Origin of the sequence: Micromonospora sp. NPDC001898, assembly GCF_042891255.1 — a bacterium.
Lineage (GTDB): Bacteria > Actinomycetota > Actinomycetes > Mycobacteriales > Micromonosporaceae > Micromonospora.
Map to the genome: position 1 here is coordinate 115,343 of NZ_JBIATC010000012.1, position 56,478 is coordinate 171,820.

Consider the following 56,478-nt stretch of genomic DNA (forward strand, 5'->3'; position numbering starts at 1 on the left):
GCCGTGGGGCGAGGCCGGCGCGGACGTGGTCATCGATTCCACCGGCTTCTTCACCGACGGCAACAAGGCCAAGGCGCACCTCGCCGGCGGGGCCAAGAAGGTCATCATCTCCGCCCCGGCGAAGAACGAGGACGTCACGGTCGTCATGGGCGTGAACCAGGACCAGTACGACCCGGCCAAGCACACGATCATCTCGAACGCCTCCTGCACCACCAACTGCCTCGCCCCGATGGCAAAGGTGCTGCACGACACGTTCGGCATCCAGCACGGCCTGATGACGACCATCCACGCGTACACCCAGGACCAGAACCTGCAGGACGCGGGGCACTCCGACCTGCGTCGCGCCCGGGCCGCCGCGCTGAACATCGTCCCGACCTCCACCGGCGCCGCGAAGGCCATCGGCCTGGTGCTGCCGGAGCTGAAGGGCAAGCTCGACGGGTACGCGCTGCGGGTGCCGATCCCGACCGGCTCGGCCACCGACCTCACGGTCAACGTCAACCGGGAGACCACGGTGGACGAGGTCAACGCCGCGCTGAAGGCCGCCGCCGAGGGCCCGCTCAAGGGCATCCTGGTCTACAACGAGGACCCGATCGTCTCCTCGGACATCGTCACCGACCCGGCGTCCTGCATCTTCGACGCGCCGCTGACCAAGGTCGTGGGCAACCAGGTCAAGGTCGTCGGCTGGTACGACAACGAGTGGGGCTACTCCAACCGCCTGGTCGACCTGGTCAAGCTGGTGGGTCAGTCGCTGTGAGTGCGAGGAGTGAGCTTGCGAGCCCCGCAGTCACGAACGGAGGGTTAGCTCGGTGACCATCCGCAACCTCGACGACCTGCTCGCCGAGGGGGTGGCAGGTCGGCGCGTGCTCGTGCGCGCCGACCTGAACGTCCCGCTCGACAAGCAGACCGGCGCGATCGCCGACGACGGGCGGATCCGCGCGGTGCTGCCGACGCTGACCGCCCTGACCGGGGCCGGCGCGAAGGTCGTGGTGTTCTCGCACCTGGGCCGCCCGAAGGGCTCGCCCGACCCGCAGTTCAGCCTCCGCCCGGTCGCGGCCCGCCTCGGCGAGCTGCTCGACGCGCAGGTGCGGTTCGCCGAGGACACCGTCGGCGACTCCGCCCGGGCCACGGTCGACGCGCTCGCCGACGGCGAGGTCGCCCTGCTGGAGAACCTCCGCTTCAACAAGGGGGAGACCAGCAAGGACGACGCCGAGCGGGGCGCGTTCGCCGACCAGCTCGCCGCGTTGGGCGAGGCGTACGTCGACGACGCGTTCGGCGCGGTGCACCGCAAGCACGCCAGCGTCTTCGACGTGCCGGCCCGGCTGCCGCACGTCGCCGGCCGGCTGGTGCTGCGCGAGGTGGAGGTGCTGGCGAAGCTCGCCGGGGAGCCGGCGCGGCCGTACGTGGTGGTGCTCGGTGGCTCCAAGGTGTCCGACAAGCTCGCGGTGATCGAGGCGCTGTTGCCGAAGGTCGACCGGCTGCTCATCGGCGGCGGGATGTGCTTCACCTTCCTCAAGGCCCAGGGCCACGAGGTGGGCACCTCGCTGCTGGAGAAGGAGATGGTGGAGACCTGCCGCAACCTCCTGGAGCGGTCCGAGGGCAAGATCATGCTCCCGGTCGACGTGGTGGTGGCGGACGCCTTCGCCCCCGACGCGGCGCACGACACGGTCCGCGCCGACGCCATCCCCAGCCACCGAGTGGGCCTGGACATCGGCCCGGAGACGGTGGCCGGCTTCGCGGCGGCCCTGGCCCCGGCGAAGACGATCTTCTGGAACGGGCCGATGGGCGTGTTCGAGATGCCGGCCTTCGCCAACGGCACCCGGGGCGTCGCCGAGGCGATCGCGAAGTCCGACGCGTTCAGCGTGGTCGGCGGCGGCGACTCCGCCGCGGCGGTCCGTGCGTTGGGGCTGGACGAGTCCGACTTCGACCACATCTCCACCGGCGGCGGCGCCTCCCTGGAATACCTGGAGGGCAAGACCCTCCCCGGCATCGCGGCGCTGGAGGACTGATGGCAGTGATCAACCGCCGGCCGCTGATGGCCGGCAACTGGAAGATGAACCTCAACCACTTCGAGGCCAACGCGCTGGTGCAGAAGCTGGCCGCGAGCCTGACCGAGAAGCAGCTCACCGACGTCGAGTGCGTCGTGCTGCCGCCCTTCACCGACCTGCGCAGCGTGCAGACCGCGGTGGACGGCGACAAGGTGCTGATCGGCTACGGCGGGCAGGACCTGTCGCCGTACCAGTCGGGGGCCTACACCGGGGACATCTCGGGGACGATGCTGGCGAAGCTCGGCTGCACGTACGTGCTGGTCGGCCACTCCGAGCGGCGGCAGTACCACCACGAGGACGACGCGCTGGTCAACGACAAGGTGTCCGCCGCGCTGGCCAGCGGGCTCACCCCGATCCTGTGCATCGGGGAGGGGCTGGAGGTCCGCGAGCAGCTCCGGCACGTGCCGCACTGCTGCGACCAGCTCGACGGCGCGCTGCGCGGGCTCAGCCGCGAGCAGGTCACCAAGGTCGTCGTGGCGTACGAGCCGGTCTGGGCGATCGGGACGGGCAAGACGGCCACCCCCGAGGACGCCCAGGAGGTGTGCGGGGAGGTCCGCAAGCGGTTGGTCGAGAGCTTCGACCAGACGACCGCGGACCAGGTCCGGATCCTCTACGGCGGGTCGGTGAAGTCCTCGAACATCGCCTCGATCATGGCCAAGCCGGACGTGGACGGGGCCCTGGTGGGCGGCGCGAGCCTGGACGGCGAGGAATTCGCCAAGATCTGCCGGTTCCCGGAGCACATCACCCGCTGACGGCTCGCTATCCTTGACTCCGCCCGTCCGTCGGCCGGTGCCGCAGTGCCCGACCTGTCCGGGCGAGGATCGCAACGAGAGGACTGACCCCAGCCATGCCGATCTGGTTCGCATACACGTTGATCGTGTTGCTGGTCATCACGAGCGTCATGCTCACCATGCTCATCCTGCTGCACCGCGGTAAGGGTGGTGGGATGTCGAGCATGTTCGGCGGTGGGGTCAGCTCCAGCCTCGCCGGCTCCTCGGTGGCCGAGAAGAACCTCGACCGCTACACGGTCCTGGTGGGCATCGTCTGGTTCGCCTGTATCGTCGGGCTGGGGCTTTGGCTGCGACTCCAGCTCAGCAGCGGGGCCTGAGAGCGAGCCCGCCGAGTCGTACAATCTGCGCGCGGTCCGTCACCGACGGGCCGCGCGCAGTTGTTTTTCCCGCTGCACCGCGTCGCCCGCCGCCCGCCCGAGCGGCGGTCCCCTCCGATGACAGGAGCGAGCAGCCGTGGCGAGTGGCAACCTGATCCGGGGTGCCCGGACCGGATCCGGCCCGGAACGCTTCAACGAGCGGCACGCGCCGGCCCCGCGCCGGTCGGTCACCTACTGGTGCCGCAACGACCACCGGATCGACGTCCCGATCGCGGCGGATGCCGATCCGCCGCCGCAGTGGGACTGCCCCCGTTGCGGGGTTCCGGCCGGCCAGGACCAGGGCAACCCGCCGGGCCGGGCGCGCCCGGAGCCCTACAAGACCCACCTGGCGTACGTGAAGGAGCGGCGCACACCGGAGGAGGGGGAGGCCCTGCTGGCCGAGGCCCTGGCCGCCCTGCGCCGTCGACGGGGCAGGGCCTGAGCGGCCGGGCCGGAGGCACCCGACGGACACCCGGAAGGGCCCCCGCAGGGGCCCTTCCGTAGGGCTCAGCGCAGGCTGCGCAGCCGGGGCGGGATGTCGGCCGCCGCCGCCCGGTCCAGCAGCCAGAGGGTGCGCCCGACGCCCCGCGCCCCGGCAGCCGGGAGCTGCACCGGGCCGGCCCCGGCCAGCGCCATGGCGACCGCACGGGCCTTGTCGGCGCCGCTGGCGACCAGCCAGACCTCCTCGGCGGTGTTGATCGCCGGGAGGGTGAGCGTGGTGCGCACCGGCGGCGGCTTGGGGCTGCCCCGCACGGCGCTGACCGGCCGGCTGTCGTGGTGCACGGGGTGCTCCGGGAAGACCGAGGCGACGTGTCCGTCCTCGCCCACCCCGAGCATCAGCACGTCGAAGTGGGGGAGCACGGCGTGCCCGGGGCGGGCCGCCCGGGCCAGCTCGGCAGCGTACCCGGCGGCGGCGGCCTCGGGGTCGGCCCCGGCCGGGCCGTCGGACGCCGGCATCGGGTGCACCCGGGTCGGGTCCAGCGGCACCGCGTCCAGCAGTGCCGCCCGGGCCTGCGTCTCGTTGCGCTCCGGGTCCCCGGCCGGCAGGAACCGCTCGTCGCCCCACCAGACGTCGACCCGGGACCAGTCGACCGCGTCCCGCGCCGGCAGCGCGTCCACCGCCCGGTACACGGCGGCGGCGATCCGGCCGCCGGTCAACACCACCGCCGCCTGGCCGCGGTCGGCCTGCGCGTCGAGCAGCTTCACCAGCAACCGGGCCGCCACCGCCTGCGCCAGCAGTTCGGCATCGGCGTGGACGGCGACACTCGTCTCACTCATGTGTTGTGCCCTCGTCTCCGGACCGCCCTCGCGGTCCCTGCTCGTCGTGCCCGGGGGCCGGCGGCCCTCCGTCGCGCGGGCCGGCGGGCCGGACCCGGCCCGCCGACGCCGTCGTCAGGGCCTCGCGCTGGTGCCGGTGTGGGCGGTGACCCCCGCCTCGGCCCGCTTCGCGGTCGCCGGGTCCTTCCAGACGTGCACCCGCTGGGCGGGCCGCTCGTCCAGCCCGGAGACACCGGCCATGGCGCCCAGCGCCTCGGCGTAGACCTGGTCGGCGTCCAGCCGACGCAGCTCCTCGGCCAGCTCGTCGCCGAGCGGCCGGCGCATCAGCGGCAACTGCCGGTCGTCCTGCCCGGTGCGCCGGAACGTGGCCAGGCTGTCCTCCCGGGTCAGGGTGAGCACTTCGCCGTTGGCGCAGCTCAGCTGCACCTCCCGCATCCGGGGGGACGCGTCGCTGGGCTCCCAGCGCGGGGTGATCCCGAGCCGGCTGCCCAGCCAGCCGCACATCAGCGCGGCCGTCGGGTCGGTCGGCGGGGCCACCACCCGGGCCTCGGTGACCCGCGCCTCCGTGGTGTCGAACGCGCCGGCCACCAGGGTGCGCCACGGGGTGATCCGGGTCCAGGCCAGGTCGGTGTCCCCCGGGGCGTAGTCCCGGGCCCGCTGGCGTAGCGCCTCGATCGGGTCGGCGGCCTGCGCCGTGTCGGTGATCCGCCGGTCGGCGACCACCCCGAGGAAGTCCGTCGCGATCTCCGCCGCCGGCTCGCCGTGCCACCACGTCACCACCGGAACGTCCGGCACCAGCAGCGGCATCACCACCGACTCGGCGTGCAGCGCCAGCCGGCCGTACATCCGGGTGACCACCGCCTCGCACGGGCCGAGCCGGCCGCCGACGACGATCTCCGCGTCCAGCCGGTTGCGCTCCCGCTCGACGTCGGTGCGGACCACCACGAGCAGCCGGCACGGGTGGGCGGCGGCGGCGATGGTCGCCGCCGCCTCCGCCTCGCGGACCCGCTTCTCGTCGACCACCACGATCAGGGTGAGCGCCATGCCGCTGGCCACCCCGCCCGCGCTGCGCCGCTCCGCGGCGAGCGCCTTGACCACCTCGTTGCCGGTGGTGTCCCAGAGCCCGATCAATGGAACCTCCTGGTTCGCTCGCTGTGCCCGCTCACGCTCTCCGCCACGCCCGGCCCTCGCGGGCCAGCATCTCGTCGGAGGCCCGGGGGCCCCACTCGCCGGCCCGGTAGGGCTCCGGCCTCGTGCCCTCCCAGGCGTGTTCCAGGGGGTCCACCACCGCCCAACTCTGCTCGACCTCGGCGGCGTCGGGGAAGAGGGTACGGTCGCCGATCAGCACGTCCAGCACCAGCCGCTCGTACGCCTCGGGACTGGACTCGGTGAACGCCTCGCCGTACTGGAAGTCCATCGCGATGTCGCGGACCTCCATCGTGGTGCCCGGCACCTTGGAGCCGAACTTCAGCACCACGCCCTCGTCCGGCTGCACCCGGATGACGAGTTGGTTGTTGCCGAGCATCTCCATGTCGGCCGCGTTGAACGGCAGGTGCGGGGCCTTCTTGAACATGATGGCGACCTCGGTCACCCGCCGGGGCAGCCGCTTGCCGGCCCGGATGTAGAACGGCACCCCCGCCCAGCGGCGATTCTGGATGCCCAGCTCCACGGCCACGTACGTCTCCGTGGTGGAGTCCGCCGGGACGCCCTCCTCGTCCAGGTAGCCGACCGCCCGCTGCCCGGCGACCCAGCCCGGCAGGTACTGCCCGCGTACGGTGCCCCGGGAGACGTCCTTCGGCAGGGTGATCGCCTTGAGCACCTTCAGCTTCTCGGCCCGGATCTCGTCGGCGTCGAAGCTGGTCGGCTCCTCCATCGCCACCAGCGCCAGGAGCTGGAGCAGGTGGTTCTGGAAGACGTCCCGGGCGGTGCCGACCGAGTCGTAGAAGCCGGCCCGGCTGCCGATGCCGACGTCCTCGGCCATCGTGATCTGTACCGAGTCGACGTACCTGGAGTTCCACAGCGGCTCGAACAGGCTGTTGGCGAACCGCAGGGCCAGGATGTTCTGGACGGTCTCCTTGCCCAGGTAGTGGTCGATCCGGAAGACGTCCTGCCGGGTGAACACGTCGTCGACGAGGTCGTTGAGCTCCTTCGCCGAGGGCAGGTCGTGCCCGAACGGCTTCTCCACCACCACCCGGCGCCAGCCGCCGCACTTGTCGTTGTCGGCCATTCCGGTGCGGGCGAGCTGCTTGAGCACCACGGGGAACGCCGCCGGGGGGATGGAGAAGTAGAAGGCCGCGTTGCCGTGGATGCCGTGAGTGCCGCGCAGCTCGTCCAGTGTCCGGTTGAGCTGGTCGAAGGCGTTGTCGTCGTCGAACGAGCCGCCGACGAACTTGATGTTGCCGGCGAGCCGTGCCCAGACCTCCTCCCGCCAGGGCGTCCGGGCGTGCTTCTTGGCCGCCTCGTGGGCCAGCGACTCGAAGTCGCCGTCGCCCCAGTCGCGCCGGGCGAAGCCCAGGACCACGAAACCGGGTGGCAGCAGCCCCCGGTTCGCCAGGTCGTAGACCGCCGGTAGCAGCTTCTTCCGCGCCAGGTCACCGGTCACCCCGAAGATCACCAGAGCGCAGGGCTCCGGGATCCGCGGCAGCCGCCGGTCCTGCGCGTCGCGCAGCGGGTTCACGCCGCCTCCTCGCTCCGCTGGTGTCACATCGTCCATCGTCAGGTTCGTAGTTGCCGGACCGCGTCGAGCAGCTGGGCCACTCCCGCCGACCGGTCGGTCAGGTGCAGCCGCAGCACCGGACGCCCCCGGCTGGCCAGGGCCTGCCGGTCGCCCGCAGCCTGGGCAGCCTGAAGTTCCCCGAAGGAATACGGCTTCCCGGCCACGTGCAGATCATTGTCGACGGTACCGGTCACCTGGAGGTAACGGCCCACCTGAGGACCGCCCCTGTGGTATTGGCCGGTGGAATGCAGGAAGCGCGGCCCCCAGCCGAAGGTGACCGGCCGGCCGGACGTCTCGGCGAGCAGCGGACGTAGCCGGGCCGCGTCGGCGTCGGCGAGCCGGTCCAGGTACGCCAGCACGGCGAGGTAGCCGTCGCCGACGCCGTCGAGCAGGTGACGCAGCGCGCCGGCCAGGTCGCCGGGGCTGCCCGCCGGGGCGTACACCTCGATCGCGCCCACGGTGGACGACGGCGGCTCCGCCGGCGCGGCCGAGGCCAGGATGCGTGCGGTGTTCTCCTTGCTCTCGGCGACGTTCGGCTGGTCGAACGGGTTCACCCCGAGCACCGCGCCGGCCACCGCCGTGGCGTACTCCCAGGCCAGGAACTGGGCGCCGAGCGGACCGTTGACCGCGACGTCCGGCGCGCACCCGCCGCCGGGGACGGCCCCGGGGGGCAGCGCCCCGCCGTAGCTGACGGTGAGCACGTCCGGGCCGGTGCCGCCGGGGGCGTCAGGGGACTCCAGCACGACCGGCAGGATGCCGAGGCCGGCCTTGCCGGTGGACTCGGCGAGCAACTGCTCGATCCAGTCGCCGAGCCCGTCGATCCCGGTGCCGTCGCCGATCAGGGCGATCTTGTCCCGGCCCCCGGTGGCCGCCGCGCCGAGCGCGGCGCCCAGCGCCAGGCCCGGGTTGTCGGTGTCCCGGGCCAGCGACTGCGACAGCGCCTCGGCCTGTTCGAGCAGCTCCGTCACCTCGACCCCGGCCAGCGCCGCCGGCACCAGCCCGAACGCGGTCAGCGCCGAGTACCGGCCGCCCACCTGCGGGTCGGCGAGCACGGTGACCGCGCCCAGCTCGGCGGCGACGGACTCCAGCGGGGAGCCCGGGTCGGTGACCACCACGAAGTGCCGGCCGGCCTCCGCCTCGGTCAGCCCGGCGTCGAGGAACGCCTGGAGGTAGGCCCGCCGGTGGCTGTCGGTCTCCACCGTGCTGCCGGACTTGCTGGCCAACACCACCACGGTGCGTTCCAGCCGGTCGGCCAGCGCCGCCCGGACCTGGCCCGGGTCGGTGGTGTCCAGCACGGTCAGCGGCCGGCCCAGGGTGCGGGTGATCACCTCGGGGGCCAGCGACGAGCCGCCCATCCCGGCGAGCACCACGTGGTCCAGGTCCGCCAGTTCGGCGGTCAGCTCGGCGAGCTGGGGGAGCAGCTCCCAGCTGCGCCGGTGGGTGTCCAGCCAGCCGAGCCGGGCCCTGGCCTCGGCCTCGACCTCCGGCCCCCACAGCGTGGGGTCCTTCGCGGCCAGCCTCGCCGGGACGCCCCGGGTCACCAGCGCGTCCCGGGTCGACGCGGGCGCGGACCGGTCGACCGCGTCCGCGCCGTGCACGACCAGCCCGGCGGACGCGTCCGCCGGGCCGGAGAGCAGGTCGCTCACGTGGCCGCCCCGGGGTGATGCCCCGGGACCGCCACGTGAGCGTCGGTCATGCGTTTCCCCCCGCCTGCTGGGCGGCCTGCGCGTTGCCCTGCGCGGCCTGGCCGGGCCGCCCGGTGCCCCGGCCCGCCGCGGCGAGCGACTTGCGCACCCCGTCGAGCAGTTCCAGCCAGCTCGCCTCGAACTTCTCCACGCCCTCCCGCTCCAGGACGGCGATCACGTCGGACATGTCGACGCCGACGGCCTCCAGGTCGGTGAAGACCTTGCGGGCCGCGTCGTACGCGCCGGTGACGGTGTCGCCGGGGGTCTCGCCGTGGTCGGCGTACGCGTGGATGACCGACTCCGGCATCGTGTTGACCGTGCCGGGGGCGATCAGCTCCTCGACGTAGATGACGTCCCGGTAGTCCGGGTTCTTCGTCGAGGTGGACGCCCACAGGGGGCGCTGCGGGTGGGCGCCCGCGTCGGCCAGGGACTGCCACCGGTCGGAGGAGAAGACCTCGCTGTAGCGCTCGTACGCGAGCTGGGCGTTGGCGACGGCGGCCTTGCCGCGCAGCGCCTTGGCCTCGTCGGAGCCGATCTTCTCCAGCCGCTTGTCGACCTCGGAGTCGACCCGGGAGACGAAGAACGACGCCACCGAGCCGATCTTGGACAGGTCATGGCCGTTGGCCCGTGCCTGCTCCAGGCCGGCGAGGAACGCCTCCATCACCTGCGAGTACCGGTCCAGGCCGAAGATCAGCGTGACGTTGACGCTGATCCCCTCGGCCAGGGTCGCGGTGATTGCCGGCAGGCCCGCCTCGGTGGCCGGGATCTTGATGAACAGGTTCGGCCGGTCGACCAGCCACCACAGCGCCTTGGCCTCGGCGACCGTCTTGTCGGTCTCGTGGGCCAGCCGCGGGTCCACCTCGATGGAGACCCGGCCGTCGACGCCGTGGCTGGCGTCGTACGACGGGCGCATCACGTCGCACGCCCACCGCACGTCGTACGTGGTGAGCATGCGCACCGACTCCTCCACCTCCACCCCACGGGTGGCGAGGTCGCGCAGCTGCCAGTCGTACTCGTCGGCGGCGGCGAGCGCCTTCGCGAAGATCGTCGGGTTGGTGGTCACCCCGACCACGTGCTTCTCCCGGCGGAGCTGGTCCAGCCCGCCTGAGCTGAGCCGCACGCGGGAGAGGTCGTCGAGCCAGACCGCCACCCCGGCGGCGGTGAGCTTGCTAATCCTGTCCGTCATGCCGTCCACGCTCCCCTCAGTTGCCGGTCGTGAAACCGGTGATGTCGCCCACCCGGGTCAGCGCCGCGTGCGCGGCGGCCACGATCCGGTCGGGGGTGAACCCGAACTGCTCGAAGAGCACGGAGTGCGGGGCGCTCGCGCCGTAGTGCTCGATGCTGACGCTCTCGCCGGAGTCGCCGACGACACCGCGCCAGGACATCGCGATGCCCGCCTCCACGCTCACCCGTGCCTTTACCCCGCGCGGCAGCACCGACTCCCGGTACGCCTCGTCCTGCGCGTAGAACCACTCCTGGCACGGCATCGACACCACCCGGGTGGGGGTGCCGTCGGCCTCCAGCCGCTCCCGGGCGGTGAGGCAGAGCTGCACCTCGGAGCCGGTCCCGACGATGATCACCTGCGGCTTGCCGTTGGACGCCTCGGCCAGCACGTAGCCGCCCTTGGTGACGCCCTCGGCGCCGCCCAGCGTCGAACGGTCCAGGGTCGGCAGGGCCTGCCGGCTCAGCGCCAGCGCGGTCGGCCGGTCGGTGTGCTCCAGCGCCTGCCGCCATGCCCACGCGGTCTCGTTGGCGTCGGCCGGCCGGACCACGTCCAGGCCGGGGATCGCCCGGAGCGCGGTCAGGTGCTCCACCGGCTGGTGGGTCGGACCGTCCTCGCCGAGGCCGATCGAGTCGTGCGTCCAGACGTAGACAACCGGCAGCTTCATCAGCGCGGCGAGCCGCACCGACGGGCGCATGTAGTCGCTGAACACCAGGAAGGTGCCGCCGTACGGGCGGGTGCCGCCGTGCAGGGAGATGCCGTTGAGGATGGCGCCCATGGCGTGCTCGCGGATGCCGAAGTGCAGCGTGCGGCCGTACTCGTGGCCCGGGAAGTCCTTGGTCGCGTGCGCCGCCGGGATGAACGACGGCTCGCCCTTCATCGTGGTGTTGTTGCTCTCCGCCAGGTCGGCCGAGCCACCCCACAGTTCGGGCAGCACCGGGGCGAGGGCCTCCAGCACCTTGCCGGACGCGGCCCGGGTGGCGACGCCCTTGGCGTCGGCCGGGAAGGTCGGCAGCGCCGCGGTCCAGCCCTCCGGCAGCACCCGCTGGGACATCCGGTCCCACAGCGCCTTGCGCTCCGGGTTGGCCTTCGCCCAGCCCTCGTACGCCTTCTCCCACTCCTGCTGGGCCTGCGCGCCGCGCTCCAGCACCCGACGGGCGTGGCCGAGGACCTGCTCGTCGACCTCGAAGCTCTGGGCCGGGTCGAAGCCGAGGAGCTGCTTGGTGGCGGCCACCTCGTCGGCGCCCAGCGCCGAACCGTGGATCTTGCCGGTGTTCTGCTTGTTCGGGGCGGGCCAGCCGATGATGGTGCGCAGCGCGACGAACGAGGGGCGGCCGGTCTCGGCCTTCGCCGCCAGCAGTGCCCGGTGCAGCGCCTCGACGTCCTCGTGGTAGTCGCCCTGGTCGGCGTCGCCGGTGCGCCAGTCGACGGTCTGCACGTGCCAGCCGTACGCCTCGTAGCGGGCCGCGACGTCCTCGCTCTTGGCGATGCGGGTGTCGTCCTCGATCGAGATCTCGTTGTCGTCGTAGATCACCGTGAGGTTGCCGAGCTGCTGGTGCCCGGCGAGCGCGCTGACCTCGTGGCTGATGCCCTCCTCGATGTCACCGTCGGAGACGATGCACCAGATGTCGTGGTCGAAGACCGACGCGCCCGCCTCGGACTCCGGGTCGAACAGGCCGCGCTCGCGGCGGGCCGCCATCGCCATGCCGACCGCGTTGCCCAGGCCCTGGCCGAGCGGGCCGGTGGTGGTCTCCACGCCCGGGGTGTGCCCGTGCTCCGGGTGGCCCGGGGTGAGCGAGCCCCACTGCCGCAGCGACTTGAGGTCGTCCAGAGCCAGCGGGTACCCGGAGAGGAAGAGCTGGATGTAGAGGGTCAGGCTGGAGTGGCCGGCGGAGAGCACGAACCGGTCCCGGCCCGCCCAGTTCGGGTCGGTCGGGTTGTGCCGGATCACCCGGTTGAACAGAAGGTACGCCGCGGGGGCGAGGCTCATCGCCGTACCGGGGTGGCCGTTGCCGGATTTCTCCACGGCGTCCATGGCCAGCACGCGGACGAGGTCGACGGCCCGGCGGTCGAGGTCGGACCAGTTGAGTGCGGGTTGCTCGGGTCGGTTGGCAGCCACGATGGTTGTGCTCCTCGGCAGTTGGGCGGAACCCTCACTGATGACCCTATCGAGCGGCCCTAAACCTGCGCCCAGGGATCTCTGCACGCCCGTCCGTGCGGGTCCGACTTCCACCAGGGTGTGACGGCCCGCACCGTTGTCGGGTCGCGCGGGCAGCCAAAACGACGACGCGTAGTGTGTGGATCGGTGCGTGGACCCGGACGGGTCCGACCGACCCAACCCCCCCCTGCCGACGCCGGAAGGTGGCTATCCGTGAGCATGATCACCGAGCGCCCCGTCAGCAACTCTGCCGGGCAGCCGCCGGTGCGCACGGTGACCGAGACGCCGGCGGCGTCCCGGCGGGACATCCGGGCGGTGGTCTCGGCGTACGTCTCGCTGACCAAGCCGCGCATCGTCGAGCTGCTGCTGGTCACGACCGTCCCGGCGATGATGCTGGCCCAGGGCGGCATGCCGTCGCTGTGGCTGATGGCGGTGGTGCTGGTGGGCGGCTCGCTCGCCGCCGGCGCGGCCAGCGTCCTCAACTGCTACATCGACCGGGACATCGACCAGCTCATGCGGCGCACCAAGCGCCGCCCGCTGCCGACGCACATCGTCTCGCCGCGCAGCGCGCTCACCTTCGGGCTGGTGCTGGCGGCGATCTCGGTGACCCTGATGGCCGCGTTCACCAACTGGCTGGCCGCCGGGCTGACGCTGGCCGCGATCGCCTACTACGACCTGGTCTACACGCTCTGGCTGAAGCGGACCACGCCGCAGAACACCTTCTGGGGCGGCGCGTGCGGTGCGGCCCCGGTGCTGATCGGCTGGGCCGCGGTGACCGGCTCGCTGGCCCCGGCGGCGTGGGCGTTGTTCGCGGTGGTCTTCTTCTGGCAGATGCCGCACTTCTACCCCCTCGCCATGAAGTACAAGGCGGACTACGCCCGCGCCGGCATCCCGATGCTGCCGGTCGTCGCCTCGACCCGCCGGGTCAACGCCGAGATCATCGGCTTCGCCTGGCTGACCCTGCTCTCCTCGCTGGTCGTCTGGCCGCTCGGGATGAGCGCCATCTACGGCGTCACCGCGCTGGTGTCCGGCGGGGTCTTCGTGTACGAGGCGCACAAGCTGTGTCGCCAGGTGGCCCGGGGCGGGGCGGTCAGGCCGATGCGACTGTTCCACTGGTCGTACGTCTACCTGACCATCCTGTTCGCCGCCGTCGCCGTGGACGCCCTGATCTAGACGCGGTCTCCGCGAGGGCGCGGGCCGGGGCCGTTCGGGCCCCGGCCCGCGCCGCATCACCGCCCGGCTCGGTCGGTCCGGGCTCAAGCGGTCCGGCTCGGTCGGTCCGGCTCCGGCGGTCCGGTGTGCGCCGGCCTCCCGTGTCGCTCCGACAAATCATCATCATTGATGAGTTGTCCACCTTTGGTGACCTATCGGAATGATTTTCACCCTGAGTCGGGTTCACTCAACTCAGGTAACAACGGGTGACTTTGTCGTTGAGTTATAGCCCCTTAAGTCGGATCAATCCGAGCAAACTACCTGTGGGCTTCCTTAAACGGTCGGGTAATGGGCATCACAAATAGTTCATGGTTCTCGCACCTGAGAAGGGAACTCTGCTTAGGCTTCGCGTCATGGCAGAAGGTTCCGATACGACGCTGGCGGCTCAGCAGACCGTCGCCGACCAGACCCCCAACGGTCTGGTCGCGGGCATCAAGTCGTTCGCCGCCGGGCACGGCGGGGCGAAGGCGGTCATCGAGTACGTCGGCAAGCGCGGCGCGCGCATCGTCCTCGTAGGCTCCGACGGGGCCTGGGGCGACCAGTTCGCGGAGGACACCGGCGTCGCCCGGGAGGCGTGCGCCAGGGCGGGAGTCACCGTCGAGAACGCCTGGGAGCGGGAGCTGATGGACCAGATGCGCCCGAGCAACGACCTGTGGCGGTCGATGGCCCGGCGCGCGATGGCCCGTTGACACCCGGATGACCGAACAACACCACCACCAGTCGACCCGGGGGGAACCCCGGGTCGCCCTCGTGACGTGCGCCGAGCTGTCCGACCTCGACCCGGACGAGCGGCTCCTGTTCGCCCCGCTGACCGGGCGCGGCGTCTCGGTCACCGTCGCCGTCTGGGACGACCCGACGGTCGACTGGGCCGCGTACGACCTGGTCGTGATCCGGTCGCCCTGGGACTACGCGCTGCGTCGCGACGAGTTCGTGGCCTGGGCCGACACCGTGCCCCGGCTGGTCAACCCGGCCGACGTGGTGCGCTGGAACACCGACAAGCGCTACCTCGGCGAACTGTCGGCCGCCGGCGTGCCCACCGTACCGACCGGCTGGGTCCTACCGGGGGAGAGCTGGGAACCGCCGGCCGCCCACGGCGAGTACGTGCTCAAGCCGGCGGTCAGCGCCGGCAGCCAGGACACCGGCCGGTACGACCTGGCCGACCCCGGGCACCGCGAGCTGGCCACGGCCCATGTGCGCCGGCTGTCCCGGGCCGGCCGGGTGACCATGGTCCAGCCGTACCTGACGGCGGTGGACACCGCCGGCGAGACCGCGCTGCTGTACCTGGCCGGGCCGGACGGGCTCCGGTTCAGTCACGCGATCCGCAAGGGCCCGATGCTGACCGGCCCCGACCTGGGCCCCGGCGGGCTGTACAAGGCCGAGAACATCAGCTCCCGGACGGCCACCTCCGACCAGCTCGCCGTCGCCGAGCGGACCCTGGCGGTGGTCCCCGGCGGGTCGGAGCGCCTGCTCTACGCCCGGGTCGACCTCATCCCGGGCCCCGACGGGTCACCCGTGCTGGTCGAGCTGGAACTGACCGAGCCGTCCCTGTTCCTCGGGTACGCCGACGGCGCCCCCGACCGCCTGGCCGAAGCGATCCTCACCCATCTGTCCCACCCCCACTGAACCCGCCCCGCGGACCCGCGGGGCGGGTTCAGTGGGGGTCAGATGGTTGCCGGGACGGTGCTGGTCCTGGTCGGCGCCGGGAGCGCCGGGGTCTCGGTCGGATGGCGTTCCCGGGTCGACCAGAGCACCGCCAGGGTGGCGAGCAGGACCAGGCAGGAGCCGAGCATGTGCGCTGCGACCAGCACGCCGGGCAGGTGGGTGAAGTACTGGACGAAGCCGATCAGGCCCTGACTCAGCTCCACCGCGACCAGCACGAGGGCAGCCCGCTCGGCCCGTCGGGCGCCGACCGCGCGGAACGCGAAGACCAGTGCCACCGAGAGCCCGATCAGCAGGAACACCCCGTCGGCGTGCACCTGCGAGATCGACTGCGGGTCGAGGCCGTTGCGGGCCGCGCCCTGGTCGCCGGCGTGCGGGCCGCTGCCGGTGACCCAGGTGCCGATCACCAGCACCGCGACGCTCACCACGGTGGTGACCAGCGCCAGCGTCCGCAGCGGCCCCGGCACCGTGGGCGTCGTCGGACCGTCCGGTTCGTCGATGCGCCGCCAGAGCGCGTACGTGACCGCGATCACCGCCATCGAGGCGAGGAAGTGCAGGCCGACCACCCACGGGTTCAGGTTGGTCAGCACGGTGATCCCGCCGAGGATCGCCTGCGAGGGGATGCCGAACAGCACCCCGATCGCCAGCGGCAGCAGGGCCCGCCGCCGCGCCCCGTGCAGCAGCACGGCCACCACCACCGCCAGCGCGATCGCGCCGACGGCGAAGGTGAGCAGCCGGTTGCCGAACTCGATGACGCCGTGCACGCCCATCTCCGATGTCGTCGTGTACGACGCGTCGGTGCACCTGGGCCAGGTGGGGCAGCCGAGGCCGGACGCGGTCAACCGGACCGCCCCGCCGGTGACCACGATGGCCACGTTCGCGATGATCGAGGCGAGCGCCAGGCGGCGCAGCAGGGTGGTGGAGGCCGGGAACCGGACGGATCGCTTCACGGGGCAAATCCTACGCAACGTAGTGGAGCCCGATCGGGTGACTCCGTCGCGCCGGTGGCTCGGATCACCGTCCCGGGTTTGCGGGCCTCCGGCGAATTACGTAACGTTGGCGTTGTGAAAAACGCGGCGGCGCTTTCCGGGCGACAGCCGGTGACCGGTCCGGTCGCCGGTGCGCCCGCGTCCGCCGTGTCCGACCTCTCCACCCGGGACCGGGTGACCCAGCTGCTGCTGGAGCGGGGGGCGACCACGGCCGCGCAGCTCGGCTCGGCGCTCGGGCTCAGCCCGGCGGCGATCCGCCGGCACCTCGACGCGATGCTCGTCGAGGGCGACGTGACCGCCCGCGAGCAGACCGTCCGGGGCAGCCGGGGGCGGGGCCGCCCGGCGAAGGTGTTCGTGCTGACGGACGCGGCCCGGGGTCGCTGCGGCACCCACCACTACGACAACATCGCCACCGCCGCGCTGCGCTGGATCGCCCGCAACAGCGGTTCCAAGGCGGTGGAGGCGTTCGCGGCCGACCAGGTCGCCGCCCTGGAGGACCGCTGCCGGGCCGCCATGGAGGACGCCGGCGACGATCCCCTTGCGCGGGCCGAGGCGCTCGCCGGAGCGCTGACCGCCGAGGGCTACGCCGCCAGCGCGTCCACGATCGCCTCCGGCGGCCAACTCTGTCAGCATCACTGCCCGGTGGCGCACGTGGCCGCCGAGTTCCCCCAGCTGTGCGAGGCCGAGACCACGGTGATCTCCCGCCTGGTCGGCACCCACGTGCAGCGTCTGGCCACCATCGCGCACGGCGACGGGGTGTGCACCACGCACATCCCCGCCCAGCCGGGGCGTGCCCAGTCCGGTAGAACCGTCACCACTGTGAGGACAGATAGATGACCGAGCAGATCGTCCAGCCCCTGACCCAGGAGGAGCAGCTCGCTGCCCTCGGTCGCTACGAGTATGGCTGGTCCGACTCCGACGTCGCCGGCGCCACCGCCCAGCGCGGCCTCAACGAGGCTGTGGTGCGGGACATCTCGGCGAAGAAGAGCGAGCCGGCCTGGATGCTCGACCTGCGCCTGAAGGGTCTGCGGCTGTTCGGCCGCAAGCCGATGCCGGCCTGGGGCGCCGATCTCACCGGGATCGACTTCGACAACATCAAGTACTTCGTCCGGTCCACGGAGAAGCAGGCCACCAGCTGGGAGGACCTGCCCGAGGACATCAAGAACACCTACGACCGGCTGGGCATCCCCGAGGCGGAGAAGCAGCGGCTGGTCGCCGGCGTCGCGGCGCAGTACGAGTCCGAGGTGGTCTACCACAAGATCCGCGAGGACCTTGAGGAGCAGGGCGTCCTGTTCCTGGACACCGACACCGCGCTCAAGGAGCACGAGGACGTCTTCAAGGAGTACTTCGGCACGGTGATCCCGGTCGGCGACAACAAGTTCGCCGCGCTGAACACCTCCGTGTGGTCCGGCGGCTCGTTCATCTACGTGCCGAAGGGCGTGCGCGTGGACATCCCGCTGCAGGCGTACTTCCGGATCAACACCGAGAACATGGGCCAGTTCGAGCGGACGCTGATCATCGTCGACGAGGGCGCGTACGTGCACTACGTCGAGGGCTGTACCGCGCCGCTGTACTCGTCCGACTCGCTGCACAGCGCGGTCGTGGAGATCATCGTCAAGAAGAACGCCCGGTGCCGCTACACGACCATCCAGAACTGGTCGAACAACGTCTACAACCTGGTCACCAAGCGGGCCGTGTGCCACGAGGGCGCGACCATGGAGTGGGTCGACGGCAACATCGGCTCCAAGGTCACCATGAAGTACCCGGCGGTCTACATGACCGGCGAGCACGCCAAGGGCGAGGTGCTCTCGGTGGCCATGGCCGGCGAGGGCCAGCACCAGGACGCCGGCGCCAAGATGGTGCACGCCGCGCCGCACACCTCCTCCACGATCATCTCCAAGTCGATCGCCCGGGGCGGCGGCCGTACCTCGTACCGGGGTCTGGTGCAGGTGCTGGAGGGCTCGCACCACAGCCGCAGCACGGTCAAGTGCGACGCGCTGCTGGTCGACACCATCTCCCGCTCGGACACCTACCCGTACGTCGACATCCGCGAGGACGACGTGTCGATGGGGCACGAGGCGACCGTCTCCAAGATCAGCGACGACCAGCTCTTCTACCTGATGAGCCGGGGCCTGAGCGAGGACGAGGCGATGGCGATGATCGTGCGCGGCTTCATCGAGCCGGTCGCCAAGGAGCTCCCGATGGAGTACGCCCTTGAGCTGAACCGCCTGATCGAGCTGCAGATGGAGGGCGCGGTCGGCTGACCCGGCGCGGCCCCGACCCGTTGCGTCGCGTCGCGTCCAGCCCAACCCGCCCTCCGGTTAATGACACCGTCGTCGAAGAACAGACCAAGGAAGAGATGACTATCCAGGCTTCCGCGCCGCCCAGCACCAAGTCGCAGGCGCTCCGCTCGTACGACGTCGCCGACTTCCCGGCCCTCACCGGCCTGGAGGAGGAGTGGCGTTTCACCCCGCTCAAGCGGCTGCGCGGGCTGGTCGGCGAGGCCCAGGCCTCGACCGGCGCGGTCCGGCACGAGTACGGCGACCTGCCCTCCGGCGTCGCCGTCTCCCGGATCGGCAAGGACGACCCACGGGTGGGCAGCGTGCTCACCCCGGTCGACCGGGTCAGCGCGCTGGCGTACGGCGGTGCCGGCGAGGCGCTGCTGGTGGAGGTCGCCCGCGACGCGGTGGTCGGCGAGCCGGTGGTGCTGCGGGTGGTCGGCGACGGCGCCGAGCACCTGGCGTTCGGGCACACCTTCGTCGACGTGGGCCGGTTCGCCGAGGTGACCCTGGTGCTGGAGCACGTCGGCTCGGCGACCCTCGCCGACAACGTCGAGGTGTCGGTGGCCGACGGGGCGAAGCTGACCCTGGTCACCGTGGCCGACTGGGCCGCCGACGCGGTGCAGGCCCAGCACCTGCGGGTGAAGCTCGGCCGGGACGCCAAGGTGGTGCACATCCAGGTCAGTCTCGGCGGCGACCTGGTCCGGCAGTACACCTCGGTGGAGTACACCGGGCGCGGCGGCGAGGCCGAGCTGTACGGCGTCTACTTCGCCGACGGCGGCCAGCACCTGGAACACCGCCAGCTCGTCGACCACAACGTGCCCGACTGCCGCAGCTACGTCGGCTACCGGGGCGCGTTGCAGGGCGCGGACGCGCACACGGTCTGGGTGGGCGACGTGCTGATCCGGGCCGAGGCGACCGGCACCGACACGTACGAGATCAACCGGAACCTGCTGCTCAGCGACGGTGCCCGAGCGGACTCCGTGCCGAACCTGGAGATCGAGACCGGCGAGATCGCCGGCGCCGGGCACGCCAGCGCGACCGGCCGCTTCGATGACGAGCAGCTGTTCTACCTGATGGCCCGGGGCATTCCGGAGGGCGAGGCCCGCCGCCTGGTGGTCCGCGGCTTCTTCGCCGAGATGATCAACAAGATCCCGGTCGAGGAGTTGCGCGAGCGGCTCGGTGACGCGATCGAGGCCCGGCTGGCCAGGACGGGCGCCTGATGATCCGGATCTGCGCCACCGAGGACGTGCCGAAGGGCACGGTGATCAGCGCCGACGTCGACGGCACGCAGGTCGCCCTCGTGCACGGCGAGGACGACCGGTTCTACGCCGTGCACGACGAGTGCTCGCACGCCGCGGTCGCCCTCTCCGAGGGCGAGGTCGAGGGCTGCACGCTGGAATGCTGGCTGCACGGCTCCCGTTTCGACCTGCGTACCGGTGAGCCGACCGGGCTGCCCGCCACCGAACCCATTCCCGTCTACGCCGTCGAGATCCGCGACGGTGACATCTACCTTCCCGTGGGCGCCGACGGCCGCCCGATGCCGAGTAATGGAGTGACCCGATAATGAGCACCCTGGAGATCCGCGACCTGAAGGTGTCGGTCAAGCTGCCCGAGGGTGAGCTCAAGCCGATCCTGGCCGGCGTCGACCTGACCGTGCGGTCGGGCGAGACCCACGCCATCATGGGCCCGAACGGCTCCGGCAAGTCCACCCTGGCGTACTCCATCGCCGGTCACCCGAAGTACGAGATCACCAGCGGCTCGGTGACCCTGGACGGCGAGGACGTGCTCGCCATGTCCGTCGACGAGCGGGCCCGCGCCGGGCTCTTCCTCGCCATGCAGTACCCGGTCGAGGTGCCCGGCGTCTCGGTGGCCAACTTCCTGCGTACCGCCAAGACCGCGATCGACGGCACGGCGCCGAAGCTGCGCACCTGGGGCGGCGAGCTGCGCGGGGCGATGGAACGCCTCCAGATGGACCCGGCGTTCGCCCAGCGCAACGTCAACGAGGGCTTCTCCGGTGGCGAGAAGAAGCGGCACGAGATCGTGCAGCTGGAGTTGCTCAAGCCGAAGATCGCGATCCTCGACGAGACCGACTCCGGCCTCGACGTGGACGCGCTGCGCGTGGTCAGCGAGGGCGTCAACCGGGTCCGCGACACCGGCGACACCGGCCTGCTGCTGATCACCCACTACACGCGCATCCTGCGCTACATCAAGCCGGACTTCGTGCACGTCTTCGTCGCCGGTCGGATCGTCGAGCAGGGCGGCCCGGAGCTGGCCGACAAGCTCGAGGCCGAGGGCTACGAGCGGTACGCCGCCGGGGCCGGCTCGGCGCGGGCCTGAGGAAAGGGCCGGTCACGCAGATGACCACCATCACGATCCCCGAGGGGATGCCGCAGTTTGACGACGTGCCGCGCTTCGACGTGGCGGCGGTGCGTGCGGACTTCCCGATTCTCGACCGGGAGGTCAACGGACACCCGCTGGTCTACCTCGACAGCGCGAACACCTCGCACAAGCCGCGCCAGGTGCTCGACGCGCTCGCCGAGCACTACGCACTGCACAACGCCAACGTGTCCCGCTCGGTGCACACGCTGGGCACCGAGGCGACCGAGGCGTACGACGGCGCGCGGGCGAAGATCGCCACGTTCGTCAACGCGCCGAGCGTGGACGAGGTGGTGTTCACCAAGAACTCCACCGAGGCGATCAACATCGTGGCGTACGCGTTCTCCAACGCCTCGCCGCGGCCCGACGCCGACCCACGCTTCCGGCTCGGCCCCGGCGACGAGATCGTGATCTCCGAGATGGAGCACCACTCGAACATCGTCCCGTGGCAGTTGCTGGCCGAGCGCACCGGCGCGACCCTGCGCTGGTTCCCGGTCACCGACCAGGGTCGACTGGACGAGTCGGGGCTGGACGACCTGGTCACCGAGCGGACGAAGATCGTCTCGCTGGTGCACATGTCGAACGTCCTCGGCACCGTCAACGCCACCGCCCGGATCACCGCGCGGGTGCGCGAGGTGGGGGCGCTGCTGCTGCTCGACTGCTCGCAGTCGGTGCCGCACCAGCCGATCGACGTGGTCGACCTCGACGCCGATTTCATCGTCTTCACCGGGCACAAGATGTGCGGGCCCACCGGCATCGGCGTGCTCTGGGGCCGGGGCGAGCTGCTCGCGGCGATGCCCCCGGTGTTCGGCGGCGGCTCGATGATCGAGACGGTCACCATGGCCCGGTCGACGTTCGCCGCCCCGCCGGCCCGGTTCGAGGCGGGCACCCCGCCGATCGCCGAGGCCGTGGCGCTCGGCGCGGCGGTGGACTACCTCACCGGGATCGGTATGCGGGCGATCCAGTGGCACGAGAAGGAGCTGACGGCGTACGCGTTGGACGCCTTCGCCACTGTGCCCGACCTGCGGATCTTTGGGCCGACCGTGCCGGTTGGCCGGGGTGGGACGATCTCGTTCGCCCTCGGCGACATCCACCCGCACGACGTGGGCCAGGTGCTCGACTCGCTCGGCGTGCAGGTGCGCGTCGGCCACCACTGCGCCAAGCCGCTGTGCACCCGGTTCGGCGTGCCGGCCATGACGCGGGCCTCGTTCTACCTGTACACCACCACCGAGGAGATCGACGCCCTGGTGGGCGGTCTGGAGCAGGTGCGGAAGGTGTTCGACTGATGCAGCTCGACCAGCTCTACCAGGAGATCATCCTGGACCACTACAAGCACCCGCACGGCCGTGGCCTGCGCGACGCCGAGGACCCGGCCGACCATGTCGCCGAGGCGCACCACGTCAACCCGACCTGCGGCGACGAGGTGACCGTCCGGGTCGCCACCGACGGCGACGTGCTGCACGACATCTCGTACGACGGCATGGGCTGCTCGATCAGCCAGGCGTCGGCGAGCGTGCTGCACGAACTGCTGCGCGGTCGGGGCGCGGGTGAGGCGTTCACGGTGCATGAGGCGTTCGTCGAGTTGATGTCCGGCCGTGGCCAGGTCACGCCGGACGAGGACGTGCTCGGTGACGGGGTGGCGTTCGCGGGTGTCGCGCGCTACCCCGCCCGGGTCAAGTGCGCGCTGCTGCCGTGGATGGCGTTCAAGGACGCCGCGGCACGCGCCGGGGTGGGCGCGAGCCCGGAGGTGAAGGCATGAGCGAGCGTCAGCGAGCGAATCATCGGCACAGTACCGGCACAGCTCACGCCGGTGCCGAGCGAAACGAGGGGACGGCATGAGCAGCGAGGAAACTGCCACCACGCCGGGCGCCGGCGCCGTGGCGACCGACGGTGCGGCTCCGGCCACCGAGGGCACGGCCACGTCGACGGCCAACGGTGCGGCGGCCAACGGCAAGGCCGCCAACGGCAAGGCCGCCGTCGCCGACGTCGAGGAGGCGATGAAGGACGTCGTCGACCCGGAGCTGGGCATCAACGTGGTCGACCTCGGCCTGCTGTACGGCGTCCACGTCGACGACGACAACGTCGCCACCCTGGACATGACGCTGACGTCGGCGGCCTGCCCGCTGACCGACGTGATCGAGGATCAGACCCGGCAGGCGCTGACCACCGGCCCCGGCGGGGGACTGGTCGACGACATCCGGATCAACTGGGTCTGGCTGCCCCCGTGGGGCCCCGACAAGATCACGGACGAGGGGCGCGACCAGCTACGCTCCCTCGGCTTCAACGTCTGAAAGTCGGCCCGCACCACGCATCGCGCCGCGAGCGCTCCCCGCCCAGGGGAACGCTCGCGGCGTTTTCTTCGTCCGGCCCGCCTGCTCCGCGTAGCCGCCCGACGTCCCCACCCACTTGCCGCCCGACCGGGTTCCAGGTCTGCCGCCCGCCTGGTCTGCCGCCCGCCTGGTCTGCCGCCCGCCTGGTCTGCCGCCTGCCCCGCCGACAGACCCGCTGGCTCCTGACATGTCGGGGCGCAGATCGCGCCCTCCACGGCCGCCCTCCACGGCCGCCCTCCACGGCCGCCGCCCTGCGGGCGACACCTGCTAAAGCCACCTTTGCTCTGCTGCCCCCCGCGCAACGCTCGCGGAGCGTGACGCTCCCTGCCGTCCGCCCGTGCTGACCTGCGATGTGAATCGGCTGCTCAGTGCCGGTGTTGCGCTGACGGCAGCAGAGCAAAGGGGCGGGTCCATGTCGGTGCCCCGAGGCAGCGGGCCGACGCAGCGTGACCATGCGCATGGATGGTGCCGCCAGAGGCGCTGGTAGCCAGGAAATCGCTCGCGAGCCGAAGGGGCCAGGGCCGATGATGAGTCCATGATCGAGGCGTACCCGAAGCAGGCCCCTGTCCGCGCGGCCGACACCGCGCCCCGACAGCGGACCGCGTCCGGTGGCGTCTCGACCCGCCGCACCTCGTCATGACGGCGGCGTTCCTCGCCGGCCTGGTGGCCGGCTACGGCGTCGCCGTGCCCGTCGGCGCGATCGCCGTGCTGATCCTGGGGCTCAGCGCACGGACGTCGTTCCGGGTCGGTGCCGCCGCCGCGTTCGGCGTGGCGACCGCCGATGGTCTCTACGCCGCCGTCGCCGTGCTCGGTGGGGTGGCGGTCGCCGATCTGGTGACTCCGATCGCCGGGCCGCTGCGGCTGGTGGCGGCAGCCGTGCTGTTCGCCCTCGCCGGGCACACCGCGTGGCGGGCGCTGCGCCCGCGCCCCCCGTCCGCCGGTGCGGGCGGCGGACGGGGCCTCGGCACCCCCGGGCGGGCCTTCGCCGGGGTGCTGACGCTGACCCTGCTCAACCCGGCGACGGTGGTCTACTTCGTGGCACTCGTGCTCGGGCACGGCGAGGCGGTCGGCCCGGACCGCCCATCCGCCGCCCTCTTCGTGGCCGGAGCGTTCCTCGCCTCGGCGAGCTGGCAGTTGCTGATCGCCGGCGGCGGAACCCTGGTCGGTCGGGCGCTGACCGGGCCCCGGGGCAGGCTGGTGACCGCCCTGGTCTCCAGCACGATCATCGGGACGCTCGCGGTCGTCATGCTGCTCGCGCGCTGACCGGGGCCGCTCGGCCGATCGGGTACCTCGATCGGAACCGGATGCCGCTCCCGGCGCGATCCAATGGTGCCGTACGGTCGGGCGGTGACCAGTCGACCCGCAGCAGGGGGCGGCCGGTGGGTCGAGGTCGACCCGGCCCGTGTCGCCCGCTGGGCCGAGGGCTTCGCCGACCGGCACGGCCCGCCGACCGCCAGCCCCCAGGAGTACGGCCTGCTGCTCGCCGCCCCGGACGGGGCGACCGCCGAGCTGCACGCCCCGCCGGGCGTACCCCCGACCCCCGACGTTGCCGGGTTCGTGGCCGCCGTCGTCGCGCCGCGCCGGATCGGGCTGCTGCTCGCCCGTAAGGGCGCGGTGGCGGTCGGGATCGCCGAGGGGGGCGACATCGTGGTGTCCAAGGTCGACACCCGGTACGTGCAGGGGCGCACCGCTGCGGGCGGCTGGTCCCAGCAGCGCTTTGCCCGCCGCCGGGACAACCAGGCGAAGGCGGCGCTGGGCGACGCGGTCGAGCTGGCCGTCCGGCTGCTGCTGCCCGAGGCCGCCACGCTCACCGCCCTGGTCGGCGGGGGCGATCGGCGGGCGGTGGACACCGTGCTGGCGGACCGGCGGCTGGCCCCGCTGGCCGCGCTGCGCGCCGACCGGCTGCTCGACGTGCCGGAGCCCAGGCACGCGGTGCTGGTCTCCGCGGTGGACGCGGCCCGCGCCGTGCGGGTCCTGGTCCGGGATCCCGAACCGGCCGCCCCCTGACCGATCGACGCGCGTGTACGGGCCACTAGGCTGGCGGCAGCACGCGAAGGGGGTCGGCATGGAGGCGACGGACGGCGTCTCCGGTGGCGCCGGCCCGGGCGGGGAACGTCTCGGCGACCGGATCCGCCGCCTGCGCACCGCCCGGGGGCTGACCCAGCAGCAGGTCGCCGCGCCCCGGTACACCCGGGCGTTCCTCGGCGCGATCGAGTCCGGCACCCGTACCCCCAGCCCGGAGGCGCTGGCTCACGTCGCGGACCGGCTCGGGCTACCGGTCGACGACCTGCGCTACGGGCGGCCGGCAGACGCGGCGGCCCGGCTGGCCGGGGAGCTGGCGGCGGCCCGGCGGGCGCTGTCGGCCGGGGACCTCGACGCCGCAGACGGCGCGCTCGCCGACATCGGTCGCCGGGCTGACGACTACCACCTGCCTGAGGTGGGCGACTGGGCGCGGTACTACGCGGCGGAGGCGGACCTGCACCGGGGCCGGGCCCCGGCCGCCGCGGCGGGCTACGCGCGGCTGGCGGCGCAGCCGCCGGCGGACTGTTCCGCGCTGCGCGCGGCGGTGCTCGCCCGGCAGTCCTACTGCCTGCTCGTCGACGGGGACGCCCCCCGCGCGGTGGCCGTGCTGGAGGAGGGGCTGCGGGAGCTGCGGGCGTCGACGCCGGTGGACCCCGACGCCGAGCTGCGGCTGACCAACGCGTTGATGTACACGTTCCTGGAACTGAACTGGCGGCACCGGGCCCGCCGGCTGGAACGGGACGTGCTGCCGCTGCTGAGCCGGGCCACCCGGGGAGAGTGGGTGGCCCAGTTCTACGCCGTCGCGGGCCAGCTCCGGCGCGACGGCGAGCTGGACGAGGCCGACCGCTACCTGCGTGAGGCGGCCCGCCGCTACGCCGAACTGGGACTCACCCGGGAGATCGCGCTGTGCCACTGGGCCCGGGGGTACGTGCTGCGCCGGGCCGGGCGGCCCGGCGAGGCCGGTCCGGAGCTGCGCCTGGCCCGGGAGATGCTCGGCGCGGTCGGTGCCGTGCTCGACCACGCGGGGGCGACCCTGGAGCTGGCCGAGTCCCGCCGCCGGGAGGGCGCACTGGACGAGGCGGAGGAACTGGCCGGGGAGGCCGCCCGGACGGCGGCCGAGTGCCGGCACCAGGAGCTGATGGCGGAGGCCGACCTCGTGCTCGGCCTGGTGCGCGCGGGCCGGGGCGCCGGCGAGGATTCCCGCCGGTTGCTGTCCCGGGCGGCCGACCGGTACGAGCAGGCCGGGCTGATGGGGGAGGTCGTCGTCGCCTGCCGGCACCTCGGCGAGTCGCTGCTCGCCGAGGGGGACCGCCCGGGGGCGGCCGAGGTACTGCGCCGGGGCCTGCGCGCGGCGGAGCGACTGACGTGAGCGCCCCACGCCTGGCGGAAGGCGGCGGAGCGACTGACGTGAGCGGCCGGCGCGCGGCGGGGCGGTGGTGGTGACGCAGCGGCGGGATCAGGTGGGTGCCCGCCTCCAGCGGCTGCGCGCCGCGCGGGGGCTCACCCAGCGAGCCCTGGCCGAGCCGCGCTACACCGCGGCCTACGTCTCCGCGGTGGAGGGCGGCCGGCGCATCCCTTCGGCAGACGCCGTCGCCCACTTCGCCGAGCGGCTCGGAGTCACCCCGGTTGACCTGACCACCGGCCGCTCCCCGGCCGAGGTGGTGTGTCTACACCTGCGGCTGGTCGAGGCCGACTGCGCCGGGCCGGCCGATCCCGCCGGGGCGGGCGCGGGCTACCGGGAGGTGATCTCGGCCGCCGCGTCGCTGGACGCCCCGGTCCTGGTCGCCCGGGCCCGGCTCGGCCTTGCCGGCCTCGCCCTGCGGCGGGGGGACGCCGGTGAGGCGGCGGCGCAGCTCGAACGGGCCGAGGAGTTGCTGGCGGAGGCGGCGCCGCACGTCCGCGCCGAGGCGACCGCCGTCCGCGCGGTGCTGGTGGGTCGCGGTGGCGACCTTCGGTACGCGACGTACGTGCTGGCGTCGGCCCGGGACGGGCTGGTGCGGGACGGTTATCCGGATCCCGCTGTGCTGCTGACCCTGCACGCGGAGCTCGCGGTCTGCCACCTCCAGCTCGACGACGAGCCGGCTGCGGCGGAGGCTGCGGCGGAGGCCCTGGCCCTGACGGTGCTGGCCGAGCCGGCCCGGGTGGCCGGGCTGCACCTGACGGTGGCGGGCAGCCTGCTGGCGGAGGGCCGCACGGCGGAGGCTGCCACGGCGGTGGAACAGGCCCGGCAGGCCGCCCGGCAGGCCACGCTGGACGTGCAGTTGGCGTCGTGCCACCGGGCCCGTGGGCGCGGCCGGTGGGCCGCCGGGGACGTCCCGGGCGCGCTGGCGGATCTCACCACCGCGTACGACGCGCTGCGCGCCGCCGGCCAGCCAGGGCTGGCCGGGGAGGCCGCGGTCGAGTTGGCCGAGGCGTACCGGGCGCTCGGGCGGCCGGCGACGGCGGACGCGCTGGTGGGGGAGGTGCTGGACCGGGACGGCGAGGGTCCCGGCGCCGCCCGGGCGGCGCGGGTGCGCGGACTGCTCCGCGCGGACGCCGGCGACCGGCCCGGGGCGGAGCGTTACCTGCGGGCGGCGGCCGAGGGGTTCCGCGCCGCCGGCCGGCGGCGCGAGCTGGCGGGCACCGTGCTGGCGCTGGCCGATCACCTCGCCTCCGCCGGCCGGCCCGCCGAGGCGTTGGACCTGATGCGTGAGGGGTTGCGCGCGGTGGAGCGGCTCGGCGAGCGCCCGCCCTCGGCGGTGCGCCCGGCCACCTGACGCCCACCAGCCGTCCCTCGGTCGCCCTCCTGCCGTGCGGGGCGGGCCGCCCGGCAGGCACCGCCCCGGCACGGCAGCCTGGTCGGCTGCAGGGCACCGCCCCGCCCCGGCAGCCTGGTCAGCCGCTCAGTCGCGGGCCCAGAGCGCCGGGGTGTTCGGCGGTTCCCAGCCAGCCTGGGCGGTGTGTGCCTGGAGGCAGCGGTAGCCGGCGCCGCCGAACGTCACCCGGTCGCCGGCCCGGTACGTGGTCCCCGTCGCCCAGGTACCCGACGGCGGCGGGGTGCCGGTGGGGGTGGCGGTGGGGGAGGGGGAGGGGTTCTGCGCCACGTTGAGCACGAAGTCGAAGGTGGCCTCCCGGCCGCCGTCCACCGCGCGCACGGTCATCAGCAGGGCCGGGTCGAACAGCGAGTCGGTGCTGTTGCGGGGCTCGCCGGGGAAGTAGAGCTGGGTGGTGAGCACCGGTCGACCTGGGGCCTGGACCTTGACGTGGATGTGCCGGGTCCGGCCGGGGTAGAGGCCCGGCACGATCGTGGTCAGCCGGTACGCGCCGGAGGCGTCGGTGAACTGGTGCCCGCGAAACCGGTAGCCGGCGTTGTCGTAGCCGCCGTTGGCGTCGGCCTGCCAGAAGTCGAGCAGCACGTTGGGGATCGCCTGGCAGCCCAGGCCGAAGACGTAACCGCTGACGGTCAGCCGGGTGCCGACCGTGCCGGCCTCGATCAGGGAGGTACGGCGCGGCGAGTTGGGCTTGAAGTAGGGGCCCTCCATCTGCGCCGGCGTCGGGTCGTCGCCGTCGTCGCACATCGGGGTGGGCGTGAGCGCCGGCCCGGCGGGGCTGCCGCCCGTCGCCAGCGCCCGCGCCGCGCCGCCGAGGAGCAGCGGGGCAGGCAGGGTGAGGGCCACGGCCCTCAGCACGGTCTTGCGGGTGACACCGGTGGTGTCGCGGGGCTCGTCCGCGCCGGTGGATGCGCCGGTCATGGCAGCTCCTTGTCGCTCGGTGGTGACCTTCCGAGCCGACCCGGTCGGGCCGGCCGCTGCCACCGACCCTAGGGAGGCCTATCCGTCCGCGTCGATGTAATCGATGCCCGGGTCGTGGTGTTTTCCACCGTGCCGGCGGAAGCCGCCGGGGGTGTCGCCGACCTCACGGCGGAAGAACCGGCAGAAGTAGGCGGCGTCGGCGAAGCCCAGCCGGGCGGCGATCCGGGCCACGGTGAGGTCGGTCTGGACCAGCAGCCGCTTCGCCTCCAGCACCCGGGCCTGGCGGATGAGCTGGGCCGGGGTGGCGCCGGTGGCCCGGGGGACCGCCTCGTTGAGGTGCCGCACCGAGACGCCGAGGCGGCGCGCGTAGGCATGGGTCGGTTCGCCGAGCAGGGCCGGCTCGGCGAGCAGCTCGTCGAAGCGGCGGGCCACCGCTGCGGCCCGGCCCGCGTGCGCCGGGCCGTCGCCGCAAGGATGAACCGCCGGTCCGGCCGGCGTCGAGCGGCCCACCTCGACGACGAGGATGTGCAGGTACGCCCGTAGCACGCTGCGGCAGCCCGGCTCGGCCCGGCGTCGCTCCCCGGCCATCCGTTCCAGCACCGACCGGATCCGGACCGCGTGTGCGGCGTCGCGCGGGTGCCACGAGCGGTGGCCCGAGCGGTGCAGCGCGTCCCGGTCGCCCGGGTCGGCCAGCAGGAACTCGGGGGTGCACAGCACGACGTCCCCCCGCAGGTCGTCCGCGTCGCGCCAGTGGTGCACCTGGCCGGGGGTGACGAGGAAGAGCTGGGGCGGCCGGACGGCGTACGCGACGAGGTCGACGACGTGGGTGGCGTGCCCGTGGGTCACGTACACCAGCTCGTAGAAGGTGTGCCGGTGCGGGAAGTCGGCGCGCGACAGCGGCCCGAGCTCGGCGAAGGAGCCGACGGCGAGCGGGAGTTCGTCGGACGCGGGGACGTCCAGCTCGTGGCGGGGCAGAGCCGGTGGCGGGCCGGGGTCTGCCCGGCGGCGGGCCGGGGCGGGGTGGGGCGAGGTGGACAACGGCCACTCCAGGCGGTCATGGCAGCCGGATGCGGCCGATCGGGGTGCGTATTGACGCATCCGGATACCTCACTTACCGTACTGGCAACAGAGTTAACAACAAAAGTTGGCTCGCCGGTAGCGCGGCGGGCGGGCGGTCAACCGCGCCCACCGCCCACCCGCTCCCTCCCCCGTCCCCGAGGAGATCCCCATGCGCCGACGACCCGCCACCATGGCCGTCGCCCTTCTGGGTGCCGCCGCCACGGTGCTCACCTTCACCCTGACCGCGCAGGCCGACCCCGGTGCCGGTCCGGCCGCCGGCGGCCCGGCCGGCGTGACGGCCCCCGCCGGCATCGCGCCGGATATGTTCGCCGCACTCCAGCGGGACCTGCGGCTGACCCCGACGCAGGCCCGAGCCCGGCTCGACACCGATGCCCGGGCCGGCCGGGTCCAGCAGGTGCTGACGGCCACCCTCGGCAGTCGTTACGGGGGTGCCTGGGTGACGCCCGACGGCGCCGCCGTGACCGTCGGAATCACCACCGCCGCCGACGCGGCGACGGTGCGTGGCCTCGGCGCGGTCCCGGTGCGGGTGCGCCACGGCGAGCAGGCCCTGGCGGCGGTGGTGGACCGGCTGGACCGGCGGGCCGGCGACGTGCCCGACGGGGTGGTCGGCTGGTACGCCGACCTGCCCACGAACAGCGTCGTGGTGCTGGCCCGCCCCGGCGGCGGCGCCGAGGCCGAGGCGTTCGCCGCCGGCGCGCCGGCCGGCACGGTCCGGGTCCAGGCCACCACGGAGGACCCCCGGCCGTACGCCGACGTGATCGGCGGCAACGCGTACTACATCGGCAGCAGCCGCTGCTCGATCGGCTTCTCCGTGCAGGGCGGGTTCGTCACCGCCGGGCACTGCGGTAGCACGGGTGCCCGGACCTCCCAGCCGGGCGGCACGTTCCGGGGCTCCACCTTCCCCGGCCGGGACTACGCCTGGGTGCAGGTGGACGCCGGCAACACCCCGCGCGGGCTGGTGAACAACTACACCGGCGGCACGGTCGCCGTGGCCGGCAGCACCGAGGCCGCCGTCGGCGCGGCGGTCTGCCGGTCCGGGTCCACCACCGGCTGGCGCTGCGGCACCATCCAGCAGAAGAACGCCTCCGTCACCTACCCCGAGGGCACCGTCTCCGGGTTGACCCGCAGCAACGCCTGCGCCGAGCCGGGTGACTCCGGCGGCTCCTGGCTGGCCGGCAGCCAGGCCCAGGGGGTCACCTCCGGCGGCTCGGGCAACTGCACCAGCGGCGGGACCATGTACTTCCAGCCGGTGAACCCGATCCTGGCCGCGTACGGGCTGAGCCTGATCACCTCCGGTGGCCCGACGCCGACGCCCACCGCGACCGGCACCCCGCCGGGCGACACGACCTGGCAGGCGGGCACCTCGTACGCCGCCGGGGCGACGGTGGTCTACGCCGGCCAGTCGTACCGGTGCCTGCAGGGGCACACGGCCCAGGTGGGCTGGGATCCGCCGAACGTCCCCGCCCTGTGGCAGCAGATCTGAGTCCTCTCGCAGGACGGGACGGGCCCGGTCGCCGTGGTGGCGACCGGGCCCGTCCCGCGTGTGCCGGGGCGGCGGGTCAGAGGCTGCCGCCGAAGGTGTCGCAGGACTTCGGGTCGCCGGTGTCGTACCCCTTGGTGAACCACTGCCTGCGCTGCTCGGACGTGCCGTGGGTGAACTCGTCCGGGTTCACCGGGCGGCCCGAGCGCTGCTGGATGGCGTCGTCGCCGATCTTCTCGGCGGTGTCGATGGCCTCCTGGATGTCCTGCTCGGTGATGCTTTTGAAGATCTTCTGGCCCTTCTCGTCGGCGGTGCCGGTGGCGTTCTTGGCCCACGCGCCGGCGTAGCAGTCGGCCTGGAGTTCCAGCTTCACCGACAGCGCGTTGGCGTTGTTCGGGTCGCGCTGCTGCTGGCGGCGCATCTGTGCCTCGGTGCCGAGCAGGTCCTGCACGTGGTGGCCGTACTCGTGGGCCAGCACGTACGGCTGGGCGAACTCGCCCTTCGCGCCGAGCTGGTCGGCGAGCTGCTGATAGAAGGTCAGGTCGATGTAGACCAGGTCGTCGGCGGGGCAGTAGAACGGCCCGACGCCGGAGTCGGCCTGGCCGCAGCCGGTGTTGACGCCCTGGCTGAAGAAGACGGTCTTCGAGGCCTTGTACTGCTCGCCGAAGGCCTCCGGCAGCGCGGTGCGCCAGTACGCCTGGATCGAGTTGACGTACAGGTTGTTGCGGCAGTCGAGCTGCTTCAGCGCGTCGTCGGCCGAGCACTTCTGCTCCAGCTGGGTGTTGTCGCCCTGACTGGCGCCGCCGTCGCCCCCGGTCATCGCGTTCAGGCCGAAGCCGCCGCCGACCAGGGCGACCAGCACCGCGACGATGATGCCGACGATGCCGCCGCGCCCACCGCCGATCGGGATGGGGATGCCACCCAGGCCGCCGCCTCCTCCGGACCCCCGCCGATCGTCCACCTGACTGGTGTCGACCCGCGCGTTCTCGTTCAGCTCCATGTTGACCCCGATCACCGATTCATCACGTTTGGCGGTTGCGGTACCGGACCGGGTCCGGACGGCGTTTCTGGTACCCGATGATCTTGATCGGTAACCGTGGCGCCGTCCTCGGGGACGCCCGGTACAATTGCGGCGTGCTGCTCTGCGAAGGCTGAACCGCCCCGCGCCGACGGGAACCACCGACCCGCCGGCGCTTTCGCGTGCCCTGAGTCAGCCCTTCCAGAATTCGAGAGCGAGCCCCTTACATGATCACTGCCACCGGCCTGGAGCTGCGCGCCGGCGCCCGGATCCTGCTGTCCGACACCACCCTGCGGGTGCAGCCGGGCGACCGCATCGGCCTGGTCGGCCGCAACGGTGCCGGCAAGACCACCACCCTGAAGGTGCTCGCGGGGGAGGGGCAGCCGTACGCCGGGCAGATCGATCGGCGCAGCGCCGTCGGCTACCTCCCGCAGGACCCACGCACCGGTGACCTTGAGGTCACCGGCCGGGACCGGGTGCTCTCCGCCCGGGGCCTGGACGTGTTGATGGCCCAGATGCAGGAGGTCGAGGCCAGGCTCGCCGACAGCGTCGAAGACAAGCTGGTCCGCCGCTACGGCGCCCTGGAGGACCAGTTCGCCGCCCTCGGCGGGTACGCGGCCGAGGCCGAGGCCGCCCGGATCTGCGCCAACCTCGGCCTGCCCGACCGGGCCCTCGCCCAGACCATCGGCACCCTCTCCGGCGGTCAGCGCCGCCGCATCGAGCTGGCCCGGATCCTGTTCCGCGACGCCGGGGAGAACGGTGGCGGCATCCTGCTGCTCGACGAACCGACCAACCACCTCGACGCCGACTCGATCACCTGGCTGCGCGGCTTCCTCGCCAACCACAAGGGTGGGCTGATCGTGATCTCCCACGACGGCGCGTTGCTGGAGTCGGTGGTCAACAAGGTCTGGTTCCTCGACGCCACGCGTTCCGTGGTCGACGTCTACAACCTGGGCTGGAAGGCGTACCTGGAGGCGCGGGAGACCGACGAGCGGCGCCGCCGCCGGGAGCGGGCCAACGCCGAGAAGAAGGCCGGCGCGTTGATGGCCCAGGCAGACAAGATGCGGGCCAAGGCCACCAAGACCGTCGCCGCGCAGAACATGGCACGCCGGGCCGAGAAGCTGATCTCCGGGTTGGAGGAGGTCCGGGTCTCCGACAGGGTGGCCAAGGTCCGCTTCCCGAACCCCGCGTCGTGCGGCAAGACGCCGCTCACCGCGTCCGGGCTGTCCAAGTCGTACGGCTCGCTGGAGATCTTCACCGACGTCAACGTGGCGGTTGACCGGGGCTCCCGGGTGGCCATCCTCGGCCTGAACGGCGCCGGCAAGACCACCCTGCTGCGGATGCTCGGGGGCCTGCTCAAGCCGGACACCGGCGAGGTGCACGCCGGGCATGGGCTGCGGCTGGGCTACTACGCCCAGGAGCACGAGACCCTGGACGTGAACCGGACGGTGCTGGAGAACATGCGCGCCGCCGCCATCGAGCAGACCGACACCGAGCTGCGGAAGATCCTCGGCGCGTTCCTGTTCTCCGGCGAGGACGTGGACAAGCCGGCCGGGGTGCTCTCCGGTGGGGAGAAGACCCGGCTGGCCCTGTCCACCCTCGTCTGCTCCGGCGCCAACGTGCTGCTGCTCGACGAGCCGACGAACAACCTCGACCCGGTCAGCCGGGAGCAGGTGCTCGACGCCATCGCCAACTACCCGGGCGCCATCGTGCTGGTCACCCACGACCCCGGCGCGGTGCTGGCGCTCAAGCCGGACCGGGCGATCCTGCTCCCCGACGGCGACGAGGACGCGTGGAGCGACGACCTGCTCGAACTGGTCGAGCTGGCCTGAGCCGCCCGCCGCGTCGATCGTGGAGCAGTGCCGGGCGGAAAGCGACTTTACGCACCTTTCGCGAAGCGCCGTACTCCATGATCTCCCGGCGGGGCGGGGCGGGGCGGCGCGGGGTCAGGCGGTCGGGCGGGGTCCAGGCGGGGTCAGGTGGTCAGGTGGGTCAGCACGCCGGAGCTGACCAGGATCACCACGCCGATGGCGACGAAGACGGCCGGGACCAGCCAGTGGCCGGCCCGGCCGACCAGCCGGACCACCGCTGGGTGGCCGCCGAGGCCGGCGGCGACCGCGCACCACAGCCCGACCAGCGCGACGAACACCATCAGCCAGACCAGTCCGTCGACCGGGTCGAGGGCGCGGAACACCGGCACGTACACGGCGATGTTGTCGGCGCCGTTGGCGATCGTCACCCCGGTCACGCCCAGCAGCCCGCCGACCACGGCCGGCGGCTCGGCGTCGTCGCGCCGGGCCAGCAGGGCCCGCACGCCGAGCGCGATCGGCAGCAGGCCGAGCAGGCCGGTCCACGGGTCGGGCACCACGAGCAGCCCGGCGGCGACCACTCCGGCGGCGGCGACCAGCGCGCCGATGCCCAGGTACTGGCCGCCGACGATGTGCCACGGTAGGGGCCGCCCGGTGCTCCGGGCTGCCACGAAGAGCACGGTCAGCACGATGACGTCGTCGACGTTGGTGGCGGCGAACACCAGCGCCGCGGCGGCCGCGGTCGCGATCAGGTCGGTCACGCCAGGCAGGGTACGGCCGCCGCGCCCGCCCCGGCCGCCGCCCGCATGGGCACAGTCAGCCGCCCGCAACCGTCACCCTATCGGTTAACCGACACTGCATAGCGTGTCGGTTGGCGAATAGTTGATATCTGGCGCATGATCGTTCGAGGCGGTCTAATAGGTGGGACCGTATCCGAACCGCACAGTCTGGGACGTGAGGAATCAGCATGGCAGCCACTGGCACAGCCACCAGCACTGAGAAGGGTCGCCGGATCGTCGGAGCCGAGCGTCAGACGCTCGCCAAGGACCTGGTAAAGCGGTACACCTCGGGGGAGAGCATCCGCGCGCTCGCGGCCTCCACCGGGCGTTCCTACGGGTTCATCCACCGGGTGCTCACCGAGTCCGGTGTCCAGCTGCGTCAGCGCGGCGGTGCCCGGCGTCGCAAGAAGGCGTGACCCGCCCACCGACGTCGTCCACCAGCGCCGTCCCCCGGGCCGCCCGGTGACCCCCGGCGCGGCCGGGGTACGACTCGACTGCGACGGGCCGGTCGCGACGGTCACGTTGTGCCGGCCCGACGTGCTCAACGCCCAAACCCCGGCGATGTGGCGCGCGATGAGCGACTTCTCCCGCGACCTGCCCGGTGACGTGCGGGTCGTCGTCGTGCGCGGCGAGGGGCGGGCGTTCTCCGCCGGTCTCGACCTGTCGGTGGCCGGTGCCGCCGGCCCAGGCTCCTTCGCCGAGCTGGCCACCCTGCCCGAGCAGGAGTGCGCCGACCGGATCGCGGAGTTCCAGGGCGGCTTCACCTGGCTTCATCGGCCAGACGTGATCTCGGTGGCGGCCGTGCAGGGGCACGCCATCGGCGCGGGGTTCCAGCTCGCGCTCGCCTGCGACCTGCGGGTGCTGGCCGCTGACGCCAAGGTCTCCATGGCCGAGGTGACCCTGGGCCTCGTCCCCGACCTGGCCGGCACCAAACGGCTGGTCGAGCTGGTCGGCTACGCCCGCGCCCTGGAGATCTGCGCCACCGGCCGGCGGATGGACGCCGCCGAGGCCGACCGGCTCGGGTTGGCCACCCTGGTGGTGCCGAACGCCGAGCTGGATGCCGCTGTGCGTGACCTCACCGCCGGTCTGCTCGCCAACGACCGGAACGCCGTGGTGGAGATCAAGGCGTTGCTCGCCGGCGCCGCCGGCCGGTCCCACGTTGAGCAGCAGCGGGCCGAGCGGGAGGCCCAGACCCGCCGCCTCCGAGACCTGGCCGGCCGCGGCGAATAGCCGCGCCGGGCAGGCCGAGACGGTCTGGCCGGGCGGGCCCGGACAGTAAGGACTGCCCGGGAAGAATCGGGTTACGGCCAAGGTTGTCGTAGGCGTCGGGAGAATCGACCCTGACGGCACGAGTCCGCCCACGACCCGGAGGTGACGCGCGATGTCTGACGGCGGCATGGGCGGCTGGAACATGATCCGGTCGATGCGCAACCGGGACGAGGTCTCCGCCCACCGGCTCAAGCGCGGCACCGCCCGGCGGATCGTCGAGTTCGCCCGGCCCTACCGGCGGGACATGGTCGTCTTCCTGGTCACGGTGGTGATCGCCGCGGTGATCGGCGTCGCCACCCCGGTGCTCGCCGGTGACGTGATCAACGCGATCAGCCGCAGCGGCCCGGACGCCGGGTCGACCGTGGTCCGGCTGGCCCTGATCATCGCCGCCCTGGCGGTCGCCGACGCGCTCTTCTCGCTGGCCCAGCGGTGGTACTCGGCCCGGATCGGCGAGGGAATCATCCTCGACCTGCGGACCCGGGTCTACGACCACGTCCAGCGGATGCCGCTGCAGTTCTTCACCCGCACCCAGACCGGCGCGTTGGTCAGTCGGCTCAACAACGACGTGATGGGGGCGCAGCGGGCGTTCACCTCCACCCTCTCCGGGGTGGTCAGCAACGTCATCCAGCTGGTGCTCACCGCCGTGGTGATGCTGACCCTCTCCTGGCAGATCACCGTGCTGTCGCTGATCCTGCTGCCGATCTTCATCATCCCGGCCCGCCGGGTCGGCCGACGGCTGGCCGACATCACCCGCGAGTCGTACGACCTCAACGCCAAGATGAGCGCCACGATGACCGAGCGGTTCGGGGTGGCCGGGGCGCTCCTGGTCAAGCTGTTCGGCTCGCCCGACGCGGAGGCGCGCCGGTTCGCCGGCCGGGCCGAGCGGGTCCGCGACATCGGCATCCAGTCAGCCATGTACTCCCGGACGTTCTTCGTGGCGATGCTGCTGGTCGCCTCGCTGGCCCAGGCGCTCACCTACGGCCTCGGCGGCTGGCTCGCGGTCACCGGCAGTGTCAGCGCCGGCACGGTGGTGACACTGGCGCTGCTGCTCACCCGCCTCTACGGCCCGCTGACCGCGCTGTCCAACGTCCGGGTGGACGTGATGAGCGCGCTGGTCTCCTTCGACCGGGTCTTCGAGGTGCTCGACCTGCGCCCCGGCATCGAGGAGAAGCCGGACGCCGTCGCCGTGTCGCGCGGCAACGGCCGGGTCGAGTTCCACGACGTCCGGTTCCGCTACCCGAGCGCCGCCGAGGTGTCGCTGGCCTCCCTCGAGGAGGTCACCACGCTGGACCGCACCGTCAACGAGCCGGTGCTCAAGGGCGTCTCGTTCGCCGTGGAGCCGGGCCAGATGGTGGCCCTGGTCGGCCCGTCCGGTGCCGGCAAGTCCACCCTGTCCATGCTGATCTCCCGGATCTACGACGTCAGCGACGGCCGGGTGCTGGTCGGTGGGGTCGACGTCCGGGACGCCACGCTCGCCTCGCTGCGCGACGAGATCGGCGTGGTAACCCAGGACTCCCACCTCTTCCACGAGACGATCGCCGAGAACCTGCGTTACGCCAAACCAGACGCCACCGACGACGAGATCTGGGCGGCCCTCGCGGGGGCGCAGGTCGCCGACCTGGTCCGGTCGTTGCCCGACGGGCTGGCAACCACCGTCGGCGAGCGGGGGTACCGCTTCTCCGGCGGCGAGAAGCAGCGCATCGCGATCGCCCGGTTGCTGCTCAAGGCCCCGTCGATCGTGATCCTCGACGAGGCGACCGCGCACCTGGACTCGGAGAGCGAGGCGGCGGTGCAGCGGGCCCTGTCGGTGGCGCTGACCGGGCGTACCGCGTTGGTGATCGCGCACCGGTTCTCCACCGTCCGGGACGCCGACCAGATCCTGGTCCTCGACGAGGGCCGGATCATCGAGCGGGGCCGGCACGAGGAACTGGTCGCCGTCGGTGGGCTCTACGCCGAGCTGTACCGCACCCAGTTCGCGTTGGCCGAGTCGCCCGCGCCGTACGTCGACGCGACCGGGCGGGAGACCGTGATCACCATGCCGATGGCCAACTACGTCGCCGACGAGGCGATGCCCCCGGCCACCGCCAACTGACCGGCCCGTTCTGCCGGCCGGGGTCAGGCCGGGCCGCCGGTCGAGGCGCGTAGCTCGCCGAAGGCCACGCCCAGGGTCTCCGCCGTGAAGTGGGCATTCAGCCCGCTCGGGTTGGGCAGCACCCACAGCCGGGCGTCGCCGAGCAGTTCCGGCTGCGGCCCGAAGGCCGCCTTCGGCCGACCGAACCCGATCCGGTACGCGGTCACCCCGACCACCGCCACCCAGGCAGGCCGGTGCCGCCGCACCTTGTCGGCCAGGATCTCCGCCCCGTCGACCAGTTCGGTGGCGGTCAGCTCGTCGGCCCGGGCGCTGGCCCGGGCCACCATGTTGGTGATGCCCAGCCCGTACCCGGGCAGCGCGTCCTGCTCGCTCGGGTGCAGCTGCCGGGGTGTGAAGCCGCCCCGGTGCAGGGCCGGCCAGAACCGATTGCCGGGCCGGGCGAAGTGCCAGCCGGTCGCCGCCGACCAGAGCCCGGGGTTGATCCCGACGAAGAGCACGGTCAGCCCCGGCGCGATGACATCGGGGATGATCCGGTCCGCTGCGGCGGCCAACTCCTCCCGCGTCGGCCGCCAGCCCCGGTCCGCCCCGCCGGACCTGGCCGGGGCCGCTCCGGTCGGCTTCGTTCCGGCGAGCTTCGCTCCGGCTGGGGCAGATCCGCTCGGCTTCGTTCCGGTCGGCGGAGATCCGGCCGGCGTCGGTTCGGTCGGGGCAGATCCGCTCGGCGTCGTTCCAGCCGGTGCCGGAACGGTCGGCGTCGGCTCCCGGCTGGGCCCGGGCGCGCGGGCGGGCATCAGAGGCCGCGCAGCGCGCCGCCGTCGACCGGGAGGGTGATCCCGGTCAGGTAGCCGGCGGCGGGGGAGAGGACGAACGCGGCGACCCGGCCGAACTCCGCCGGCTCGCCGATGCGGCGCAGTGGGATGCCGGCCTCGGCCTCGGCCCGGGCCCGCCCCTCGTCCCCGGAGGCTGCGAGCAGCTCCCGGTTCCGGTCGGTCATGATCCGTCCCGGGAGCAGGCCGACGACCCGCACGCCCCGGGGGCCGTACTCGTCGGCCATGTCCTTGGCCACCCCGGCGAGTCCCGGCCGCAGCCCGTTGGAGATGCCCAGCCCGGCCAGTGGGCCGCGCGCCGAGCTGGACAGGACCAGCGCGATCGCGCCGCCGTCGGACAGCCCGGCGGCGACCGTCCGGGCGGTGCGGACGGTGCCGAGGAAGACGGTCTCGAAGGACTCGCGCCACTGCGCGTCGGTCGCCCCGGCCGCGGTGCCCGTGGGTGGGCCCCCGACCGACACCAGCGCGCCGTCGAGCCGGCCGAAGTGTTCCCGGGCAGCGGCGACCAGCCGCTCGGGGGCGGCCGGGTCGGCCAGGTCGGCGGCCAGGCCGATGGCCCGCTCCGGGCCGCCGAGCCGCTGCACCGCCTCGGCCACCCGCTCGGGGGCCCGGGCGGAGACGACCACCCGCGCCCCGTCGGCGACGAGACACTCGGCGGTGGCGAAGCCCAGCCCGCGCGAGGCGCCGGTCAGCACGTACACCCGGTCGGTGAGTCCCAGATCCATGGGACCGATCCTGCCGTACGTCGCGGGAGTCGGTCAGCGACGGGCCGGGCGCAGCAGGCGTACCCGGCCGGCGAGCTGCACCGCGACGGCGCCGCCGGTGCGGGCCACGGACGGCAGCCGGCGGCGGCGCGGCGCCCCCGCGCCGTCGTAACGGCTGGCCGCTTCCCGGGCGGCCAGTTCCTCGGCGCCCAGCGGCGGCAACTGGCCCCGTTCGCGCAGCTCCCGGGCCAGGTCCCAGCCGTCGCGCAGCGAGCCGTTGGTGGGCCGGCCGGCGGCCCATCCGGCGAACGTCGCCGGCCAGGCCGCGCCGAGGCCGGCGGCGAGCAGCGGCCAGTGCCGGGCCACGTCGCCGGCCCGCTTGCGCAGCAGGGCCCGGCGGGCGGCGTCGACCGGCCCCGGGGCGAACCCGGGTGGCAGCGGCCCGCCCGCGACCAGGGTCGCCACCAGCTCGGCCTGCCGGGCGGCCAGGGTGCCGGGCCGGTGGGTCGCGGCGGGGTGCCCCCGGTCGTCGCTCACGTCACCACCGGGTACCCGGACGCGGCGGCGATCGCGTCCAGCTCGGCGCGCAGCTCCGGCGCGGGCGGCCAGTGGCCGTCGCGCTCCAGCAGCAGCGCCGGTGGGCGGTGCCGGGCGCACAGCGCGCCGACCAGGTCGAGCACGACCGGTGGCACCGGGTCGGTGTGCGTGTCGTGGTAGAAGCCGCCCTGCTCTGCGCCGCCGGCGACGTGCACGTACGCGACCCGGTCCAGCGGCAGCCGGTCCAGCAGGGCGAGCGGGTCCGTGCCCCGGTTGCGGGCGTTGGCGTGCACGTTCGCGATGTCCAGCAGCAGCGTCGCGCCGGTGGCGTCCAGGATCTCGGTGAGGAAGTCCGCCTCGTCCAGCTCGTCGTCCGGCCAGTCGAACAGCGCCGCGATCGGCTCCAGCGCCAGCGGCACCGGCAGCTCGGCCTGCGCCCGGCGGACGTTTGCCACCACCGCGGCGACGGCCTCCCGGCTGCGCGGCAGCGGAAGCAGGTGACCGGCCTCCAGCCCGCCGGCCCGGACGAAGGCGATGTGCTCGCTGACCAACGGCGCCCCGACCAGTTCGGCGACCCGCGCCAGGTGGGCGACCCGGGCCGGGTCGACCGGCTCCGCGCCGCCGAGGGAGAGCCGCACACCGTGCGGTACGACGGTGACGCCGCGCTCGACCAGTTCGGCGAGCCCGGCCGGCGGCGGCCCCTGCGGGGCGATGGCCTCCGCCACCACCTCGACGAACCGCAGCCCCGGCAGCTCGGCGACGAAGCCGGCGATCTCCGGCCGCCAACCGATGCCGACCCCGGCGGGACCCGGGCCGGCCCCGGCCGCCCCGCCCGCGTCCCGGCCCGCCCGGGCACCCGGGTCGGTCGTGGCGGTTCCCGGGCCGGTCATCCGCCGCACCCGCCTCCACAACCGCCCCCGCCCCCGCAGGAGCTGCCGCCGCTGCACGAGCTCCCCCCGCCGCCGCACGAGGTGCCGCCGCTGGAGGCACCACCGGAGGAGAGCGCCTGCCGCTGGATCTCGGCCTGCTCGGCGAAGCCCGGGTCCATCGCCCAGAGCGAGGCGGTGCCGAACAGGGCGACGCCCAGCGCCGCGCCGGCCGCTCCGTAGGTGGCGTAGGCCGGGGCGGACGCGGGGGCGAGGTGCAGGTTGCGCCGGCGCAGCTCGCGTAGGGCCACGTCGGCGGCCCGGGTCCGCCAGGGCACCCGGGCGATCAGCGCGGCGGCGACGGCCAGCGGGATCAGGACGAGGATCAGGAAGCCGACCGGGTGGTCGTTGGCCAGCCCGGCGACGACCCGGGCAACGCCGAGCAGCACGAGCGAGAGCAGCAGGAACGACCCGCGCCGGGCGGAGAGCCGCTCCGCCTGCGTCAGCGCCAGGCCCTGCCGCTGCAGGCCGTCACGCAGTTGTTCGAGCGCCCGCAGCACCGACCTGTCGCGGCCCAGTTCGCTGGCGTACAGGTGGCGGCTGGCGGCGTGGTGGATCGCCCTGTCCAGCGGGGTGGAACCGGCCGGCAGTTGGCCGCCGACCGCCAGCCGCCGGTTGGGTTGGACGCCGACGATCCCGGCGCCGCGCAGGCCGCCGAGCGAGGCCCAGATCGCGAGCTGGTTGCCGCCGTTGAGGAAGGCCGCCCGTTGGGGATCGAGCTGGCTGACGTCGGCGGCCGGGGGCCCGGCGAGGACCCGGCGTCGGTGCACGATCGAGCCGACGACGACCACGAGGGCCGCCAGCAGGTAGACCCGGAGGAAGGTGGGGCCGGAGATGCCCCAGGTGTCGCCGGACGCCGCGATGACGGTCATGCTGCTCTCCTGTCGCGCGAGGGGAACGCGGCCCCCATTGTGGAACAGGCCCGCCACGGGGGGCCTCGGCCGGGAGCGCAGTTACCGGACCGAGACCGGGCCGGGCGGGCGGTCAGCGGCGGCGGACGGCCTCCTCGACCAGGTCGAGCACCGGGCCCAGGTCGCCGGCCGGGCGCCCCATGGCCAGGTGCAGCACCAGGCCGTCGTAGGCGAGTTCGAGGAACTGGGCGAGCACGTCGATCGGCACGTCCTCGCGGAGCACGCCGGCCTCCCGCTGGCGGGCCAGCCGCTCCCGGGTGGCCCCGGCGATGGCGGCGGAGCGCTCGGCCCAGCGCCGGGCGAACGCGGGGTCGGTGCGCAACCGCCGGGACACCTCCAGCTGGCTGCCCAGCCAGCCGGTGGTGTCGGGCGAGACGGCCCGGGCCAGCAGGTCCCGCATCACCTGGACCAGGCCGTTGCGGGCGACCGTCTCCACCATGACCGCCGCATCGTCCTCGGCCACCGCCAGGAAGAGCGAGTCCTTGTCCCGGAAGTGGTGGAAGATGGCGCCGCGGGAGAGCCCGGTGGCCTCCTCGAGCCGCCGAACCGTGGCGCCCTCGTACCCGTGCCGGGCGAAACACGCCCGGGCCGCGGTGAGGATCTCCTGCCGGCGGGCGTCGAGCTGGTCCTGACTTACTCTGGGCACGGCACGATCGTGTCAGGTGCCCGGACGCTCTGCAAACCGTACGTACGGCTTGGAGGCGGTGCCGGGAGCGTCGCCCGCAGCGGCGACGGGTGCCGGCGGGCCGCGCGATGATCGACCGCCCTGCGGCCGGCTACGATCGCCCGGTGATGACGCCCCCCGCCCCCGCCGCGCCGCTGACCGTGGCGGCCGTCCAGGCCGACTCGGTGCCCGGGGACCTCGCCGGCAACGCCGTCGCCGCCGCCCGGCTCACCGGACGGGCCGTCGCCGAGGGCGCGCGGGTGGTGGTGCTGCCGGAGCTGTTCCTGCCCGCGTACCATCCGCCGACGCTGGCCGCCGACCCGGCCGGCACCGACCTCGCGGCGGCCGGGGACGGCACGGTGGACGACGCCCGGCTCGACCCGCTGCGGGCCGCCGCCCGCGACGGCGCGGCGGTCGTGGTCGTCGGCGCGGCGGTCCGGCACCCGGACGGCCGGCGGACCATCTCCGCCCTGGTCGTCGACCGCGGCGGCGTCGCCCACGCGGCGTACGACAAGCAGCAGCTCTGGGGCGACGAGCGAGCGCTGTTCCAGCCCGGCCGGTGTGGGGCGACCCTGCTCGTCGACGACTGGCGGTTCGGCCTGGGCATCTGCTACGACGGCTGCTTCCCCGAGCACGGCCGCGCCGCCGCGGCCGACGGCGCGCACGGCTACCTCTGCCCGAGCGGCTACCTCGCCGGCTCCGCGCACCGCAGGGACCTCTACTACGCGGCGCGGGCCCTGGACAACACCATGTTCGTCGTGTTCGCCAACGCCGTCGACGGGGCGGACCCGTGGCGGTTCAACGGTGGTGCGGCGGTCTACGACCCGCAGGGCCGGCCGCTGGCCCGGGGCGCGGACACCGGCGAGGACGTGCTGGTGGCTGTCCTCGACCCGGCGGTGCTCGTGGACACCCGGGCCGAGCACTCCATGCTGGCCGATCTCCCCGCCGACGCCGGGGCGGCCCGCGGGGCGCTGCGTGGCTGAGGTGGCCGAGGTGGCCGCAGGCTGACCCTGTCGGCCGGCGGCTCCTCTGCCTTAAGGTGCCCGAGTGCCGTTGCTCCTGCTGGATCTGGACAACACCCTGCTCGACCGGGCCGGCCCGTTCCGTGCCTGGGGGGAGCGCTTCCTCGACGGTGTCGGCGCCCCGGCCACCGACATCGACTGGCTGCTGGCCGTCGACGCCGACGGGCTGACCGACCGGTGGGACGTCGCGGACGCGATCCGGGACCGGTACGGGCTGCTCATCCCCTCGATCGACATGGTCGAGCAGCTGCACGACGGGGTGCTGGCCAACAGCCGCCTGGACCCGCTGGTGGCCTGCGCGCTGCGCATCGCCGACGGGGCCGGCTGGATGCCGGTGGTGGTCAGCAACGGCGCCGTACGCCAGCAGGACGCGATGATCCGCCGCACCGGCCTCGACCGGTTCGTCGCCGACTGGGTGATCTCCGAGGAGGTCGGGGTCAGCAAGCCCAACCCGAGGATCTTCGCGCTGGCGGCCCAGCGGGTCCGGATGCCGCTGCACGGGGCCTGGGTGGTGGGGGACAGCCCGGAGGCGGACATCGGCGGGGCGGCGGCGGTGGGTCTGCCCAGCGTCTGGCTGCACCGGGGCCGGGCCTGGACGGACACCCGCTTCGCCCCGACGTTCATCGTGGACGGCCTGATCGCCGCCGTCGCCACGGTGCTCGCCGCCTGAGTCCTCCGGGCCGCGGCGGTGCGCCCGCCGGGCCCCGTCGTCCCGGGACGGTGCCGGCGGGGCGGGACGGTGCCGGCGGGGCGGGACGGTGCCGGCGGGGCGGGTAAATCGGTTGCGGACCGGGTCGGCGCGGCCGAGCATGGTGCCGCGCGAGTGCGCAGCCGGGGTGTTCCCGGTCGAGGAGAGGAGGTCGGTCATGGCCGTCTTCGCAGGGCGTTTCCACCTGCCTCCACCAGCCTCGATCAAGGGATCACCAGCACAGTGCGTGACGATGACTTCCCGGCGCGCGGGCGCCGGACCCGCGGCAAGAGCCGCTTCGACGACGACGAACCGCAGTTCCTGAAGCGTGGCCGGCCCGCCGAGCCGGTCCTGACCGACCCGGACCACACCCCCGACGACGACGTCCCCGGCGACCAGGCCCCGAACGACGCCTGGTCGAGCTGGGACCGGGCCGTGCACGGCCCCGAGCCGCACCCGGCGTGGCTGGTCACCGAGCTGGCCGCCCGGGACACCGAGCTGGGCGTGCTCAAGACCGGCAAGGAGGCGGACGTCCACCTGGTCCGCCGCGCCGTGCCGGAGACCGACCGGTCCTGCCTGTTGGCGGTCAAACGCTACCGGGACGCCCAGCACCGGCTGTTCCACCGGGACGCGGGCTACCTGGAAGGCCGCCGGGTGCGCCGGTCCCGGGAGAACCGGGCGATGGCCGGGCGGACCGCGTTCGGCCGGCAGATGATCGCAGGGCAATGGGCCGCCGCCGAGTTCGCCGCCCTGTCCCGGCTCTGGGAGATCGGCGCGGCGCACGGCCGGATCGCCGTGCCGTACCCGGTGCAGCTGATCGGCACCGAGCTGATGCTGGAGTTCGTGGGGGACCCGGCCGAGGGGCGGGCGGCGCCCCGGCTGGCCCAGTGCCGCCCCGAGCCGGCCGAGCTGCGTTCCCTGTGGGAGCAGCTCGTCGACGCACTGGTGGTGCTGGCCCGGGCTGGGCACGCCCACGGGGACCTGTCCCCGTACAACCTGCTGGTGCACGACGGGCGGCTGGTCATGATCGACCTGCCGCAGGTGGTGGACGTGGTGGCCAACCCGCAGGGCCCGGAGTTCCTGGCCCGGGACGTCCGGGTGGTGGCGGCCTGGTTCGCGGCGCGCGGCCTGCCGGCCGAGCGGACCGACCCGGCCGCCCTGACCGGGTTGTTGCTGCGCGAGGCCGGCATCCGCTGAGAACCCGTTCGACGGCGACGCGGGCACGCTGCTGGTCGGCCGTCGGCCGTCGGCTACGGGGACGGGCGATGCGCCGTCCGTCCCCGGAGCCGGCTACTGCAGGTACCGTTCCACCTCCGGCCGGGGGCGTACCCCCGAGGCGTCGGGGTCGCCGTGGGTCTCGCGCGCGGCCCGCCGCCGGCGCAGCAGGTCCCAGCACTGGTCCAGGGACTCCTCCAGCGCGCGCAGCCGGTCCCGGTCGCCCTCGGTGCCGGACTCGTGGGCCTGCGCCGTCGAGCGGAGCCGGTGCTCCTCGTCGACCAGCTCGGAGATCCGGTTCAGAATGGTCTTGTCGTCCATGCCCTGAGCCTGGCACAGCGGCCGGGGGCATGCCTGCCTCTCCCGCGCGCCGGCCCGCCGAGAGCTGTCGCGCGGCCGGGCGGCTGCGATACCTTGCCACACCATGACGCTCACCGTGCGGCCGTTCACCGATGCCGACACCGGCGCCGCCGTCGAGGTGCTCCAGGCGACCCGCCCGCATCTGGTGGCCACCCCTGCGTTGATCCGCTGGCAGGTCGGCGGTGTCCGGGCCGCCGAGCGGTTCGGCGCCCTGGTGGCCGAGGTCGACGGCGTGTCGGTCGGGCTGGCGCGCACCGGGCTGCTGCACGAGAGCGCCGAGCCCGGGCTGGGGTTCGTCAACCTGGCGGTGCGGCCGGACCGGCGGGGCCGGGGGGCCGGGTCGGCCCTGCTCGCCGCCGCCGAGCGTCGGCTGGCCGGGCTCGGCGTCCAGACGGCGTACGCGACGGTCGCCGACGTGCCTGCGGACCTGGCCTTCGCCGGGCGGCGCGGCTACCGGCGGGGCCGGCGCTCCCGACTGCTGGTCCGCGACCTGGCGGCGCCGCTGCCCCCGGCGCCGGTGCCGGCGCGGGGCGTCCGGGTGCTCAGCGCCGCCGACCTGCCCGACCCGCGCCCGCTGTACGAGGCCGACCTGGACGCGGCGCGAGACGAGCCGGGCGAAATCGGGATGGACGAGATCGGGTACGCCGACTGGCTGGCCGCCTACTGGGACCGCCCCGATCTGGACCGGGCGCTGACCACGGTGGCCGTGGTGGACGGGGAGGTGGCCGCGTTCACCGTGGCGCTGACCGACGGTCGGGACCGGCACCAGTCCGGGATGACCGGCACCCGGCAGGCGTACCGGCGGCGCGGCCTGGCCCGGCTCGTCAAGCACGCTGCCCTGGCCCGGGCCAGGGCAGCCGGTTTCCGCCACGCGGTGACGGTCAACGACGCCGGCAACGACGCGATGCTCGGCCTCAACGCCTGGCTCGGTTACCGGCCGGTCGCGGACCAGTGGTGCTACCGGCGTGATCTGCGCTGGTAGGAGGCCCACGCCGGGTCTTTTGTGGACGCGTCAAATTTCGTCCGCGAAAATTTCTCCCCTCGCCTATGGAGAAGTTGCCCTGCTCAGTGGCATGCTCGGGCAGGACGTGACTTTGCACAGTCGTCCCGCGACGCATTGCGATAAGGGGAGCTCAACCAGCCGTGGCAACCCCACACACCGCCCCGACCCGCGCCCGGCGAGCGAGATCCGTTCCACTGTGGCACGTGCTGCCGGGCCTGGCACGAGACCCGGTCCGGGCCCTGCTCGGGTTCGGCGAGCGCGCCGCGGGCGAGGTCGTCCGGCTCAACCTCGGCTCGTTCCGCCCCTATCTGGTCACCGACCCGGCCCACGTGCAGCAGGTGCTGGGCGATCGGGCCGACAACTTCGGCCGCGCCGGTGACGGGCCGTTCTGGGGCCCGCTGCGTCGGCTGTTCGGCGATGGCATCCTCAGCGACGGTCCGGCGTGGTCGGACAGCCGGCGCATCCTCCAGCCCCTGTTCACGGCCAGACGGGTCGAGGCGATGATGGGCGGGATCGCCGAGACGATCGCCGACGCGGTCGCCGAGCTGGACGCACCGGCCCGGGCCGGCCGCCCGGTGGACATCGGCGCCGAGCAGGCCCGGATCGTCTGCCGGGCGATGATGAAGGCGTTGTTCGCCGACCGGATCTCGGTTTCCGACGCGCTGCGCGTCATCGAGGCCCAGGACGCGATCGCCACCTCGGTCATCCCCCGGGTGCTGGTGCCGTTCGTCCCGCTCTCGCTGCCCATGCCGGGCGACCGGACCTTCCGTGACGCCGTCCGGCGCATCGACGAGGTGCTGGTGCCCATCGTCCGCTCGGCGCGGGCCACCGCCGCGCACGGCGGCGACGACATCATCTCCACCCTGTGGCGGGGCGCCACGGACGACGGGCGGCCACTGGACGAGCGGCAGGTCCGCAACGACACCGTCGCGATGGTCGCGGTCACCACCGAGACGACCATCAACGTGCTGACCTGGCTCTGGCCGCACCTGGAACGCTCGCCCGAGGTCGCCGCCCGGCTCCAGGAGGAGATCGACCAGGTGGTCGGTGGCGACCGGGTCGGCCCGGAGCACCTGCCGCGGCTGCGCTACACCCGGATGGTGCTGGACGAGCTGATCCGGCTCTACCCGGTGGCCTGGCTGGCCCCCCGACAGGTGGTCCGGTCGGTCTCCCTCGGCGGGGTGGAGCTGGAGGAGGGGGCGACGCTGCTGGTCAGCCCGCTGATCACCCAGCGGCTGGAGCGGTACTGGGAGCGGCCCGAGGTCTTCGACCCGGACCGGTTCGCCCCGGACCGGGTCCGGGCCCGGCACCGGTACGCCTTCTTCCCCTTCGGCGGCGGGCCGCACCAGTGCCTGGGGATGCACCTGTTCTATCTGGAGGCACAACTGATCGTGGCCAACATGCTGAGCCGATACCGGCTGCGGGTCCACAGCCCACGCCTGCCCACCATGCAACTCGCCGCCGCGCTGCGCACCAAGGACCGGGTGGAGCTGGAACTGCGCCCGGCCCACCCCGTGGGCGTCGCATGAACGTCTCCGCCCGCGCCTCGGCGGTGCTGCCCGACCAGCTCTCCGCCGCCGCCGAGCAGGGCCGGATCTGCGCGCTCGCCGCCAAGGGACAGCGGGACCTGCAACGGCAGGCCGCCCGGTACCCGGACCTCTTCTCCGGCCCGCCCTTCGACGGCGCCCTGTTCAGCAACATCGCCCTGGCCATCGCCTTCGGGGCACCCTGGTGCACCGCCGAGCAGCTGCGACTGACCAACCGGGCGGTGCTGTGGGGGTTCGCCCTGGACTGGCAGATCGACTACCTGGCAAAGTCCCGGGCGGACGTCGACCGGGTGGTGGCCGGTGCCCTGGCGGTCGCCGACGGCGCCAGCCCGGACGCCGACGACCCGCTCGGCCGCCTGCTCGCCGAGCTGCGTGACGAACTGGCCGGAGTCCCGGCCTTCGCCGAACTGGGCGACACCTGGCGTGCGGCGGTACGCCGGACGGTCACCGCGATGGCCCGCGAGTGGGACTGGAAGACCGGCCGGGAGCGCGACGGCGCGCCGCTGCCCGGCTTCGCCGAGTACCTCGACAACGCCGACAACCTCGCCTGCACCGTGGTCAACGTCGCGCACTGGATCTGGACGGGGGACGCCGAGACGCACCGGCGGCTCGACCGGCTGGTCACGGTCAGCGACGAGGTCCAGCGGGTGCTGCGGCTGGTCAACGACCTGGCCACCTACGAGCGGGACCTCCAGTGGGGGGACCTGAACGCCCTGCTCCTCGTCGCCGACCGCGCCGAGGTGGACCAGCGCATCGTCGAGTTGGTCGAGCGGTGCACCGAGCTGCTCGCCCCGCTGGCCGGCGGCTGCCCGTTGCAGGCGGCGTACCTGTCCCGGCAGATCGGCTTCAGCAGCGGCTTCTACCGGTCGGCCGACTTCTGGGGGGAACGGTGACGGCCGTCCGGTCGTGGACCCGCCGCGACGGCGGGTCCGGGAGCGCCGCCCACCAGCCCCCGCAGGCCACCGGCGGCGGCGCCGCCCACCGGCCACCGCGGGACCCGGAGTCCGCGGCCGACGCCCGCGAGCTGGTCGCCGCGATGACCCTCACCTCCTCGGGGCAGTCCTCCGTGTCGGTCTACGAGACCGCCCGCCTGGTCGGCCTCGCGCCGTGGCTGACCCACCACGTGGAGCGGATCGCGTACCTGCTGGACGCCCAGCGCCCGGACGGGGCATGGGGCGGCCCGGAGGGGTACGCCCTGGTGCCGACGCTGAGCGCCACCGAGGCGCTGCTCACCGCCCTACGTCGCGGCGACGCCGCCTGGCTGCGCGAGCCCCGCGCCGCCGAGCGGCTGACCCGGGCCGTCGACGGCGGCCTGCGCGTCCTGTACGCCCGGCTCACCGGCCCGGCCGGCCCCGAGCTGCCCGACCTGCCGGCCACCGACCTGACCGTCCCGGCGCTGGTCGGCTCGATCAACGCGCACCTCGACGCGCTACGTGCCGACCCGCCGCCCGGCCTGACCGCCTGGCGTGAGTCCCGGGCGCTGCCGCTGCCGTCGGGGCTGGACGGCGCACGGCTCGACCGGGTCCGCGCGTTGCTCACCGCCGGCCGGCCGCTGCCGGAGAAGCTGCTGCACGCCCTGGAGGTCGGCGGCCCGGCGGCCCACCGCGCCCCCGATGTCGCCCCCGTCGGGCCGGGCACCGTCGGTGCCTCGCCGGCGGCCACCGCGGCCTGGCTCGGCGTGCCCGTCCCCGGGGCCGGGGTCCGCGCGGCGGTGTCCTACCTGGAGGACGCGGCCCGTCGGCAGGGCGGCCCGGTGCCCTGCGCCACCCCGATCACCGTGTTCGAGCGGGCCTGGGCGCTGAGCACGATGAGCCGGGCCGGCATCGCGCTGCCGGTCCCGCCCCGGCTGCTGGCCGGCCTGGTGGCGACGGTTGGTCCCGCCGGCACCGCCACCGCCCCCGGCCTGCCCGCCGACGCCGACACCACCGCGGTGACCCTGTGTGCGTTGGCCCGGCTCGGCCGCCCGGTCGGCCCGGACAGCCTTTGGGGGTACGACACCGGCGAGCACTTCTGCACCTGGCGGGGGGAGGACGGGGCCTCGGTCACCACCAACGCCCACGTGCTCGACGCGTTCGGCTGGCACCTGGGGCGCCGGGCACCGGACGACGCCCGGCTCGCCGAGGTGGTGCGGCGGCTCACCGGTTGGCTCGTCGAGCGGCAGCAGTCCGACGGTCGATGGTCCGACCGCTGGCACGCCTCGCCGTACTACGCCACGAGCTGCGCGGTGCTCGCCCTGGCCGGCTACGGCCGGGGGGCGGCCGTGGCGGGCGCGGTGACCCGGGCCGCCGGGTGGGTGTTGGCGGGGCAGCGTGCCGACGGCTCCTGGGGGCGTTGGGGCGGCACGGTCGAGGAGACCGCGTACGCCGTGCACGCCCTGCACGCCGCCGGGCCGGCCGCGCCGGCCGGCGTCGGGGCGGCGCTCGGGCGCGCCCGGTGCTACCTGGCCACCATGGAGGGACACGACGGGGAACCTGCGCTCTGGCACGACAAGGACCTGTACCGGCCCGCCGTGATCGTCCGCGCCGCCGTCGTCGCCGCCCGCCATCTCGTCCGCGCCGGGGCCGGTGACGGCACCGCCGAGGGGCCCGGGAATCGGACGCCCTCGTTGATCAGTGCCGCTTGAGTGAACAATCGGACGCTGCTAGCGTGCGCCCGTGGCCGACGGTGTACCGGCCACGGGCGCTCCGGCATCCCCTCGAACACCCGGCCAGGACGGTGTGATGCGTTCCCGCAGTACGAATCTCCGTACCAAAGTCGTCGCTCTGCTGGCGTCGCTCGTCGCGCTCTGGGCCTTCGCGGCGTGGGTGACCGTGCGGGACGGGTTCAACCTCCTCGGTGTGCAGACGCTCAACGAGTCGGTGTCCGAGCCGAGCGAAACGCTGGTGCTCCAGTTGCAGCGGGAACGCCGGACATCGCTGGCGTACCTCGGACGACCGGACGATGCGCGGCGGGAGACGCTGGGCGCGGAGCGGCGGCGCACCGACGAGCTGGCGGCGGCGTTCCGCGAGTCGTCCGGCGACTGGCTCACCGCGGTGGCCGCCAGCGAGACCCTGGAACAGCGGCTCGACGCGGCCTACGGGCAGCTGTCCCGGCTGGGGCAGGCCCGCTCCGAGGTGGACGCCCGTAGCGCGGACCGGGCGTCGACCTTCACCGCGTACGGCAGTGTGGTGCGGTCCATCTTCGACGTCTACACGGCCCTCGGCCTGCTCGACGACGAGCAGGTCGCCGAGGACACCACCGCGCTGATCGAGCTCAACCGCGCCCGCGAGCTGCTCTCCCAGGAGGACGCCCTGCTCACCGGCGTGCTCGCGGCGGGCCGGGTGACCGACGCCGAGCGGGCCCAGGTCACCCAGATCATCGGCGCGCAGCGGTTCTCCGCCGACCTCGCGGTGAGCCGGCTGCCGGCCGCCGACCGTCAGCGCTACGGCGCCATGGTCGGCGGTTCGGCGTTCGAGAAGCTGCGCGCCTTGGAGGACGGCATCCTCCAGGGCCGGGGCGGCGACCCCCGACTGGGGTTCGAGGCCCCCGAGTGGGACGAGGCCGTGGCGCCGGCGCTGGCCCGGTGGAGCGAGGTGGTGGTCGAGGGCGGCGACGACGTCGTGGATCGGGCCGTCCCGGTCGCCGTCATGGTGGTCATCCGGCTGGTGCTCGCCACCGGCCTGGGCCTGCTCGCCGTCGTGGCGTCCATCATCGTGTCGATCACCACCGCCCGGGCGCTGCTGCGGCAGCTGGAGCGGCTGCGCGAGGCGGCCTTCACGCTGGCCAACGACCAGCTGCCCAGCGTGGTCGAGCGGCTGGGCCACGGCGAGGAGGTGGACGTCGCCAAAGAGGCGCCACCGCTGGAGTTCGGCGACGACGAGGTCGGGCAGGTGGGCAAGGCGTTCAACGCGGTCCAGGAGACCGCGCTGCGCACCGCCGTCGAGCAGGCCGAGCTGCGCCGCAACGTCCGCGAGGTCTTCCTCAGCCTGGCCCGGCGCACCCAGGCCCTGGTGCACCGCCAGCTCACCCTGCTCGACGCGATGGAACGGCGCGAGCATGACGCCGAGGAACTGGAGGACCTGTTCCGGGTCGACCACCTCGCCACCCGGATGCGGCGCAACGCCGAGAACCTGATCGTGCTCTCCGGCTCCACCCCGGGCCGGGCCTGGCGACGCAACGTCCCGATGGTCGACGTGGTGCGCGGCGCGGTCGCCGAGGTGGAGGACTACACCCGAGTCAACGTGCTGCCGCTGGGGGCGGTGTCGCTGGCCGGACGGGCCGTCGGCGACGTCATCCACCTGCTGGCCGAGCTGATCGAGAATGGCCTGTCCTTCTCGCCCCCGCACACCACCGTCGAGGTGCGCGGCCAGATGGTGGCCAACGGCTTCGTCTTGGAGATCGAGGACCGGGGCCTCGGGATGAGCGACGATGACCTCGCCGCCGCGAACCACCGGATCGTGGACCGGTCCGAGCTGAACCTGGCCAACGCCGCCCGGCTCGGGCTGTACGTGGTCAGCAGGCTCACCGAGCGGCACGGCGTCCGGGTGCAGCTCAAGGAGTCGGCGTACGGCGGCACCACCGCGGTCGTGCTGATCCCGCCGGACATGGTCGCCGACCCGAACGGCGACGCCGTCGCCCCGGAGCGTCCGAGCCTGCCGGGGACGTCCGCCCCGATCGCGGTGGCCCCGCCGGCCCCGACGGCCGAGAGGCGGCCCGCCAGCCCGGCCGCGCCCGTCGTGTTGGCGGAGCCCGTGACGGCCCCGGTCGCGCCGCCGGCCCCGGAGCCCGCCGGGGCCGGCGGCGGACCGGCCCTGCCCACCCGCGCGCGCCCGCGCACGGCTCCGGCCACCCTGGACGCACCGCCCGGGGAGGGCGCGGGGCTGCCGGTACGCCCGCGCCGCCCGGCCGGGCAGTCGGCGTTGGACGCGCCGACCGTGCCGGGCGGGTTCCCGATGACCGCGCCCCGGCCGGTCGCAGAGGAGGCCGGCACGCCGGCCCCGGACAGCCCGCACGCCCCGGACGCGCCGGCCGGGCTGACCCCGGCGGCGTCGCCGGCGCAAGCGACCGGCTCCGGGCTGCCGGTGCGGGTCCGGCAGGCGAACATCGTGCCCGAGCTGCGGGAGGATCCGTCCGCGCAGCAGGGGGACGACGACGAGGACACGATCCGGCCGCCGGAGCAGGTCCGCCGGATGATGAGCTCCTACCAGACCGGCACCCTCCGTGGCCGCACCGACGCGGCCCGGCTGCTCGACGGTGCCGGCGGGACCGATGGGACGGAGCCCGCCGACGGCGACGCCGGTGGGCGCGAGGTCACCTGAGGGGCGGCGCGGAGGAACCCGCACCCTTGGCGGGACGGCAGGGCCCAGACGACAACGGCGACACCAGCCGGGAAGAAGAGGACGACGAGTGGGGCAGAAGACGGCATCGAGTGCCGACCTGACGTGGTTGCTGGATGATCTGGTCGGCAGGGTGAAGCAGGCCGAACACGCTGTCGCGCTCTCCACAGACGGCCTGCTGATGGCGTCGTCGCGGGAGTTGGGCCGGGACGACGGCGAGCACCTCGCGGCGATGGCGGCCGGGATCCAGAGCCTGGCCCGGGGCGCGGGGAAACGGTTCGGTGGTGGGCAGGTCCAGCAGACCATCATCGAGATGCAGTCGTCCTTCCTCTTCGTCACAGCCGCCGGCCGCAACGCCTGCCTCGCGGTGCTGGCCTCCGAGGACGCCGACGTCGGCCTCATCGCGTACGAGATGGCCATGCTGGTCACCCGGGTGGGCAAGTACGTGGCCTCCCCGACCCGGCTCCCCGAGCCGCCGGTCGGCGAGAAGTAGCCGCGATGACGGCCCCAGGGGAGTCCATGGAGGAACAGTGGGTCGACGACCACGCAGGCCCGGTGGTCCGCCCATACGCGGTGACGCGTGGCCGGGCCCGACCGGTCACCGGCACGTTCGACCTGATTTCCCTGGTGACGGCCACCCGCGTGGAGGCGTCACCGGAGGTCGGGCTGGGCCCCGAGCACCTGGCCATCGTCGCGCTCTGCCAGCGGATCCAGTCCGTCGCCGAGGTCGCCGCCCACCTGGACCTGCCGGTGGGAACCATCCGGGTCCTGCTCGGCGACCTGGTGGCCCGTGACCTGGTCGAGGTGCGCGAGCCCCGGGTTACCGCGGGCCTTCCCGACGACAGCATTTTCGAGGCGGTTATCAATGGACTACGGGCACTCTGAGCGGCCGGCGGGAGCCGTGCCGCTGCCCACCGCGATCAAGATCCTGATCGCGGGCGGTTTCGGCGTCGGCAAGACCACCATGGTCGGCGCGGTGAGCGAGACTCGGCCGCTGCGCACCGAGGAGGTGCTGACCGAGACCGGGGTCGGAATCGACGATCTGTCGGGGGTGGAGGGCAAGACCACCACCACGGTGGCGATGGACTTCGGCCGGATCACCATCAGCGACGACCTGGTCCTCTACCTGTTCGGCACGCCCGGGCAGGACCGCTTCTGGTTCGTCTGGGACGAGTTGGCGCTCGGCGCGCTCGGCGCGGTGGTGCTCGCCGACACCCGCCGGCTGGCCGACTGCTTCCCCTCGATCGACTACTTCGAGGGGCGCGGCACCCCGTTCGTGGTGGCGGTCAACTGCTTCGAGGGGGCCCGCCAGTACCGGCTGGACGAGGTGCAGGCCGCGCTCAATCTCGACCCGGGGGTGCCGGTGCTGCTCTGTGACGCCCGGCAGCGGGAGTCGAGCAAGGAGGTGCTCATCACGCTGATGGAGCACGCCATGAAGACCCGCGACGCCCGCCGCGCCCCGTCGGCCGAGTAGCCCGGCTCCGGCCGGCGCGTGTCTCCGGGCCGCCGCTCCGATCCCCGACGAGGGGCCCCTGCCACGACGGCAGGGGCCCCTCGTCCTGCGGGTACCGGTCAGCCGGCGATCATGCGGCGCAGGACGTACTGCAGGATGCCGCCGTGGCGGTAGTAGTCCGCCTCACCGGGAGTGTCGATCCGGAGCACGGCGTCGAACTCGACGCCGGTGTCGGTGGTGACCTTCACGGTGCGCGGGGTCTCGCCGTCGTTCAGCGCGGTCACGCCGGTGATCGAGAAGGTCTCGGCACCGGTGAGGCCGAGCGATTCGGCAGTGCAGTCGACCGGGAACTGCAACGGCAGGACGCCCATGCCGATCAGGTTCGAGCGGTGGATCCGCTCGTACGACTCGGCGATGACCGCCCGGACGCCGAGTAGCATGGTGCCCTTGGCCGCCCAGTCCCGCGACGAGCCGGAGCCGTACTCCTTGCCGGCCAGGATGACCAGCGGCACGCCCGCCGACTGGTAGGCGGTGGAGGCGTCGTAGATCGAGGTCTGCTCGCCGGTCAGGTGGTTGACCGTGAAGCCGCCCTCCACACCCGGGACGAGCTGGTTGCGCAGCCGGATGTTGGCGAACGTGCCCCGGATCATCACCTCGTGGTTGCCCCGGCGCGAGCCGTACGAGTTGAACTCGTGACGCGGCACGCCGTGCTCGGCGAGGTACGTCCCGGCGGGGGAGTCGGCCTTGATCGAGCCGGCCGGGGAGATGTGGTCGGTGGTCACCGAGTCGCCCAGCTTGGCCAGCACCCGGGCGTCGGCGATGTCGACGACCGCCTTCGGCTTCCGCTCCATGCCCTCGAAGTACGGGGGCTTGCGGACGTAGGTGCTCTCGCTCTCCCAGGCGAAGGTGTCGCCGGTCGGGGTCGGCA

Annotated in this window: 55 protein-coding genes (2 of these 55 only partly in view); 36 read left to right on the forward strand and 19 right to left on the reverse strand. The window is 73.6% G+C overall.

From position 1 onward, the window contains the following. From gap to ACFYZF_RS22895, 5 genes are all read left to right on the forward strand, one after another. Positions 1–754: the 3' portion of a type I glyceraldehyde-3-phosphate dehydrogenase gene (gene gap / locus ACFYZF_RS22875; protein ID WP_387023871.1), read on the forward strand. It extends 251 nt beyond the left edge of the window; only the last 754 of its 1,005 coding nucleotides appear in the window; its start codon lies beyond the left edge, outside the window; the stop codon is at positions 752–754. Between the two features lie 52 nt (positions 755–806). After that, complete coding sequence (locus ACFYZF_RS22880; RefSeq protein WP_387023873.1) at positions 807–2,006, forward strand: phosphoglycerate kinase; 1,200 nt, start codon at positions 807–809, stop codon at positions 2,004–2,006. Continuing rightward, positions 2,006–2,797 (forward strand): triose-phosphate isomerase, encoded by a 792-nt coding sequence (gene tpiA, locus ACFYZF_RS22885; RefSeq protein WP_387023875.1) that lies wholly within the window; start codon positions 2,006–2,008, stop codon positions 2,795–2,797. The genes ACFYZF_RS22880 and tpiA overlap by 1 nt, the downstream gene beginning before the upstream one ends. A 95-nt stretch (positions 2,798–2,892) precedes the next feature. Continuing rightward, complete coding sequence (gene secG / locus ACFYZF_RS22890) at positions 2,893–3,153, forward strand: preprotein translocase subunit SecG (RefSeq protein ID WP_350888110.1); 261 nt, start codon at positions 2,893–2,895, stop codon at positions 3,151–3,153. 136 nt (positions 3,154–3,289) lie between these two features. After that, positions 3,290–3,634, forward strand: coding sequence for an RNA polymerase-binding protein RbpA (locus ACFYZF_RS22895; RefSeq protein WP_387023877.1), 345 nt, complete (start codon positions 3,290–3,292; stop codon positions 3,632–3,634). A gap of 65 nt (positions 3,635–3,699) precedes the next feature. Here the strand turns inward: ACFYZF_RS22895 and pgl are convergent, their stop codons facing one another. From pgl to tkt, 6 genes are all read right to left on the reverse strand, one after another. Next, positions 3,700–4,470, reverse strand: coding sequence for a 6-phosphogluconolactonase (gene pgl / locus ACFYZF_RS22900; protein ID WP_387023879.1), 771 nt, complete (start codon positions 4,468–4,470; stop codon positions 3,700–3,702). Between the two features lie 114 nt (positions 4,471–4,584). Beyond that, entirely contained in the window at positions 4,585–5,601 is a 1,017-nt protein-coding gene (locus ACFYZF_RS22905; protein ID WP_387023881.1) for a glucose-6-phosphate dehydrogenase assembly protein OpcA, read from the reverse strand. Between the two features lie 31 nt (positions 5,602–5,632). Beyond that, the gene (gene zwf / locus ACFYZF_RS22910; RefSeq protein ID WP_387023883.1) at positions 5,633–7,183 is read right to left on the reverse strand and encodes a glucose-6-phosphate dehydrogenase; all 1,551 of its coding nucleotides are present in this window, start codon (positions 7,181–7,183) and stop codon (positions 5,633–5,635) included. Positions 7,184–7,185: 2 nt separating this feature from the next. Beyond that, the gene (locus ACFYZF_RS22915) at positions 7,186–8,832 is read right to left on the reverse strand and encodes a glucose-6-phosphate isomerase (RefSeq protein ID WP_387023885.1); all 1,647 of its coding nucleotides are present in this window, start codon (positions 8,830–8,832) and stop codon (positions 7,186–7,188) included. A 46-nt stretch (positions 8,833–8,878) separates the two neighbouring features. Continuing rightward, entirely contained in the window at positions 8,879–10,057 is a 1,179-nt protein-coding gene (gene tal / locus ACFYZF_RS22920; RefSeq protein WP_387023887.1) for a transaldolase, read from the reverse strand. 16 nt (positions 10,058–10,073) lie between these two features. After that, on the reverse strand, positions 10,074–12,212 hold the full coding sequence (tkt, locus tag ACFYZF_RS22925; protein ID WP_387023889.1) for a transketolase: 2,139 nt from the start codon (positions 12,210–12,212) through the stop codon (positions 10,074–10,076). A gap of 252 nt (positions 12,213–12,464) precedes the next feature. Between tkt and ACFYZF_RS22930 the strand changes: the two genes are divergently transcribed. The 3 genes from ACFYZF_RS22930 to ACFYZF_RS22940 all read left to right on the forward strand — a co-directional run bounded on the left by ACFYZF_RS22930 (position 12,465) and on the right by ACFYZF_RS22940 (position 15,086). After that, entirely contained in the window at positions 12,465–13,424 is a 960-nt protein-coding gene (locus ACFYZF_RS22930) for a heme o synthase (RefSeq protein WP_387023891.1), read from the forward strand. Between the two features lie 392 nt (positions 13,425–13,816). After that, positions 13,817–14,152 (forward strand): hypothetical protein, encoded by a 336-nt coding sequence (locus ACFYZF_RS22935; protein WP_387023893.1) that lies wholly within the window; start codon positions 13,817–13,819, stop codon positions 14,150–14,152. A gap of 7 nt (positions 14,153–14,159) precedes the next feature. Beyond that, entirely contained in the window at positions 14,160–15,086 is a 927-nt protein-coding gene (locus ACFYZF_RS22940) for a RimK family alpha-L-glutamate ligase (protein ID WP_387023895.1), read from the forward strand. A 38-nt stretch (positions 15,087–15,124) separates the two neighbouring features. On the opposite strand, the gene ACFYZF_RS22945 is transcribed toward ACFYZF_RS22940, so the two are convergent. After that, positions 15,125–16,090 (reverse strand): heme A synthase, encoded by a 966-nt coding sequence (locus ACFYZF_RS22945; protein ID WP_387023897.1) that lies wholly within the window; start codon positions 16,088–16,090, stop codon positions 15,125–15,127. A 96-nt stretch (positions 16,091–16,186) separates the two neighbouring features. Between ACFYZF_RS22945 and ACFYZF_RS22950 the strand changes: the two genes are divergently transcribed. The 12 genes from ACFYZF_RS22950 to ACFYZF_RS23005 all read left to right on the forward strand — a co-directional run bounded on the left by ACFYZF_RS22950 (position 16,187) and on the right by ACFYZF_RS23005 (position 27,877). Further along, positions 16,187–16,948 (forward strand): helix-turn-helix transcriptional regulator, encoded by a 762-nt coding sequence (locus ACFYZF_RS22950; protein WP_387023899.1) that lies wholly within the window; start codon positions 16,187–16,189, stop codon positions 16,946–16,948. After that, complete coding sequence (gene sufB, locus ACFYZF_RS22955) at positions 16,945–18,375, forward strand: Fe-S cluster assembly protein SufB (RefSeq protein WP_387023901.1); 1,431 nt, start codon at positions 16,945–16,947, stop codon at positions 18,373–18,375. Before ACFYZF_RS22950 ends, sufB begins: the two co-directional genes overlap by 4 nt. 95 nt (positions 18,376–18,470) lie before the next feature. Continuing rightward, positions 18,471–19,613, forward strand: a complete 1,143-nt coding sequence (sufD, locus tag ACFYZF_RS22960; RefSeq protein ID WP_387023903.1) for a Fe-S cluster assembly protein SufD — start codon at positions 18,471–18,473, stop codon at positions 19,611–19,613. Further along, positions 19,613–19,957: a non-heme iron oxygenase ferredoxin subunit gene (locus ACFYZF_RS22965; RefSeq protein ID WP_387023905.1), complete on the forward strand. Its 345-nt coding sequence runs from the start codon at positions 19,613–19,615 to the stop codon at positions 19,955–19,957. The genes sufD and ACFYZF_RS22965 overlap by 1 nt, the downstream gene beginning before the upstream one ends. Continuing rightward, the gene (gene sufC / locus ACFYZF_RS22970; RefSeq protein WP_387023907.1) at positions 19,957–20,730 is read left to right on the forward strand and encodes a Fe-S cluster assembly ATPase SufC; all 774 of its coding nucleotides are present in this window, start codon (positions 19,957–19,959) and stop codon (positions 20,728–20,730) included. Before ACFYZF_RS22965 ends, sufC begins: the two co-directional genes overlap by 1 nt. Positions 20,731–20,750: 20 nt before the next feature. After that, positions 20,751–22,055 carry a cysteine desulfurase gene (locus ACFYZF_RS22975; protein ID WP_387023909.1) on the forward strand — a complete coding sequence of 435 codons (1,305 nt, stop codon included), beginning with the start codon at positions 20,751–20,753 and terminating at the stop codon, positions 22,053–22,055. After that, the gene (gene sufU / locus ACFYZF_RS22980) at positions 22,055–22,528 is read left to right on the forward strand and encodes a Fe-S cluster assembly sulfur transfer protein SufU (RefSeq protein WP_387023911.1); all 474 of its coding nucleotides are present in this window, start codon (positions 22,055–22,057) and stop codon (positions 22,526–22,528) included. Before ACFYZF_RS22975 ends, sufU begins: the two co-directional genes overlap by 1 nt. Before the next feature lie 76 nt (positions 22,529–22,604). Then, complete coding sequence (locus tag ACFYZF_RS22985) at positions 22,605–23,060, forward strand: metal-sulfur cluster assembly factor (protein ID WP_387023913.1); 456 nt, start codon at positions 22,605–22,607, stop codon at positions 23,058–23,060. A gap of 675 nt (positions 23,061–23,735) precedes the next feature. Beyond that, positions 23,736–24,362, forward strand: coding sequence for a LysE family transporter (locus ACFYZF_RS22990; RefSeq protein WP_387023915.1), 627 nt, complete (start codon positions 23,736–23,738; stop codon positions 24,360–24,362). Positions 24,363–24,446: 84 nt separating this feature from the next. Continuing rightward, entirely contained in the window at positions 24,447–25,106 is a 660-nt protein-coding gene (locus ACFYZF_RS22995) for an acVLRF1 family peptidyl-tRNA hydrolase (protein ID WP_387023917.1), read from the forward strand. 58 nt (positions 25,107–25,164) lie between these two features. Continuing rightward, positions 25,165–26,490 carry a helix-turn-helix domain-containing protein gene (locus ACFYZF_RS23000; RefSeq protein ID WP_387023919.1) on the forward strand — a complete coding sequence of 442 codons (1,326 nt, stop codon included), beginning with the start codon at positions 25,165–25,167 and terminating at the stop codon, positions 26,488–26,490. 70 nt (positions 26,491–26,560) lie between these two features. Beyond that, a complete protein-coding gene (locus ACFYZF_RS23005) occupies positions 26,561–27,877 on the forward strand; it encodes a helix-turn-helix domain-containing protein (protein WP_387023920.1) in 1,317 nt (438 codons plus the stop codon). A 126-nt stretch (positions 27,878–28,003) separates the two neighbouring features. Here ACFYZF_RS23005 and ACFYZF_RS23010 read toward each other — a convergent pair whose 3' ends face one another. Then, entirely contained in the window at positions 28,004–28,852 is an 849-nt protein-coding gene (locus ACFYZF_RS23010; RefSeq protein ID WP_387023922.1) for a carbohydrate-binding protein, read from the reverse strand. Positions 28,853–28,930: 78 nt separating this feature from the next. Continuing rightward, positions 28,931–29,890, reverse strand: a complete 960-nt coding sequence (locus ACFYZF_RS23015; protein WP_387023924.1) for an AraC family transcriptional regulator — start codon at positions 29,888–29,890, stop codon at positions 28,931–28,933. Positions 29,891–30,080: 190 nt separating this feature from the next. On the opposite strand from ACFYZF_RS23015, the gene ACFYZF_RS23020 reads away from it, so the two are divergent. Further along, positions 30,081–31,415 (forward strand): carbohydrate-binding protein, encoded by a 1,335-nt coding sequence (locus ACFYZF_RS23020; protein WP_387023926.1) that lies wholly within the window; start codon positions 30,081–30,083, stop codon positions 31,413–31,415. 76 nt (positions 31,416–31,491) lie between these two features. On the opposite strand, the gene ACFYZF_RS23025 is transcribed toward ACFYZF_RS23020, so the two are convergent. Further along, positions 31,492–32,412 (reverse strand): neutral zinc metallopeptidase, encoded by a 921-nt coding sequence (locus ACFYZF_RS23025; protein WP_387023983.1) that lies wholly within the window; start codon positions 32,410–32,412, stop codon positions 31,492–31,494. A 245-nt stretch (positions 32,413–32,657) separates the two neighbouring features. Here ACFYZF_RS23025 and ACFYZF_RS23030 point away from each other — a divergent pair, with 245 nt between their 5' ends. Then, the gene (locus tag ACFYZF_RS23030; RefSeq protein WP_350888137.1) at positions 32,658–34,262 is read left to right on the forward strand and encodes an ABC-F family ATP-binding cassette domain-containing protein; all 1,605 of its coding nucleotides are present in this window, start codon (positions 32,658–32,660) and stop codon (positions 34,260–34,262) included. Positions 34,263–34,405: 143 nt separating this feature from the next. On the opposite strand, the gene ACFYZF_RS23035 is transcribed toward ACFYZF_RS23030, so the two are convergent. After that, positions 34,406–34,999 (reverse strand): cadmium resistance transporter, encoded by a 594-nt coding sequence (locus tag ACFYZF_RS23035; RefSeq protein ID WP_387023929.1) that lies wholly within the window; start codon positions 34,997–34,999, stop codon positions 34,406–34,408. Positions 35,000–35,205: 206 nt separating this feature from the next. Between ACFYZF_RS23035 and ACFYZF_RS23040 the strand changes: the two genes are divergently transcribed. The 3 genes from ACFYZF_RS23040 to ACFYZF_RS23050 all read left to right on the forward strand — a co-directional run bounded on the left by ACFYZF_RS23040 (position 35,206) and on the right by ACFYZF_RS23050 (position 38,378). After that, the gene (locus tag ACFYZF_RS23040) at positions 35,206–35,433 is read left to right on the forward strand and encodes a helix-turn-helix domain-containing protein (protein WP_007462679.1); all 228 of its coding nucleotides are present in this window, start codon (positions 35,206–35,208) and stop codon (positions 35,431–35,433) included. Between the two features lie 46 nt (positions 35,434–35,479). After that, the gene (locus tag ACFYZF_RS23045) at positions 35,480–36,247 is read left to right on the forward strand and encodes an enoyl-CoA hydratase/isomerase family protein (protein WP_387023931.1); all 768 of its coding nucleotides are present in this window, start codon (positions 35,480–35,482) and stop codon (positions 36,245–36,247) included. 151 nt (positions 36,248–36,398) lie between these two features. Further along, a complete protein-coding gene (locus ACFYZF_RS23050; RefSeq protein ID WP_387023933.1) occupies positions 36,399–38,378 on the forward strand; it encodes an ABC transporter ATP-binding protein in 1,980 nt (659 codons plus the stop codon). A 23-nt stretch (positions 38,379–38,401) separates the two neighbouring features. Here the strand turns inward: ACFYZF_RS23050 and mug are convergent, their stop codons facing one another. From mug to ACFYZF_RS23080, 6 genes are all read right to left on the reverse strand, one after another. Then, positions 38,402–38,929, reverse strand: a complete 528-nt coding sequence (mug, locus tag ACFYZF_RS23055; RefSeq protein WP_387023935.1) for a G/U mismatch-specific DNA glycosylase — start codon at positions 38,927–38,929, stop codon at positions 38,402–38,404. A 239-nt stretch (positions 38,930–39,168) separates the two neighbouring features. Then, positions 39,169–39,930, reverse strand: a complete 762-nt coding sequence (locus ACFYZF_RS23060) for an SDR family oxidoreductase (protein ID WP_387023937.1) — start codon at positions 39,928–39,930, stop codon at positions 39,169–39,171. Positions 39,931–39,963: 33 nt separating this feature from the next. After that, positions 39,964–40,446, reverse strand: a complete 483-nt coding sequence (locus ACFYZF_RS23065) for a hypothetical protein (RefSeq protein ID WP_387023939.1) — start codon at positions 40,444–40,446, stop codon at positions 39,964–39,966. Next, entirely contained in the window at positions 40,443–41,336 is an 894-nt protein-coding gene (locus tag ACFYZF_RS23070; protein ID WP_387023941.1) for a DUF692 domain-containing protein, read from the reverse strand. The genes ACFYZF_RS23065 and ACFYZF_RS23070 overlap by 4 nt, the downstream gene beginning before the upstream one ends. Further along, the gene (locus ACFYZF_RS23075; protein ID WP_387023943.1) at positions 41,333–42,244 is read right to left on the reverse strand and encodes a TIGR04222 domain-containing membrane protein; all 912 of its coding nucleotides are present in this window, start codon (positions 42,242–42,244) and stop codon (positions 41,333–41,335) included. Before ACFYZF_RS23075 ends, ACFYZF_RS23070 begins: the two co-directional genes overlap by 4 nt. A 112-nt stretch (positions 42,245–42,356) precedes the next feature. Further along, a complete protein-coding gene (locus tag ACFYZF_RS23080) occupies positions 42,357–42,929 on the reverse strand; it encodes a TetR/AcrR family transcriptional regulator (RefSeq protein WP_387023945.1) in 573 nt (190 codons plus the stop codon). A 146-nt stretch (positions 42,930–43,075) separates the two neighbouring features. Here ACFYZF_RS23080 and ACFYZF_RS23085 point away from each other — a divergent pair, with 146 nt between their 5' ends. The 3 genes from ACFYZF_RS23085 to ACFYZF_RS23095 all read left to right on the forward strand — a co-directional run bounded on the left by ACFYZF_RS23085 (position 43,076) and on the right by ACFYZF_RS23095 (position 45,854). Continuing rightward, the gene (locus ACFYZF_RS23085) at positions 43,076–43,930 is read left to right on the forward strand and encodes a carbon-nitrogen hydrolase family protein (protein ID WP_387023985.1); all 855 of its coding nucleotides are present in this window, start codon (positions 43,076–43,078) and stop codon (positions 43,928–43,930) included. Between the two features lie 64 nt (positions 43,931–43,994). After that, positions 43,995–44,639 (forward strand): HAD family hydrolase, encoded by a 645-nt coding sequence (locus ACFYZF_RS23090; protein ID WP_387023947.1) that lies wholly within the window; start codon positions 43,995–43,997, stop codon positions 44,637–44,639. A 261-nt stretch (positions 44,640–44,900) separates the two neighbouring features. Then, on the forward strand, positions 44,901–45,854 hold the full coding sequence (locus ACFYZF_RS23095) for a serine protein kinase RIO (RefSeq protein ID WP_387023949.1): 954 nt from the start codon (positions 44,901–44,903) through the stop codon (positions 45,852–45,854). A gap of 93 nt (positions 45,855–45,947) precedes the next feature. Here the strand turns inward: ACFYZF_RS23095 and ACFYZF_RS23100 are convergent, their stop codons facing one another. Next, a complete protein-coding gene (locus ACFYZF_RS23100; RefSeq protein ID WP_350888148.1) occupies positions 45,948–46,193 on the reverse strand; it encodes a DUF2630 family protein in 246 nt (81 codons plus the stop codon). A 103-nt stretch (positions 46,194–46,296) separates the two neighbouring features. Here ACFYZF_RS23100 and ACFYZF_RS23105 point away from each other — a divergent pair, with 103 nt between their 5' ends. The 8 genes from ACFYZF_RS23105 to ACFYZF_RS23140 all read left to right on the forward strand — a co-directional run bounded on the left by ACFYZF_RS23105 (position 46,297) and on the right by ACFYZF_RS23140 (position 55,571). After that, complete coding sequence (locus tag ACFYZF_RS23105; RefSeq protein WP_387023951.1) at positions 46,297–47,214, forward strand: GNAT family N-acetyltransferase; 918 nt, start codon at positions 46,297–46,299, stop codon at positions 47,212–47,214. 224 nt (positions 47,215–47,438) lie between these two features. Further along, positions 47,439–48,764 carry a cytochrome P450 gene (locus ACFYZF_RS23110; protein ID WP_387023953.1) on the forward strand — a complete coding sequence of 442 codons (1,326 nt, stop codon included), beginning with the start codon at positions 47,439–47,441 and terminating at the stop codon, positions 48,762–48,764. Next, entirely contained in the window at positions 48,761–49,675 is a 915-nt protein-coding gene (locus ACFYZF_RS23115; protein WP_387023955.1) for a terpene synthase, read from the forward strand. Before ACFYZF_RS23110 ends, ACFYZF_RS23115 begins: the two co-directional genes overlap by 4 nt. A 131-nt stretch (positions 49,676–49,806) precedes the next feature. Beyond that, positions 49,807–51,405, forward strand: coding sequence for a prenyltransferase/squalene oxidase repeat-containing protein (locus tag ACFYZF_RS23120; protein ID WP_387023987.1), 1,599 nt, complete (start codon positions 49,807–49,809; stop codon positions 51,403–51,405). Between the two features lie 97 nt (positions 51,406–51,502). Next, entirely contained in the window at positions 51,503–54,079 is a 2,577-nt protein-coding gene (locus ACFYZF_RS23125) for a nitrate- and nitrite sensing domain-containing protein (RefSeq protein ID WP_387023957.1), read from the forward strand. Between the two features lie 88 nt (positions 54,080–54,167). Then, entirely contained in the window at positions 54,168–54,590 is a 423-nt protein-coding gene (locus ACFYZF_RS23130; RefSeq protein WP_350888154.1) for a roadblock/LC7 domain-containing protein, read from the forward strand. Between the two features lie 5 nt (positions 54,591–54,595). Then, a complete protein-coding gene (locus ACFYZF_RS23135; protein ID WP_387023959.1) occupies positions 54,596–54,982 on the forward strand; it encodes a DUF742 domain-containing protein in 387 nt (128 codons plus the stop codon). Beyond that, positions 54,963–55,571 (forward strand): ATP/GTP-binding protein, encoded by a 609-nt coding sequence (locus ACFYZF_RS23140; RefSeq protein WP_387023961.1) that lies wholly within the window; start codon positions 54,963–54,965, stop codon positions 55,569–55,571. The genes ACFYZF_RS23135 and ACFYZF_RS23140 overlap by 20 nt, the downstream gene beginning before the upstream one ends. Positions 55,572–55,669: 98 nt before the next feature. Here the strand turns inward: ACFYZF_RS23140 and ACFYZF_RS23145 are convergent, their stop codons facing one another. After that, positions 55,670–56,478, reverse strand: the final stretch of a protein-coding gene (locus ACFYZF_RS23145; protein ID WP_387023963.1) for an aconitate hydratase. It continues 2,044 nt past the right edge of the window; only the last 809 of its 2,853 coding nucleotides appear in the window; its start codon lies off the right edge, out of view; its stop codon occupies positions 55,670–55,672.

Coding starts and splice junctions, on each gene's coding strand:
- tpiA (WP_387023875.1), top strand. CDS start 2,006: ATGGCAGTGATCAACCGCCGGCCGCTGATGGCCGGCAACTGGAAGATG.
- secG (WP_350888110.1), top strand. CDS start 2,893: ATGCCGATCTGGTTCGCATACACGTTGATCGTGTTGCTGGTCATCACG.
- pgl (WP_387023879.1), bottom strand. CDS start 4,470: ATGAGTGAGACGAGTGTCGCCGTCCACGCCGATGCCGAACTGCTGGCG.
- zwf (WP_387023883.1), bottom strand. CDS start 7,183: ATGGACGATGTGACACCAGCGGAGCGAGGAGGCGGCGTGAACCCGCTG.
- tal (WP_387023887.1), bottom strand. CDS start 10,057: ATGACGGACAGGATTAGCAAGCTCACCGCCGCCGGGGTGGCGGTCTGG.
- ACFYZF_RS22935 (WP_387023893.1), top strand. CDS start 13,817: ATGGCAGAAGGTTCCGATACGACGCTGGCGGCTCAGCAGACCGTCGCC.
- ACFYZF_RS22940 (WP_387023895.1), top strand. CDS start 14,160: ATGACCGAACAACACCACCACCAGTCGACCCGGGGGGAACCCCGGGTC.
- sufB (WP_387023901.1), top strand. CDS start 16,945: ATGACCGAGCAGATCGTCCAGCCCCTGACCCAGGAGGAGCAGCTCGCT.
- sufD (WP_387023903.1), top strand. CDS start 18,471: ATGACTATCCAGGCTTCCGCGCCGCCCAGCACCAAGTCGCAGGCGCTC.
- ACFYZF_RS22965 (WP_387023905.1), top strand. CDS start 19,613: ATGATCCGGATCTGCGCCACCGAGGACGTGCCGAAGGGCACGGTGATC.
- sufC (WP_387023907.1), top strand. CDS start 19,957: ATGAGCACCCTGGAGATCCGCGACCTGAAGGTGTCGGTCAAGCTGCCC.
- ACFYZF_RS22975 (WP_387023909.1), top strand. CDS start 20,751: ATGACCACCATCACGATCCCCGAGGGGATGCCGCAGTTTGACGACGTG.
- sufU (WP_387023911.1), top strand. CDS start 22,055: ATGCAGCTCGACCAGCTCTACCAGGAGATCATCCTGGACCACTACAAG.
- ACFYZF_RS22985 (WP_387023913.1), top strand. CDS start 22,605: ATGAGCAGCGAGGAAACTGCCACCACGCCGGGCGCCGGCGCCGTGGCG.
- ACFYZF_RS22990 (WP_387023915.1), top strand. CDS start 23,736: ATGACGGCGGCGTTCCTCGCCGGCCTGGTGGCCGGCTACGGCGTCGCC.
- ACFYZF_RS23000 (WP_387023919.1), top strand. CDS start 25,165: ATGGAGGCGACGGACGGCGTCTCCGGTGGCGCCGGCCCGGGCGGGGAA.
- ACFYZF_RS23010 (WP_387023922.1), bottom strand. CDS start 28,852: ATGACCGGCGCATCCACCGGCGCGGACGAGCCCCGCGACACCACCGGT.
- ACFYZF_RS23020 (WP_387023926.1), top strand. CDS start 30,081: ATGCGCCGACGACCCGCCACCATGGCCGTCGCCCTTCTGGGTGCCGCC.
- ACFYZF_RS23025 (WP_387023983.1), bottom strand. CDS start 32,412: ATGGAGCTGAACGAGAACGCGCGGGTCGACACCAGTCAGGTGGACGAT.
- ACFYZF_RS23030 (WP_350888137.1), top strand. CDS start 32,658: ATGATCACTGCCACCGGCCTGGAGCTGCGCGCCGGCGCCCGGATCCTG.
- ACFYZF_RS23040 (WP_007462679.1), top strand. CDS start 35,206: ATGGCAGCCACTGGCACAGCCACCAGCACTGAGAAGGGTCGCCGGATC.
- ACFYZF_RS23050 (WP_387023933.1), top strand. CDS start 36,399: ATGTCTGACGGCGGCATGGGCGGCTGGAACATGATCCGGTCGATGCGC.
- ACFYZF_RS23060 (WP_387023937.1), bottom strand. CDS start 39,930: ATGGATCTGGGACTCACCGACCGGGTGTACGTGCTGACCGGCGCCTCG.
- ACFYZF_RS23070 (WP_387023941.1), bottom strand. CDS start 41,336: ATGACCGGCCCGGGAACCGCCACGACCGACCCGGGTGCCCGGGCGGGC.
- ACFYZF_RS23075 (WP_387023943.1), bottom strand. CDS start 42,244: ATGACCGTCATCGCGGCGTCCGGCGACACCTGGGGCATCTCCGGCCCC.
- ACFYZF_RS23085 (WP_387023985.1), top strand. CDS start 43,076: ATGACGCCCCCCGCCCCCGCCGCGCCGCTGACCGTGGCGGCCGTCCAG.
- ACFYZF_RS23100 (WP_350888148.1), bottom strand. CDS start 46,193: ATGGACGACAAGACCATTCTGAACCGGATCTCCGAGCTGGTCGACGAG.
- ACFYZF_RS23105 (WP_387023951.1), top strand. CDS start 46,297: ATGACGCTCACCGTGCGGCCGTTCACCGATGCCGACACCGGCGCCGCC.
- ACFYZF_RS23115 (WP_387023955.1), top strand. CDS start 48,761: ATGAACGTCTCCGCCCGCGCCTCGGCGGTGCTGCCCGACCAGCTCTCC.
- ACFYZF_RS23125 (WP_387023957.1), top strand. CDS start 51,503: ATGCGTTCCCGCAGTACGAATCTCCGTACCAAAGTCGTCGCTCTGCTG.
- ACFYZF_RS23135 (WP_387023959.1), top strand. CDS start 54,596: ATGACGGCCCCAGGGGAGTCCATGGAGGAACAGTGGGTCGACGACCAC.
- ACFYZF_RS23140 (WP_387023961.1), top strand. CDS start 54,963: ATGGACTACGGGCACTCTGAGCGGCCGGCGGGAGCCGTGCCGCTGCCC.